Here is a 55,172-nt window from a genome sequence, read left to right as displayed (position 1 = left end):
CGCGCTGGAGCTCGGCGAGGGCGGGATCACCGGCGTCCGGCTCGTCCTGAACCCGGACAAACTCGCCTTCCTCGCAACTCAGCTCCGAGAGCTGTCACAGAACGCCTGACCCGTCGGTTCTTCATCGGTGACGGCGACCGCGGCTTCGGAAGGCTGGGACTGATACCGATGAAGAACGACACGATCATGGTGACCGGGGCGACGGGCACGCTCGGCCGCGAGGTGCTGGAGCGGGTCCGCCGCACCGGCCGCCCGGTCCGCGCGCTCACGCGCCGGACCGCGCTGCCGCAGGACGCCGGGGTGGACTGGTACATCGGCGACCTGACCACCGGCGCCGGACTCGACGAGGCGCTCGCGGGCGTCGGTACGGTCATCCACTGCGCGAGCGACCTCCGGCACTTCAAGAACGACGTCCCGGGCCTGCGGAACCTGCTGGACGCCGTGGAGCGGGCCGGCGTCGAGCACGTCGTCAACATCTCGATCGTCGGCGTCGACCGGATCCCGTACCCGTACTACCGGGTCAAGCTGGAGGGCGAGCAGCTCCTCGCCGCCTCGGGGGCCGGCTGGACCACCCTGCGGGCCACCCAGTTCCCCGCACTGCTCGACCTGGCCCTCGGGGCCCTGTCCAAGCTCCCGGTGGTCCTCGTACCGTCCGGCACCGACTGCCAGCCGGCCGACGCGGGCGAAGTGGCGGACCGGCTGGTCGAGCTCGCCCTCGGCGCCCCGGCGGGCCGGGTGCCCGACTTCGCCGGCCCGGCCGTGTACCCGGCGACCCGGCTCGCCAAGGACTGGCTGCACGCCGCCGGCAAGCGGCGCGCCGTCCTGCCCGTCCGGATCCCCGGCAAGGTCGGAGCCGCCTGGCGCGCCGGCCACCTGACCGCCCCCGGGCAGGCGGTCGGGCGCCGCACCTGGGAGGAGTACCTCGCCGAGCGGGTCGCCACCCGCTGACGTGGCCGACCGGGTCGACGGCGGCCGACGCGCTGGACGCGCTGGCCGTATCTGGACGTGCTGGACGTGCGGGTGGACATACCCGCACATACCGTTTCCCGAGACGGCCGATGAGGCGCGGGAGGTGCACGGGAGGCGGCGCGGATGGACTGGCTCAGGAGGGAGATCTTCCAGCCCTACCCCGAGCTGCTGATCTTCCTGACCATCGCCGTCGGCTTCCTGCTCGGCCGCCTCCGGTACAAGTCCATCGCCCTCGGCGCCGTCACCGGATGCCTGGTCGCCGGCCTGGTCATCGGCTCCCAGGCCAAGGTCGAGATCGACGGTCCGATCAAGTCCGTCTTCTTCCTCATGTTCCTCTTCGCCCTGGGCTACGACGTCGGCCCGCAGTTCTTCCGCGCCCTGCGCAAGGACGGCCTCCCCCAGGTCCTCCTCGCCCTCGTCGTCTGCGTCACCGGCCTCGCCACCGCCTGGGCCTGCGCCACGCTCGCCGGCTACGGCACCGGCCTCTCCGCCGGGCTGCTCGGCGGCGGCCTCACCCAGTCCGCCGTCATCGGCGTCGGCTCCGACGCCATCGCCCACCTGCCCGGGGTCAGCGCGGCCGAGGCCCGGGACCAGTCCCATCTGATCGCCGTCGCCTACGCGGTCACGTACCCCCTCGGCACCGTGCTGCCCGCGCTGCTCCTCGCCGGGATCCTGCCCCGCCTGCTGCGCCGGGACCTCGCGGAGGAGAGCGCCGTGCTCGCGGCCGACCTGGAGGCCGCCGAGGACGACCCCGACGCCGGGGAGGGCTACTACAAGCACGTGCTGCGCGCGTACGCCGTCGACGTGGCGGCCTTCGCGGGGCGCACGATCGGGGACTTCGAGGCGGAGCAGAAGGCCGCGGGGCGGCGGCTCTACATCACCCGGGTGCGGCGGGGCGGGGAGATCCTGGAGCACACGGCGGACACCCGGGTCGAGATCGGGGACGTCCTGGCCGTCAGCGCGGTCCGCGGCGACCTCGTCGCGTACGACGCGCGCACGCACATCGGGATGGAGACCGACGACTTCGAGCTGCTGGCCTACCGCACCGAGTCCCTGCACGTGGTCATCACCGACCGGAACCTCAGCGGCCGCACCATCCGCACCCTGCGCCACGAGGAGTTCATGCCGGGCGTCTTCGTCGACGGGCACTGGCGGGCCGGTGCCGACCTGCGGGTCCGCCTCGACAGCACCGTGGAGCGGGGCGACACCCTGGTCCTCACGGGGCCGCGCAAGCGGGTGGAGGCGGCCGCGGCGGAGCTGGGCAAGCCGGTGCCGACCAGCTTCGCGACGGACATGGTGTGGATCGCGCTCGGGCTCTTCCTCGGCGGCTGCCTCGGCATCCCGGCGCTGCACGCGGCGGGTGCTCCGCTGTCGCTGTCCACCTCCACCGGGGCGCTGCTGATGGGGCTGGTCTTCGGCTGGATCCGGAGCAAGTACCCGACGTACGGGAACCTGCCGTCGGCGGCGCAGTGGCTGATGGGCACGCTCGGGCTGTGCGTGTTCGTCACGGTCGTCGGCCTCAACGCAGGCCCGAGCTTCGTCCCGGGCCTGCGCGAAGCCGGCTGGCCGCTGCTCCTGTGGGGCGCCGCCGTGACGAGCGTGCCGCTGCTGGCCGGATTCGCCTACGGGCACTTCGTGCAGCGCCTCCCCCTCCCGATCCTGCTCGGCGCCCTGGCCGGAGCCCAGACCACCACGGCCGCGCTGGGCGCCCTGACGGAACGCGCGCGCAGCCAGATCCCGGCCCTGGGGACGACGGTCCCGTACGCCCTGGGCAACGTCCTGCTGACGATGTGGGGGTCGGTGATCGTGCTGTTGCGGCGGTAGCGGGCCACTAGGGACGGGTTCCCCGCGAGATACCTTGAAAGATATAATCGGCATCCGAGTTGATATCAGCGGAGGTGCCCCGTGAGTAGAACCGTGATCGACCTCGACGATGAGCTGCTTGCTGACGTCGCCCAGGCACTCGGCACGAGCACCAAGCGGGACACGGTCAACACCGCGCTGCGCGAGGTCCTGGAGACCCGGCGCCGGGCCCTTGCGCTGACACGTCTCCGCGCGGCCGCCGCCGAAGGCGCCTTCGACCTGGACCTTTTTGACGACAAGGGGAACTACCGGCGGTGAGCGCTGCCCAATTCCTCATCGACACCAGCGCGTTGGCCCGACTCATGCGGGGCGACGCCGAACAGTACGGCTGGGACCAGGCGGCGGCGGCCGGGCTCATCGCCACCTGCCCGATCACCGAGCTGGAGTTCTTCTACAGCGCCCGGTCCGCCGAGGACCGGGCGCGGGGCATCGAGGACATGCGCCTGCTGTTCGGCTGGGTGCCCGTCGACGACCGCGCCTACGACCGCGCCTGGCAGGTGCAGGAGGTGCTGACCCGGCGGGGTCAGCACCGAAGTGCCGGCGCCGTGGACCTCGTCGTCGCCGCGACCGCGGAACTGCAGGGGCTGACCCTCCTGCACCGCGACCGCGACTTCGAGTGCATCGCGGCCGTCACCGGCCAGGCCCTGCAGTGGTACGGCCCGGCGGCCGACAAGTAGGAACGGCGGGCCGCCCGGGCTCGCCCCCTAGCCGTGGGGGATCAGGGCCACCGGGCTGTGGGCGTGGTGGGCCACCGCGTGGTCCGTGGGGCCCATGCCGTGGAGCGGGCGGTGGTGGCGGCGGCCCACGACCAGGAGGTCGGCCTCGGCGGACTCCTCCAGCAGGAGCTCCGCCGGGTCGCCCGAGCGGGTCACGCACTGCGTCGGCACCGACGGGTGGGCCGCACCGGCCGCGGCCACCGCCGCTTCGAGGGGCTCCGGTGCGGCCGGGCCCGCCCGCACCACGTGCACCGCGCGGAGCGGGAGGGCGTGCCGCGCGGCCCAGGCGTACGCGAAGCCGAGGACCGCGGCGTGGTCGCCCGCCGGGTCCACCCCGACGACGACCCCGCGTCCGTGCGGCGCGCGCTCGACGGGCTCCCGCACCAGGACGACCGGCACCTCGGCGCGCCCCGCGACGTGCAGCGCGGTGGAGCCGAGCCGCGGCACCACGTGGCGTTCCTCGCCGCTCGCGCCGAGCACGATCAGCCCGGCGTTCGCCCCGGCGGCCGCCCGCGGGATCTCGTTGCCGGCTCCGCCCTCCGCCGTGCTCGCCCCGACGTCCAGGCCCGGGTGGGCGGCGCGGAGTTCCGCGACGGCGGAGGACAGTACGGCCCTCGCCGCGGACTCGTTCGCGCCGAGCACGGGCTGGAACTCCGGGGAGATCGGCTGGACGGTCGGCCAGGCCTGGCCCACGTGGAGCAGCCGCAGCGGCGCCCCGGCCGCCATGGCCTCGCGGGCGGCCCACCGGGCGGCGGCGATGCTCCGGGGCGAACCGTCGAAGCCGACGATGACGGGGCGGGAGGGCAGGGCGGGCGAGGTGGGCGGGACAGACGGGACGGACGGGACGGACATCGGCGGCACCCTTCGTTTTCCGGTCGCACCTACGACGCTACGCCTCTTGACCTATTTGTCCCGTGGGGGAGGTTTGGGGGATGTTTGTCTCTTGTTCTGACCCGCCCTGCCGGGGACCGGCACGGCACTAGGCTGCGGGCGTGCCGTCGTACTCGATAGGGCAGGCTGCCGGTCTGCTGTGCGTGAGCCCCGAAACCGTCCGCCGCTGGGCCGACGGGGGGCGGCTGCCCGTCCGCCGGTCACCCGAGGGGGTGCGCACCGTCGACGGGGTGGCCCTCGCCGCCTTCGCCAAGGAGCGGGGCGCCGCCCCGCATCCGGTACCGGAGAAGGCGGCCGCCACCTCCGTGCGCAACTCCTTCGCCGGGATCGTCACCGCCGTCCGGTGCGACGCGGTCGCCGCCCAGGTCGAGATCCAGTCGGGCCGGCACCGCCTGGTCTCCGTGGTGACCCGGGAGTCGGTCGAGGAACTCGGCATCGCGGTCGGGGTCACCGTGACGGCCCGGGTGAAGTCCACGGACGTCCACATCGACCTGGCCTTCTAGCAGCGGCGCGGACTGGCAGGGCAGCGGCACGGACCAGCGGCGCAGCGGCGCGGACTAGCAGCGCAGCGCCGCGTACAGGTCCAGCTTGTGGTCGAGGCGCGAGAGGTCGCGGCCGGTCAGCGCCTCCACCCGCTCGATCCGGTAGTGGACCGTGTTGACGTGCAGGTGCAGGGCCTCCGCCGTACGCGTCCACGAGCAGTTGTTCGCAAGGAACACCTCCAGGGTCTCCCGGAGCATCCCGTCCCCGAGCGAGCCCAGCGTCCGCGTCCCGAACACCCCGCGCACCTCCGGCGGGACCCCCGACAGCAGTTCGGCCAGGGTGTCCAGCTGCTCGACCCCGCGGACCGCGACCGCCTCGTCCGCCGCCGTCAGCGCGAAGCGGGCCTGGGACAGGGACACGCGCAGCCCCTCCGCCGATTCCGTCCGCGCGCCCACGCCGAGCCGCAGGTCGGCCCCCGGCTCGGCGCAGGCCTGGAGCAGCGGCCACACGGCGCGCAGCCGGTCGGCGAGATCGGCGGTGGGGGCCGCCCCGGCGGCATCCGCGCCGTCCGGGCCCTCGTACAGCACCGCCCCGCCCGGCCCCGCCGCCCACCGGGCGCCCTCCAGGTGCCCCAGCGCCTCCGCCAGCGCGTCCCCGTCGGTCGCCGTCACCACGCGGTACGGGCCCCCCGCGGGCAGTCCGGCCGCCTGGAGCGCGGCGCCGAGGAGGTCCGGTTCCGCCCCGTCCGCCACCAGGGCGAGCAGGTCCCGTCCGGCGGCCCGGCGCGCGGCCACCCGGCGGGCCGTGCCGTCGCGGTACTGCGCGAACACCTCGGCGATCTCGTGGAGCACCCGCGGCGGCGCCGCGTCCGCGTCCGGGACGTGCAGCAGCCAGGCGTCGTACGGGGAGCTCTCGGCCTCGACGCCGAGCGAGACCCCGCCCTTCGCGGCGGAGGCGGCCCGCTGTGCCGGGATCGCGGGCGCGGACGCGGTACGGGCCACCGTGCGGCCGCTCGCGGTCAGCAGGTAGCAGGGCAGCCGGCCCAGGTGCGCACACGCCCGGTCCAGCAGCTCCGCCGGCCCGGCCCCGCCCTCCAGGAGCCGGCTCAGCTCGCTGCGCACGTTCTCGGGAAGCGCGAAGTGCCGGGTCGGGCGCCGGCTGAGGTCGCCCCACTGGCGCAGGTACACCGCTTCGGTGACGGCCCGGAAGCTGGTCCGCGCGGGCACCGCCACCAGCGGCATCCGGTGGGCCCGGCAGGCGGCGACGACCTCCTCGGGCACCCCTCCGTGGGTCTCCTCGCCCGCCAGCAGCGCCCGCGCTCCGGCCTCGGCGAGGGCGGCGACGAAACGGTCGGTCCTGGCCTCGGCCGAGGCCCCCGGACGCCACCACACGAGACCGCTGAGCACCAGCTCTCCGGGGCCCAGGAACCGGCCCGGGTCCTCCAGGTCGGTGGCGGTCACCCCGCTGACCTCCTGGCCGAGAAGGGACTGCTCGCCCCACAGCAGGGTGAGGCCGAGGTTGTCGGACTGGAGCAGGTCGAGGACGTGCATGACGGGGACTCCTTGCGGCGGGTGGCAGCCCACAATCGCGAGGCGAATATGAGGATTCCCATGGTAAATGCAAGGGCAACCCTTCGAACAGCCTCTTGGATGATCCACCAGGTACGCCCCGTCGGCCCTGGTGTTTTTCCGTGCCGGGGACCAGTCGTCCCCGCCCCCGGCCCGTTGTTTCACTGAGCAAGCCGCCGAAAAGCGACGAAAAAGCGACCGCGCAACGACGAAGAACCACGAGACGACGACGGAAAGGATGGCGGGAAATGGACCTCAACACGGTGCTCGACGTACGCGACGCTCGCCGCCGCGAACCCTGGCGGCCGGGTGACGCCTGGCTCGGCGGCGGGACGTACCTCTTCTCCGAGCCCCAGCCCCACATCCGCCGCCTCGTCGACCTCTCCCGGATGGGCTGGCCGCCCCTCTCCTGGCAGCCCGACGGCTCCCTCGACATCGCCGCGACCTGCACCATCACCGAGCTGTCCCGCTTCGGCCGGACCCTGCCCACCACGGCCGCGCCGCTCTTCGAACAGTGCTGCCGGGCCTTCCTCGCCAGCTTCAAGATCTGGAACATGGCGACCGTCGGCGGCAACCTCTGCAACGGCCTCCCCGCCGGCCCGATGATCTCCCTCACCGCCGCCCTCGACGGCACCGTCCTCCTCCAGGGCCAGGACGGCTCCACCCGGCGCCTGCCCGTCCCCGACTTCATCCGCGGAGCCGGCGTCAAGGACCTGCGCGACGGCGAACTGCTGCGCTCGGTGCGACTGCCCGCCCGCGCCCTGGACTCCCGTACGGCCTTCCGGCAGGCCTCCCTCTACGGCCTGGGCCGCTCCGGCGCGCTCGTCATCGGCGCCTACGACCCCCGGGACGGCTCCCTCGCCGTCACGGTCTCGGCGGCCACCACCCGCCCCTTCCGCTTCTGGTTCGCGCTGCCGCCCACGGCGGCCGAGCTGCGCCGGACCATCGACGACACCGTCCGGCCCGACGAGTGGTACGACGACATCCACGGACTGCCCGCCTGGCGGCGCCACATGGGCCTGCGCCTGGCCGAGGAGGTCCGCCGCGAACTGACGGGCGAGCCGACGGGCGACGAGGCCCCGGAGGGACTGCGATGACCACCAGCAGCAGTAGCGGCACCGGCAGCGGCTACGAGATCGACATCAACAAGCAGCGTTTCACCGAGGAGCCCCGCGCCGGCCAGTGCCTGCGGACCTACCTCCGCGACCGCGGCTGGTTCGGCGTGAAGAAGGGCTGCGACCAGGGCGACTGCGGTGCCTGCACGGTCCACGTCGACGGGCAGCCGGTCCACAGCTGCCTCTACCCGGCCGTCCGCGCCGAGGGCCGCTCCGTCACCACCGTCGAGGGACTGTGTTCGCCCGGCGGCGAGCTCCATCCCGCCCAGCAGCAGTTCCTCGACGCCCAGGGCTTCCAGTGCGGCTTCTGCACCGCCGGGTTCCTGATGACCACCTCCGCCCTCCAGGCCGAGCAGGGCACCGCCCACGACGACGGCAAGCTCGACGACCTCCCGCGCGCCTTCAAGGGCAACATCTGCCGCTGCACGGGGTACCGCGCCATCGAGGACGCCGTACGCGGCGTGAAGCACGTCGAAACCCCCTCGGAGGGCCAGGCCGTCGGCAAGTCCCTCGGTGCGCCGGCCGGCCCGCAGGTGGTCACGGGCACGGCCCGCTACACCTTCGACGTCGAGGTCCCCGGGCTGCTGCACATGAAGCTGCTGCGCTCCCCGCACCCGCACGCCCGGATCGTCTCCATCGACACCACCGAGGCCCTCCAGGTCCCCGGCGTGCACGCGGTGTTCACCCACCACGACGCCCCCGACCACCTGTACTCGAGCGCCCGCCACGAGCACCCCACCGAGGACCCGATGGACACCCGCGTCTTGGACGACGTGGTCCGCTTCGTCGGCCAGCGCGTGGCGGCCGTCGTCGCGGACTCCGAGCAGGCCGCCGAGGAGGGCTGCCGCCGCGTGGTGGTCACGTACGAGGAACTCCCGTACGTGACCGACCCGGAGGAGGCCATGCTGCCGGGCGCCCCCGTCCTCCATCCCAAGGGCCCCGAGTCGGGGATCTTCCGGGCCGAGAACAACGTGTGCGGCGAGGTCCACAACACCCTCGGCGACATGGAGCAGGGGTACGCGGAGGCGGACGTCGTCCACGAGGAGACCTTCCAAACGCAGCGCGTGCAGCACGCCAGCCTGGAGACCCACGGCAGCGTCGCGTACTTCGAGCCCAAGGAGGACGGGGACGGCGAACGCATCACCGTCCGCTCCTCCACCCAGGCGCCGTTCCTGACCCGGCGGGCCCTGTGCGCCCTCTACGACCTGAACGAGGACGAGGTCCGCGTGGTCGCGGGCCGCGTGGGCGGCGGGTTCGGCGGCAAGCAGGAGATGCTGACCGAGGACATCGTGGTCCTCGCCGCCCTGAAACTCCGCCGCCCCGTGAAACTCGAATTCACCCGCGCCGAGCAGTTCTACGGAGCCACCACCCGCCACCCCTTCAAGATCACCATCAAGATCGGCGCCAAGAAGGACGGCACCCTCACCGCGCTGCGCATCCGGGTCGTCTCCAACACCGGCGCCTACGGGAACCACGGCCCGGCCGTCATGTTCCACAGCGTCGGCGAGTCCTTCGCGGTGTACAAGGCGCCGAACAAGGAGGTGGAGGCGTACTCCGTCTACACCAACGGCGTGCCCGCGGGCGCCTTCCGCGGCTACGGCCTGGGCCAGGTCCTCTTCGCCGTCGAGTCCGTCATGGACGAGCTCGCCATCCGGCTCGGCATGGACCCCCTCGTCCTGCGCGAGAAGAACGTCATCGGCCCCGGCGACCACATGGTCACCCCGATCGGCCACGAGGAGGACCTCTTCATCGCCTCGTACGGGATGAAGCAGTGCATGGAGGTCGTCCGCAAGGCCGTCGCCGAGGACCGCAGCCACGAGGAGGTCCCCGAGGGCTGGCTCACCGGCACGGGGGCGGCGGTCGCGATGATCGCGACCGGGCCGCCCGGCGGCCACTTCGCCGATGCCACGGTCAGCCTGCTGCGCGACGGGACGTACGACATCGCGGTGGGCACGGCCGAGTTCGGCAACGGCACCACCACCGTCCACAAGCAGATCACCGCGGGCGCCCTGAACACCACGGTGGACCGGATCACGGTCCGCCAGTCCGATACCGACGTGGTCCGCCACGACACCGGCGCCTTCGGCTCCGCCGGCACGGTGGTGGCGGGCAAGGCGGTGATGCTGGCGGCCGACGCGCTCGCGGGACGACTGAAGACCTTCGCGGCCCGCCACACGGGCGTGGCACGGCACTTGTGCAAGCTGGAGGGCGAGGCCTTCGACTGCGCGGGACGGGTCGTCACCCTCAAGGAGCTGTACGAGGCCGCGTACGACAAGAACAAGCTGCACGAGATATCGGCGGAGGGCCACTGGACCGGCTCCCCGCGCTCGGTGGCCTTCAACGCCCAGTGGTTCCGGATCGCCGTCGATCCGGACACCGGCGAGATGAAGATCCTCCGCTCCGTCCACGCGGCCGACGCGGGCAAGGTCATGAACCCGATGCAGTGCCGCGGCCAGGTCGAGGGCGGCGTGGCCCAGGCCCTGGGCGCCACCCTCTTCGAGACCGTACGGGTCGACGAGCGCGGGGAGGTCACCACGGCCGCCTTCCGCCGCTACCGCCTCCCGCAGTACGCGGACGTCCCGCGTACGGAGGTCCACTTCATGGAGACCTCCGACTCCATCGGCCCGCTCGGCGCCAAGTCGATGTCCGAGAGCCCCTTCAACCCGGTGGCCCCCGCCTTCGCCAACGCGCTGCGGGACGCGACGGGGATCCGCTTCACGGAACTGCCGGTGACCCGGGACGTGGTCTGGCAGAAGATCCACGAGGCGGGCGGCCGACCCTGAAACACCGGTGGGGCAGCTCCGTCGGAGCTGCCCCAGGGGACTCGGTGCGCGCTGGGGCTACCCCCGCGTGAAGTAGCCGAGGAGGTCGGTGATCACGTGGTTGGGGCCGCCGTGGCTGTTGAAGATGCTGACCTTTCCGCCGGGGGCGACCGGGGAGATCACGTGGTTCGGGACCGTGACGCCCGGGAGGGTGTTGAGGCTGCTGGCGCCCGGCAGGGTGCCGCCGAAGGCGTACGCCGTGAGGAAGCCGGGGGCGGTGGTGTCGGTGGCGGTGATGTTGAGGACCGCACCGATGGCGTTGGAGGGAAGGCCGGTCACCGTGGTGGTGGCGCCGGGGGCGAGCTTGCCCGTGGTGCGGGTGTCCGCCAGGCGCTTGGGGACGACCGGGTTGAAGAGGGTCTTCCCGTCCTTGCCGTAGTAGCCGACGGCGTCGAGGATCACGTGCGTCGAGCCGGTGTTGGTGAAGAGGGTGATGGTGCCGTTCGGGCCGACGGGGACGATGGCCTGGTTGGACTTGTCCTTGCCGGGCTCGACGTTCAGGTTCGAGGTGGCGGGGCGCTTGGCCGGGTCGGGGTAGGCGATGACGTGGGCCTGCTCCTTGGCGCCGGTAGCGGTGAGGTTGAGGGCGACGGCCTTGGCGTCCGCCGGGATGCCGTTGACGCCCGCGACCTTCACCGTGCGGGTCTTGGCGGCGGACAGTGCGCCGCCGGTGGTACGGGTGTCCAGGACCCGGGTCGGGTCGAGAGGCGAGAAGCGGTCGCCGGCGTTGGGCTGGTAGTAGCCGACGAAGTCCACGATCAGCTCGGCCTTGCCGGAGTTCAGCTGCATCTGGAGCGCGCCCCCGCCCGTGGGGACCGTGACCGTGTTCGACGAGGTGCCGCCCGCGCGGACGTTCACGTTCGAGGTAGCCGGACGCGCCTGACCCGAGGGCCACACGGTGAGGTGGGTGTCCTCCGTGGCTCCGGTGACGGTCACGTTGACGACCGCGGAAGCCATGCTGCCCGACAGGGGGTGGCCCGGTACCCGGTGGTGCATCGGCAGGGTCACGTCCAGCGGCCGGCCGGACACGACGGGCTTGCGGTCCGTGCGCGAGTCCTTGATGCGGAACGGCTCCGTGGCCACGTACCCGGACGGCGCGTAGGCGACCTTGATGGTGCGGACGCCAACGGACCTCACGCCCTTGGAGTCCACGAGGGTCAACTTCATCTCGTAGTTGCCGGGCGTGGTGTAGGTGTGCTCGAACGAACGCAGCCCGTCGGCGTGGGCCGTATTGCCGTCACCGAACTCCATGTCCGCGCTCACCACCGGCCAGGGTGCCGAGGTGTGCTCCGTCGGGTCGACGACGACGGTCAGCGGGTCGACCCCCATGGCGCTCGGGTCCGTGCTGGTGGGCAGGGGCTGGCGCACGACGAAGCGAGGGGTCAGCTTGTAGGCCGAGGTCACCTTGATCTTCTTCGACGCGGTGAGCCTCGTCCCCAGGCCGTTGGACACCGTCACGGTGACCACGGTCGAGCCGGAGGAGCTGTAGACGTGCGTCGCAGCTCCGTTGGCGGCGTCTCCCGGGCGGGTGACGACCGGGTCGGTCCCGTCGCCGAAGTCCGTCGCATACGTCAGCCCGGTGGGCCAGTTGCTGTCCGAGCCGGGCTGCACCGTCACCTTCGTGCCGGCCGGAGCCCATTCCTGGTCCACCGACAGGGAGGCCTCGGTCAGGTGCTCCGCGGTCTCGTAGGCGCCGCGGTCGACGTATCCGCCGTTCCTGCCGGTGTTGGGGACGCGCGGGTCGTCCGCGACCGGGTTCCCGTCCATGTCGCCGGTCAGGAGGGCGCCGGGCGCCGTCGGGTCGCCCGAGTCGATGGTGAGGGAGCCGTCCATCACGCCGACGCGGTCGCGGTTCGGTGTGATGATGTCGTGGCCGCCCTGGCCCGTGGCGGCCTGGAACGCCGCCGCGTCCTTGTAGGCCGTACCGGCCCAGGTGTACGGGACCGTGACGATCTTGGGGCTGCCCGCGAGCAGGTTGTAGTCGGCGCGGGTGCCGGACGTCGCGCTCTGCTCCACCACGAGCGGGTTGCGGGTCTTGTCCGCCGCGCACGGGGAGGAGCCGGGCTCCGCGGTGAGGAACACGTTGTTGAGCACGGAGGAGCCGGTCGAGCCGCCGCTGATCGAGAGGCTCGTTCCGCAGCCGCCGGCGAAGTGGTTGTTGGTGAACGCCGTACCGGGTGCGTCCGCCACGACGGCCGGCTTGTCGGTTCCGCCGGTGATCAGGTTCCGGCTGAGAACGGTGCCCCGGCTGCCGCCTTCGATCCGCGTGCCGTCGATGCGGCTCCGGCTGATGCGGACGTCCGTGCTGCCGTCGCCCACCGTCAAGCCCTTGGTGGAGCCCCAGAGCTGGGACTGTTCCACCACCACGTCGCTGGAACGGTTGATCTTCACGCCTGCGTAGAGGGTCAGCCCCCGGACCACCACGTGGGAGGCGCCGGTGATGCTCAGGCCCTGGTGGGAGCGCAGCTGTGCCCTGGAGTCGTCCGTCGCGTCCACCGCGAAGGTGATCGGCTTGCCCGGCTCGCCGGAGCGGTCGATGGTGACGGGCTCGTCGTAGTTCGTCTCCGGGTCGATCAGTACGGTCTGACCCGGCGCGACGGCCTTCACCGCCGCCTGGATCGTGCAGAACGGGGCGGCCCGCGAACCCGTCCCGGTGTCGGTGCAGTGCGCTTCCGGGCGATTGTCCACGTAGAGGCCGGCCGGGCTCCCCGCCGCGGCGACGGCCGGTATGCCGAGGAAGGTGACGCCACCTGCCGTCAGCAGGACCGTGGCACGCGTGCGAAGCACCGCGCTGATGCTCTTGTTCATCCATCCCCCGTCACATCGTTCGACCGTCACCGCTTGGACGGACCGGCCCGCGCGATGGTTGTACGGGGATCCGCGCTTCAGGGCACGGTCATGGATGCCGGCGATCACTGGATCGCATCAGCTGCCAGGCAGATGCGACGACTTCATGCACAGGTGCGGCTCATATCAAGGCACCAACCTTGCAGATGAGGTTCCGTAAGGCTCGCCGCCGGGAAAGAGTGACCCATGGCCAAACTCATGCTGCACGGAGACCTGGATCACCCGGCGACGCTGAGCGTCGCGGATCTGCGGGACTGGGCACCGCACCGGGCCGCGGTCACCTTCGACTGCGCGACGAACGGTCCGCAGCACCACGTGTTCGAGGGCCCGTTGCTCCGGGAGGTGGTCTCGGACGCCGGCCCGGCCTTCGACGCACGCCGCCGCAAGGACCGTTCGCGGTTCCTGCTCGCCGTGACCGGCGGGGACGGGCACCATTCGATGCTGTCCTGGGCCGAGTTGGACGCCGACTTCGGTGGGAGTCCGGTGCTGCTGGCGACCCGCCTCGACGGTGAGGACCTCGACGAGGCGGGTGCGCAGCTGGTGGTCCCTTCGGACCGGTGCGGGGCGCGCTACGTCAGCGCCGTCACGCACGTGTGGTTCGGCGCGCTGTCGCCGCCGAGCCTGGGCCTGTAGGGCAGGACCCTCAAGCGATCAGGGCCCGCAGACGCTCAGGTCTTCAGACCGTCGCGAGGGAGATCTCGGTCGACTTGATCAGCGCGACGACGGAGGACCCGGCGGCCAGGCCGAGCGCCTCGACGGCGTCCTTGGTGATGGCGGCGGTGAGCCCGCCTCCGTTCACGTCCACCTTGACGGAGGCCATCGCGCCGCCGGCGGCGACGTCGACCACGGTGCCGGTGATCTGGTTGCGGATGGAGATGCCGTCGACGGCTCCGGTGGCCAGGGCGACCTCGGTGGCCTTGACCAGGGCCTTGACGGAGGAACCCGCGGCGAGGCCGAGGTCCTTGGCGGCGTCGGTGGTGATCGCGGCGGTGATGTCCTGGCCACCTTCCAGGCGGACCTTGACCGTCGTCATGGCCTCGCCCGAGGTGACGGAGGTGACGGTGCCGGCGATCTGGTTGCGGATGCTCAGGCTCATGAGTGGTTCGACCTCGTGTGTAGACGGTTCGCGCGTACGGCCCGGGTGACCGCACAAGATCGACGCTAGGCGGTTTCGTCCCGGCTCGGTTTCGACCCGTCGCATCCGCCACCCGGAACCACCCGGGCGGCTGGCCCGTGCGCCGATAAAAAAATCTTCGGGGTTCCTGTCACACCCGTGCGGCGGCGCGGGTCAGTGCGGTGAGGACGGAAAAACACCGTCCCCACCGCCTACCGAGGAGCCCCTCATGCAGATCGCCGCCACCGTCGTCGCCGTCCTCGCCGCCGCCATGTCGGGCTTCTCGGGCTACTCGCTCCTGCGCCGCGCCCCCTGGGTCGTGGAGGCCATGGAGCAGTACGAGGTCCCGCGGGCCTGGTGGACCCCGCTCGGCGCGGCCAAGGCCGCCGGAGCACTGGGCCTGCTGGCCGGCTTCCTCGTCCCGGTCCTCGGCATCGCCGCCGGCATCGGCCTGGTCCTCTACTACACCGGCGCCGTGATCACCGTGTTCCGGGCCCGGGCGTACGCCCACGTCCCCTTCCCGGTGATCTACATGGCCCCGGTCGTCGCCGCCTTCGCCCTCGGCTTCGCCGCGTAGGGGCCGGCCCGCCGGTCAGCCGGTCAGCCGGTCACTCGAACTTCGGCATCTCCCCGACCGTCTTCGCCACGTCGATCACCGCGAAGGCCGCGCCCTGCGGGTCCGTCACCGCCGCGAAGCGGCCGAAGGGGCTGTCCATCGGGCCGAAGTGCAGCTTGCCGCCGTGCGCCTGGGTCTTCGCGACCGCCTCGTCGCAGTCTGGGACGGCGAAGTAGACCTGGACGTACGAGGGGATCTCCGGCGGGAAGTCGGTGCCCATGTTCATCCGGCCCAGCACCGGGTTCTCCGGGCCGCCCAGGCTGAAGACCTTGAAGTCCATCCCGGCCGCCTCGGGGTCGTCGCCGAGGTCCATCTGCTGGGTCCCGTACGGGAAGACCTGCGGGAGGAACGCGTCCGGCTTGGCCACGTCGCGCGAGAAGAACTCGGCCCAGCAGTACGCGCCCGGCTCGCCGGTCTTCTCGAAGCCCTTGTGGTCACCCGGCTGCCAGACCCCGAAGACGGCGCCGCTCGGCTCCTTCGCGATGGCCATCGTGCCGAAGGAGCCGACCTGCATCGGGTCCATCAGGAGCTCGCCGCCGGCCGCCCTGATCTTCGCGGCCGTGGCCTCGGCGTCGGGCGAGGCGAGGTAGAGGCACCATTGCGAATGGCCCTCCGCACCCGGCATGGGCGGCACCACGGCTGCGACGGCCTTGCCGTCGGAATAGGCCTGCGTGTAGTTCCCGTACTCGCTGCTGGACTCCCCGAAGGTCCAGCCCAGCACATCGGCGTAGAAGGTCTTCGCGCCCTCCAGGTCGGAGAACATCGCGTCCACCCAGCAGGGCGCGCCTTCCGTGAAATCAGTCATGATCGATCGACTCCCGTGTCGTGTACGACGTGACCCGTCTCGGTACTCACGCTAGGCGCGGGGTCCGACAACCGCGCGGGGAGCACCGCCGCGCGGGACCCTTGGTGCATGGACGAGAACAACGAAGAGAAGAACAAGGACGAGAAGAGCAAGAGGGTCACCATCCGGCTCGCCCAGCAGCCGGAGGCCGACGAGCTGCTCGGGCGCAGCCCGCTCGCCGCGCTGGTCGGGATGCTGCTCGACCAGCAGGTACCCATGGAATGGGCCTTCTCGGGGCCCTACACGATCGCCCGGCGCCTCGGCTCCGACGACCTGGACGCGCACACGATCGCCGCCTACGACCCGGAGGCCTTCGCCGCGCTGCTCTCCGAGAAGCCGGCCGTGCACCGCTACCCGGGGTCGATGGCGAAGCGGGTGCAGCAGCTGTGCGCGTACCTGGTGGAGCACTACGGAGGGGACGCGGCGGCGGTGTGGGCCGACGCGGGCAGCGGCGCCGAGCTGCTGGCGCGGCTGCGGGCGCTGCCCGGCTTCGGGGAGCAGAAGGCGCAGATCTTCCTGGCGCTGCTCGGCAAGCGGTTCGGGGTGCGGCCGCGCGGCTGGCGCGAGGCCGCCGGCGGGTACGGACCGGCGAACGTCTACCGGTCCGCGGCCGACATCACCGGCCCGGAATCGCTGGCCAGGGTACGGGCGCACAAGCAGGAGGCGAAGGCAGCGGCGAAGGCGGAGAAGGCAGAGAAATCCGCCACCAGCGGTGCCGGTAAACGGAATTGACGGTTCGTGCGGGTTGCGGGGCCGTTGTCAGACCCTGCCCCTAGGCTCGGGATCATGACTGAGAACCTGACCCGCGCCGCCACCGCCGAGATCATCTCCGACGGTCCCGGCAGCCTGATCACGCTGCTCACGGACACCGCCGAGCTCACCTGCAACACGGCCACGTTCGAGGTCGGCGCGGCGGGCGCCCCGGTGCACTTCCACACCAAGGCGACCGAGTTCTTCCACGTCACGGACGGCACGCTCGACGTCCTGCTCGGCGACGAGATACACACCCTGACCAAGGGCGACTTCCTCGCCGTGCCCCCCGGCGTGAAGCACGCCTTCGCCCCGGCCGCGGACAGCACCGCCGAGGTGTTCGTCGGCTTCACGCCGGGCATGGGCCGCTTCGACTACTACCGGCTGCTCGGCCGGGTCCGGGCCGGCGAGGCGACGGTGCAGGACATCATCGACAGCCAGCCCGTCTACGACAACCACTACGCGGAGAGCGACGCCTGGGCCGGCCGCCTGAAGCGCAGCGCCGAGGCGTAGACCTCGTCGGCGTCGAGCCGCCGCAGTTCCTCCGCTATCAGCTCGGCGCTGCTGCGGATCTTCAGCGCCACCTTGCGGTCCGGGCTGCCCGGCAGGAGCAGGGTGGCCAGGACCCCGTCCGGGCGGTCCACGCGGATCTCCCCGGCGGAGGTCGCGAGCCGGACGCGGGTGATGACCGGGCCCCCGGTCTCCACCCGCTCCACGGGCACGCCGAGCCGGTCCTCCAGCCAGCGGGCCAGCAGCTCGGAGCTCGCGTTGCCGGGCTCGCTCTCCACCGCCGCGCCCGTCACCGGGAGCGGCTTCTGGTCCAGGGCGGCGGCCAGCAGCGAGCGCCACGGGGTGAGCCGGGTCCAGGCCAGATCGGTGTCCCCGGGCGCGTAGGCGCCGGCCCGGGCGTCGAGCGCGGCGACCGGGTCGGGGGCCGCCTCGGCATCGGTGATCCGGCGCTGCGCGAGGGCGCCGAGCGGATCCAGGGCGGGCGCGTCCGGGGCGTCGGCCGGCCACCAGGCCACCACGGGCGCGTCCGGCACCAGCAGCGGGAGCACGACGGAGCCCGCGTGCTCGGTGAGCGCCCCGTGCAGCCGGAGCAGCACGATCTCCCCGGATCCGGCGTCCGCGCCCACCCGCAGTTCGGCGTCGAGCCGGCTGCGCCGCAGCCGGTGCGAGCCGCGCGCGGTGCGCTTGATCACCGCGATGATCCGGCAGGGGTGCTCGCGCGAGGCCTCGGAGGCCGCGCGGACGGCGTCGTAGGCGTTCTCCTCGTCCGTGGCGACGAGGAGGTTGAGCACGAGCCCCATCGTGGGGCTCCCGACGGCCCGTCGCGCGTCGAGCAGGGCCCGGTTGACCTTGCTGGAGGTCGTATCGGTGAGTTCGGTCCGCATGCTCCGAGTCTCGCAGGCCGGACGGGGCCGCCGGTACGGGTTCCCGTGCGCGGTGTCAGCGGCGCCGCCTGGCCGTGCCGAAGATCGACCGGGAGATCTCGCGGCCCAGCTGCGTACCGATCGACCTGGCCAGGGAGCGGAAGAGCCCGCTGCCCACCACCTGCTCCGCCAGCGAGGGGTCCGGCTTCGGCGCGGCCTTCGCGGCCGCCTTCGCCTGCTTCTCCGCCTCGGCCGCGGCTGCGGCCGCCTCGGCCTCGGCCTCCGCAGCCGCCTGCTCGGCGGTGATCTTCTCGTACGCCGATTCCCGGTCGACGGGCTCCGCGTACCGCGAGTAGAGCAGCGAGGACTTCACCGCCTGGTCCAGCGCGGCCGCGTCGACCGGCCCCATCAGCGACTGCGGGGCCCGCAGCCGGGTGGCCGCCACCGGGGTCGGCGCGCCCTTCTCGCTGAGCACCGTGATCACCGCCTCGCCCGTCCCCAGCTGGGTCAGCAGCTCCTCCAGGTCGTAGGCGGAGTTCGGGAAGGTCTTCACCGTCGCCTTCAGCGCCTTCGCGTCGTCCGGGGTGAAGGCGCGCAGCGCGTGCTGCACCCGGTTGCCGAGCTGCGCCAGCACGTCGGCGGGCACGTCCTTGGGGGTCTGGGTGACGAAGAAGACGCCGATTCCCTTGGAGCGGATCAGCCGGACCGTCTGGGTGATGGCTTCGAGGAAGGCTTTCGAGGCCCCGTTGAACAAGAGGTGCGCCTCGTCGAAGAAGAAGACCAGTTTGGGCTTGTCCAGATCGCCGACTTCCGGAAGGTCCGTGTACAGATCCGCCAGCAGCCACATGAGGAAGGTGGAGAAGAGCTGCGGTTTGTCCTGGACCGCCGGGAGCTCCAGTACGGAGACCAGTCCGCGCCCGTCCGCCGCCGTTCGGAGGAATTCGCTGGTGTCGAATTCGGGCTCGCCGAAGAATTCCGCGGCCCCCTGCTGTTCGAAGGCGGTGAGTGCCCGCAGAATCACTCCGGCGGTCACCGTGGAGAGTCCGCCGATGCCCTTGAGCTCGGGCTTTCCCTTGTCCGACACGAGGAAGGCGACGACCGCCCGCAGGTCCTTGAGGTCGATCAGCTCCAGGCCCTTGGCATCGGCGTAGTGGAAGATCAGCCCCAGCGACTGCTCCTGCGTCTGGTTGAGCTGGAGCACCTTCGACATCAGGACCGGGCCGAAGCTCGTCACGGTGGACCGGAGCGGGATTCCGGGGCCGATCCCGCCGAGCGAGTAGAACTCGCTCGGGAATCCGGTGCCCTCCCATTCCTGGGCCACCTCCTCGGCCCGTTCCCCGATCTTGTCGTTGGCCGCGCCGGGCGCCGAGATCCCCGAGACATCGCCCTTGATGTCCGCGAGGAAGACCGGAACGCCGTTGGCCGACAACTGCTCGGCGATGAGCTGCAGCGTCTTGGTCTTGCCGGTTCCCGTGGCGCCCGCGACCAGTCCGTGCCGGTTGAGCATCGACAGCGGGATGCGGATCTGGTGCTCCGGCAGACAGGCCCCGTCCCAGAGCAGGGCCCCCAGATCGAGCGCGGGTCCGGTGAAGGCGTACCCCGCGGCGATCTGGTCGGCAGGGGACGCGGCGGGGGACCCTGCGGGGGACCCGGAGTCGGTGCTCTGGCTCATATATCACTCCCGAAATAGCACTATCTGCCACCTTTGCACCGTCATCGCAAGGCTGCGCCCCTGGGCCCTTGCCCGGTAGGCTTTCCGTGTGATCTTCAAGCGCATCGGAAATAGGCGGCCGTACCCCGACCACGGCAGGGAAACCACCCGGCAGTGGGCGGATGTCGCCCCGCGCCCGGTCCGGCTCGACCAGCTTGTGACCACCAAGGGCCAGCTCGACCTGGAAACGCTGCTCGCCGAGGATTCGACCTTCTACGGGGACCTCTTCGCCCACGTCGTGAAGTGGCAGGGCGACCTGTACCTCGAGGACGGTCTGCACCGCGCCGTCCGCGCCGCGCTCCAGCAGCGCCAGGTCCTGCACGCGCGCGTCCTCGAACTGGGCTGACGAACAGGGCCGGCGGGCCGGGCCTGCGGGCAGGCCGACCGGCCGGGCTGACCGGCCGGGCCGATGAACCCCTTCCGGCTGTCTGATAGATCCCGGTTGCGCCTTTCGGGTCAGGCTTGCCCTATGAACAGATGATTCAGTGGGCATCGGCAGCGGTCGGCATTACGCTGCGCACATGAGCATGCTCACTCCCCCTGGCATGGGCGGAAAGTACAAGGTCACGGGAGCGGCTTACCCCCGCATGACCCGCCCTCGACGCCGCCGCCGGATCGTCCTCGTGGTGCTCGGATCGATCATCGGGCTCGCCCTGATCGCTTACGGGGCCGTGCAGCTCATCGATGTGTTCGGCGGTGACGCGGACAAACGCAAAACCGCCGCCGCGGCCAAGGACTGCGCGACCCCCGCCCCCAAGGCCGGCTCCGCGGCCTCCGCCGCGCCGGCGCCGCAGGTCGCCCTCCCGCCGCCCGGCGGGATCACGGTCAACGTCTACAACGCGACCCCGCGGGCCGGCCTCGCCAAGGCCGTGGGAGACGAACTCAAGAACCGCGGCTTCACCATCGGCAAGGTCGGCAACGCCCCCGCCGACTTCGACAAGAAGGTCCCGGGCGCCGGGATACTGGTCGGCTCGCCGCAGACGGACAAGGCCGCGTTCTCCGTCCTCGGTACCAACCTCGCCGGCGCCACCCAGCAGACCGACGCCCGCGAGACCGCGGACATCGACCTGATCCTGGGCGACGCCTTCAAGGAGCTCACGCCCAAGGCCGACGCGGACAAGGCCCTGGCCCTCTTGGCCAACCCGCAGCCCGCGCCCGCCAAGAAGTGCTGACCGGCTGACGCCGACCACACGAGAAAGCCCGGCTCCCCGAAGGGGGCCGGGCTTTGGGATCTCCGCGCCGGTCAGCGCCGGTCAGCGCCGGTCTGCGCAGGTCAGCGCCGCTCGGTGCTACTCCGCCGAGCCGTACATGCGGTCGCCCGCGTCGCCCAGGCCCGGCACGATGTAGCCGTGCTCGTTGAGCCGCTCGTCCACCGCGGCCGTCACCACCGTCACCGGCGTGCCCGCGAGCTCGCGCTCCATGACCTCGACGCCCTCGGGCGCGGCCAGCAGCACCACCGCGGTCACGTCGTCCGCACCGCGCTTGATCAGCTCCTGGATCGCCGCGACCAGCGTGCCGCCGGTGGCGAGCATCGGGTCGACGACGTAGACCTGGCGGCCCGAGAGGTCCTCCGGCATGCGCGTCGCGTACGTGGAGGCCTCCAGGGTCTCCTCGTTGCGGACCATGCCGAGGAAGCCGACCTCGGCGGTCGGGAGCAGCCGCACCATGCCGTCGAGCATGCCGAGACCGGCGCGCAGGATCGGTACGACCAGCGGCCGCGGGTAGGAGAGCTTCACGCCGGTGGTCGGACCGACCGGGGTGACGATGTCGGCCTGCTCGGTGCGCACGTCCCGGGTGGCCTCGTACGCCAGCAGGGTCACCAGCTCGTCGGCGAGGCGCCGGAAGGTGGGGGAGTCGGTGCGCTTGTCGCGCAGGGTGGTGAGTTTGTGCGCCACCAAGGGGTGATCCACGACCTGCAAACGCACAACATCCTCCAAAACTCGGCTGTCGCAGCGAAAGCTGCGCCCTACACCGCCGCCACCTGCGAAAACGGCCGCAACTGCGCGACCCACACCCAAAAGGCTACGCGCTGCTCCCACCCCTTCGCGCCCGGAGCGGGGGCCACGCCCGGAAACCCCTGGAGATGCGACCCGCCCGGACCCCCAGCACGCTGGACGGATGACCCACGAGACCGACGCAATGGTGATCGCCGCCGTAGACGGATCCGAACACAGCCTCAAGGCCCTGGAGTGGGCAAGGGCTGCGGCAGTACGCCACGGCACCGGGCTCCTCGTCGCCCACGTGCTCTCCGACAGCGTCCAGCTGTACGCGGCACGCCGCTCCTCCCTCAACGACCGCACCGAGCCCGAAGAGCCCGAGGACCCCGTCAGCGAGCGGATACGGGCCCACCTGGCCGAGGGCGGCCCGCTCCCCTCCGAAGTCCGCTACGCGTCCCTGGAGGGCTCGGTCCCGGAGGCCCTGCGGGACATCGGGGAGGGCGCCCGGATGCTGGTCATGGGATCCCGGGGCCGCGGCGGCTTCGCCGCGCTGCTGCTCGGTTCGAACAGCCGCGCCGTGGCCACCAGCGCCGCCTGCCCGGTGGTCGTCGTCGCGCACGAGGCGCGGGGGGCGGAGAGGGGCGACGGGGCCGACGAGGCCGCCCGGGCCTCGGCCGGGCGCGTGGTGGTGGGGCTGCACGCCTCCGAGACGCCCGACAACGTACTGGACTTCGCGTTCACGGAGGCGGCCGCGCGGGACACCACCCTCCAGGTGGTCTCGGCGTACAGCATCCCGCCGTCGCCGACGATGGTGATCGACAGCCCGTTCGCGGTGATCCCGCCGGAGGCGCTGGTGGGGGAGGACGAGAACGCCGTGCCGGCCGAGCGGGAGATGCTCCGCTCCCAGACGGAGCGGCTCGCACCGTTCCGGGCGAGGTACCCGGCCGTTCCCGTCGAGCAGGCGGCGGTGCCCGGGGACGCGGCCGGGCGGCTCGTGGACACCTCGAAGTCGGCGGCCCTGGTCGTCGTGGGCCGCCACCATCCGCGCCGGCACATCCGGTCCCTGATGATCGGCTCGGTCGCGAATGCCGTCCTGCAGCACGCGCACGGGCCGGTGGCGATCGTCCCGACGTTGTCGGAGTCGGTGGGGTCACCGGAGTCCGCGGGGGAGTCCGCGTAGCCGGGATTGTCGGAATCCGACTGAATTCATCGTGAGTCGTGGCAGAAGGTGGCATCAAACGGCCGGTCCGGGGGAAGGTGGGGGTTCGGGGGGACGGACCGGACCGGACCAGCCAGGGGCGGTGACCCATGCCCGATGAAGATCACGAGCTACTGGAGACGACGGCGCAGCGCAGAGCACGGCGCGCGCAGTTCCTCCGTGACCTGCACGAGGCCCGGGAACTGCGCGACCGGGTGCAGCCCAGACGCGCCCGCGCCGCCCGCATGCGCCAGCAGATGCGCATGCGCACCTTCCGCTGGTGAGCCCCGCCGGGACCCCGCCCGGCCGCCGTCCCGCCCCCGGCACGAGGCCCCGTACAACACGCGCGGCCAGCGCCACGGCGCGGAAGACCTCTCGCATTGGCTCCGTTTCTGCCACGATGCCGACTGGGCGGGGTACGAAACGGTGAGCACGACGGCCGTTCCACCCCCCACCCACCTCCGGCCGGGGGGAACTCCAACCGGCACGCCTATGACCAGTGGGAGAGTCACGGTGTACTTCGCCGCACTGCTCGCGCGCACCGAAGACGGGTGGGAAGCGAGCGACATGGAACTCGACGATGTCGAGTCCCTGAGTGATCTGATCGATCTCGCCCGCTCCGCCTCTGTCGACGACGACACGGTGGTAGCCCTCATCGAACAGGAGGACGCCTGGTTCGGTGTCGTCCGGGTGGACGGCGAAGAGGACCCGCGCTACTACGTGTCCAACGCCTCCGCCGCCTCTCGCAGCTCCTACGGGTCGATGCTGACCGACGAGCTGCTCGGCAAGGACGAAGAGGACGACGAACTCGACGAGCTGGACCTCGACGGAACCGAGGACGGCGAGGACGAGGTCATCGCCTCCTACCCGGACGGCGGACCCGCCGACAGAGACCAGGAGGACGACGAAGACACGGACGACGCCCACGACGTACGAGCCGGATCCGAACCGGCACCCGCCGGGCCGCTCGGCGACCCCCGCCTGCTCGACGACCTCGGGGTCAGCCACAAACAACTGATGACCCTGGACGGGGACGCACTCTCGGAGATCGCCGAATCGCTCGGCGCCACCGAGGTCCTGGAGGCCGTCCGCTAGTGATCCCCGCGCACCACCACACCCCGCGGCCCACCCCGTACACGCCCGATCCCGTACGGGACCCGTGGCAGGACTCCATGCGCCTGGCGCTCCGGGAGGCCGCCCGGGCGGTGCCGGCCGGCGACGTGCCGGTCGGCGCCGTGGTGCTCGGCCCGGACGGGAAGCTCCTGGCCACCGGGCACAACGAGCGGGAGGCGACCGGAGACCCGACGGCACACGCCGAGGTACTGGCGCTGCGCCGGGCCGCCACCGCCCTCGGGGAATGGCGGCTCCCGGGGTGCACCCTCGTGGTGACCCTGGAGCCGTGCGTGATGTGCGCGGGCGCCCTCGTGCAGTCACGGGTGGCCCGGGTGGTCTACGGGGCGTCCGACGAGAAGGCGGGCGCCGCCGGGTCGCTGTGGGACCTCGTACGGGACCGCCGGCTCAACCACCGGCCCGAGGTGATCGCGGGCGTGCTCGCGGGGGAGTGCGCGCAGCAGCTCACGGAGTTCTTCCGCACGCTCTGAGGCGGTCGCCGGGAGTCCCGCCGGGCGCCGATTTCATTTCATGCCGCCCCTTGGGCTAGGATCCATCTCGGTAGTGTGTCCGAGTGGCCGAAGGAGCTCGCCTCGAAAGCGAGTATGGGGCAACCCATCGGGGGTTCAAATCCCTCCACTACCGCTTCGATCGAGAGCCCCGCCCCGCAAGGGTCGGGGCTCTCGGCGTTTCCGCACACGTCCAGCCTCCGACATCCGGCGTCCGGCGTCCGAGGGACATCCGCGTGACCGCCCGCGCCCTCGGCCGTTGTCACGGCATGACCAAGACCCAGCGCATCCTCGCCGCCATCGCCCTCGCGGGGGCCGCCGCGGGCCTCGCGGCGCCCGCCGCCTCCGCCGCACCGATCTCCCCGCTCACCCTCCCGGACCTGCCGGCGCCGCAGGGCATGCCGGAGGGGGCGAGCCCGTCCTCGGTGCAGGAGATCGGCGGACAGGTCAGCGGCGGCCTGAACCAGCTCAACCAGCTGATGGAGCTGCCGAACCACCTCGCCCCCGTGATCGCCCCGGTCCAGCCGATCGCCGATCTGGCCGGCGGCCTGGAGTAGGCACACCGCACACCGCAGCCGCGGGCCACACCGTTCGGCGGACAACGCGAAGAAGGCCCCGACCTGAGTCGGGACCTTCAACGGTTGGGACGGGGGAAGTGGCATCGGGGGGACAAGCCACTTCCCCCGATGAGGACGGAACCTGCCAGTCCAAGCCGCAGTCAGGGGGGAAGCTTGCGGCTCGGACCCCGCAGTGAGGTCCTGTCCCTCGCTCACCGATTTCCTGCCAGAACCGGTGGGCTCGTGTTCAATCCTGCGCCTTCCCGGGCCGCCGCCACACCGGCAAAGGGCCTGTGCCGCGAGGCCATTGGTCCTTAAAGGCCAGGTGAGTGTTCGAACACGACCGGCTAGACTCTCCCGACCTTGCAGGACCGGTTGGGGAGGCCGACACCGCACGTGGACACCAAGAAGCTGATCTCGGGCGCCCTCACCGTGTTCGTCCTCTTCGTCATCATCACCCAGCCCGTAAAAGCCGCCGATATGGTGCAAATAGGCTTCCAAGGAATCTCGGATGCCGCAACGGCGATCGGCGAGTTCATGACCGAACTGGTGCGCTAAGCCCCGTACGCTGAAGCGGTTTCCGGACTTCCCGGCCCCCCACTCCTACGGGTGGGGGGCTTTTTGCGTTCCCGCACACGGGGCAATATGCCCTGTTATGCCCAACTTGCCCTCAACACGGCGATATACGGTGCTTGCACACAGTGCACATGTCTTGTGATGCTATGACCGCTTTTGACGGATGAGTTGATGACGTGACGTGAAGGGGTGGCGTGACCGTGCCGGCCAGTACTGCGCCCGAGGTGCCGCCCCAGCAGGACCCGCAGCAGGAGCACCCCCGGGACCTCCACCGGGACTCCGCGCAGGCCCCGCAGGGGACTCTGCCCGGACCCCTGTCCGGGTCCCAGCCCGGACCCCCGCCCGGGTCCCAGCCGGAGCCCCAGCCGGCGGAGTCCCACGTACCGCCCCAGCAGGAGGCCCCCGAGGGGCCTCCGGTCGCCCCCAGGCCGCAGAGCCGGGGCGCCGACACCCGGGCCCTCACCCAGGTCCTGTTCGGGCAGCTGAAGGACCTCCAGCCGGGCACCAGCGAGCACTCCCGGGTCCGGGGGGCGCTCATCGAGGCCAACATCCCGCTCGTCCGGTACGCGGCGGCCCGCTTCCGCAGCCGCAACGAGCCGATGGAGGACGTGATCCAGGTCGGCACGATCGGGCTGATCAACGCGATCGACCGGTTCGACCCCGAGCGCGGGGTGCAGTTCCCGACCTTCGCGATGCCGACCGTCGTGGGCGAGATCAAGCGGTACTTCCGCGACAACGTCCGCACCGTCCACGTCCCGCGCCGGCTCCACGAGCTGTGGGTCCAGGTCAACGCCGCCACCGAGGACCTCACCACCCTGCACGGCCGCACCCCGACCACCCCCGAGATCGCCGAGCGGCTGCGCATCAGCGAGGACGAGGTGCTCTCCTGCATCGAGGCCGGCCGCAGCTACCACGCGACCTCCCTGGAGGCCGCCCAGGAGGGCGACGGGCTCCCCGGCCTGCTCGACCGCCTCGGCTACGAGGACCCCGAGCTGGCCGGCGTGGAACACCGCGACCTGGTCCGCCACCTGCTCGTCCAGCTGCCCGAGCGCGAGCAGCGGATCCTGCTCCTGCGGTACTACAACAATCTGACCCAGTCGCAGATCAGCGCCGAGCTCGGCGTCTCCCAGATGCACGTCTCGCGACTCCTCGCCCGGAGCTTCGCCCGACTGAGATCCGCAAACAGGATCGAGGCCTAACCGGATCGAGTGGAGATCATTCTCCGCGTTTCCTGACAGAGAGGCAGATTCCCGCCCTAGAGCAGGCCTATCGTGCTCTGTCGCTGGAGATACTTGTCGACATGGCGCTACAGCGTGTTGCCGACATGTGACATTCTGCTGGAACCGCGTTTGCCGCAGCCCCGCCTCCGGTATTCAGGTGGAGGCTGCGTTCCTCCGACGGGCGCGCAGATGAAGCGCGAACCGTCCGCGACCTCAAGGGGGTGGCATGTCCGTAGACCAGGGCAGCTCACAGGTGCTCACGCTCGTCAAGCAGCGTGAAGTGCCGGCCGTGTCCCACAGCTCGGAAGCCATCGACACCCGGATCGACACCCGCACCCTCTCCCGCTCCCTCTTCAAGCGGCTCGCCGGCCTCGACGCGGACAGTCCCGAGCGGACGTACGTGCGCGACACCCTGATCGAGCTGAACCTCCCCCTCGTGCGCTACGCCGCGGCCCGCTTCCGCAGCCGCAACGAGCCCATGGAGGACATCGTCCAGGTCGGTACGATCGGGCTGATCAAGGCCATCGACCGGTTCGACTGCGAACGCGGAGTGGAGTTCCCGACCTTCGCCATGCCGACGGTCGTCGGCGAGATCAAACGGTTCTTCCGGGACACCTCATGGTCCGTGCGCGTCCCGCGCCGGCTCCAGGAGCTGCGCCTCGCGCTGACGAAGGCCAGCGACGAGCTCGCCCAGAAGCTCGACCGCTCGCCGACCGTTCCGGAGCTGGCGGCCGTGCTCGGGGTCTCGGAGGAGGACGTCGTCGACGGCCTCGCCGTCGGCAACGCGTACACCGCCTCCTCGCTCGACTCGCCCTCCCCCGAGGACGAGGGCGGCGAGGGCTCGCTCGCGGACCGGCTCGGGTACGAGGACACCGCGCTGGAGGGCGTCGAGTACCGCGAGTCGCTCAAGCCCCTGCTGGCCAAGCTCCCGCCCCGGGAGCGGCAGATCATCATGCTGCGGTTCTTCGCGAACATGACCCAGTCGCAGATCGGCGAGGAGGTCGGCATCTCCCAGATGCACGTCTCCCGGCTGCTCACGCGCACGCTCGCGCAGCTCCGCGTCGGCCTGATCGGCGAGTAGCCTCCGGGTCGCCGGTGCCCGGGCCATGCCCTGCCGGGCAATGCTCCGCACCGGCTTCCCAATTGACGGTGCGTCAGTAAAACTGCCGGGATGCGAAAGGTTTCCCGGCAGGCTGCCGTCCTCGTCCTGAGCGCCGCCGCCGCCACCGCCGCCCTGACCGGGTGCGGCGGCCCGGCGCGCGAGGGCTACGTGGCCCTGGGCGCGGCCGCTCCGGGCCCCGAGCGGGGCGCCGGGGAGAACGTCGCGCCCAAGGACCGGGTCGAGTTCCAGGCGCTCCCACAGGCGCCCTCGGGGTCCTCCGCGTCCCCCGGCGGCACGTCGGGCAGCACCTCGGCGGACATCCCGGGCGATGCCGGGGCGCCTGGCAGTGCTCCCGGCGCGGTCCCCGGCGGTACGCCGCCCGGCGCGCCGGGGTCGCCCCAGGCTCCCGGCGGCTCCGACCCGGGCGGAGGCGCGCCCGCCGGCCCCGGCGGCTCGGGCGGCTCCGGGAACCCGCCCGGCACGCCGCTGCCCACCCCTCCGGGCGGCAAGCCCGGGACCCCGTCGAGCCCGCCCCCGAAGCCGGGGCCGTCCGCTCCGGCGCGGCCTCCGGCCACGCCGGCGAAGCTGAGCATCGGCGCGCCGACCCGTACCGCGACGGCGGAGCGCTGGTGCGAGCAGGTCACGGTGGCCTTCACCAACACCGGCTCCACCGCCGCCCGTTCGGGCACGGTCGGCTTCGCGACGCACATCATCGGCGCCCTGGGCGTCGACTGGGCCACCATCCACTCGACCCAGCCGCTGCCCGCGCCGATCGCGGGCGGCACGACGAGGACGCAGACCTACCGGATCTGCGTCGAATCCTGGCGCGTCCCCCTGGGCATGCGCGTGGAGACCCAGAAGGTCACGGCCACCTGGAACTGAGCCGGCGGACGGCTCAGAGCGCCAGCCAGGCCACCACGGCGATCAGGACCAGAGCGGCGAGGCCGGCCCCGATCCACAGGCCCGCGCCCGGTCCCGACTTGCGGGCGGCGCGGTTCTGCATGCGCGAACCAGGGACGGCGGGAGCCGGTACCGGCTCGTCGACGAAGGCCCGGAACATCTGGGTGCTGCCCGCGGGGTCGTAGTCACCCTCGGGAGCCTGTGAGTTGTGGTTCGAGTCGTGATTCGCAGCCATGCGCAGGACCCTAGCCGGTTTTCCGATTCCTTTACCGCCCAGCCCTCCGATTCATTTGCCTGTAACAACCATCTGCTTCTATGGTTGCCCGAAGCAACGACATTCGGAGGGGGGTCCAGGTGACCACAGCACCCGTGGCGGCCACGGCTACGCCCGCAACCCGCTACGCCGAGCTGGCCCGTCAGCTCACCGGCATCGGCGCCGTCAAGCGCGACCTCGCCCGCCTCCTGCCCCCCGACTGCCCGCCCGGTTCGGCGGCCGTGCTCACCGTGCTCGACCGGCACGGCGAGATGCGGCTCGGCCGCCTGTCCGAGTACCTGGCCATCGACATCTCCGTGACCAGCCGGCACGTCGCGCACACCGCCGACCGCGGCTGGATCACCCGCGACACCGACCCCGTCGACGCCCGCTGCCGGATCCTGCGCCTGACGCCGGCCGGCCGCGCCCTCCTCACCGAGCTCGGCTCCCGCCACACCACGGCGCTGGAGAAGGCCCTGGCCGACTGGTCCGACGCGGACGTCGACCACCTCAACACCCTGCTGGCCCGGCTCCGCTCGGGCTTCACGCTCCCAGACAGCTAGACCGAAGGAAACACATGGCTACGACCACACCCACCGGTGTGCGGGGAGGCAGCCGGCCGGAGACCACGTCCGACAGCGCGCCCATGACCCACCCGCAGATCATGAAGGCGCTCTCCGGGCTGATGCTCGGCATGTTCGTGGCGATCCTGTCCTCCACGATCGTCTCCAACGCCCTGCCCCAGATCATCGGCGACCTCGGCGGCACCCAGTCCTCGTACACCTGGGTGGTCACGGCCGCCCTGCTCTCGATGACGGCCGCGACCCCGCTGTGGGGCAAGCTCTCCGACCTCTTCAGCAAGAAGCTCCTGGTCCAGATATCCCTGGTGATCTACGTCCTCGGCTCGATGGTCGCGGGCATGTCCCAGAACACCGGCATGCTCATCGCCTGCCGCGTGGTCCAGGGCATCGGCGTCGGCGGGCTCTCCGCCCTCGCCCAGATCGTGATGGCCGCGATGATCTCCCCGCGCGAGCGCGGCCGCTACAGCGGCTACCTCGGCGCGGTCTTCGCCGTCGCCACCGTCGGCGGCCCGCTGCTCGGCGGGGTCATCACCGACACGAGCTGGCTCGGCTGGCGCTGGTGCTTCTACGTCGGCATCCCCTTCGCCGTCATCGCCCTGATCGTGCTGCAGCGCACCCTGCACCTGCCCGTCGTCCGCCGCGACGTCAAGGTCGACTGGCTCGGCGCCTTCCTGATCAGCGGCGCCGTCTCGCTCCTGCTGATCTGGGTGACCCAGGCCGGCACCTCCTACGACTGGATCTCCTGGCAGACCTGGACGATGACCGGCGGCGCGCTCGTCCTCGGCCTGCTCTTCGTCCTCGTCGAGTCCAGGGCTAGCGACCCGATCATCCCGCTGCGCCTCTTCCGCAACAAGACCATCAGCCTCGCCTCGGCAGCCTCGCTCTTCGTCGGCATCGCGATGTTCTCGGGCACCGTGTTTTTCAGCCAGTTCTTCCAGTTGGCCCGCGGCGAGTCCCCGACGATGTCCGGAATCCTCACGATTCCGATGATCGGCGGACTCTTCGTCTCCTCCACCGTTTCCGGTCAGGTGATCACCAAGACCGGCAAGTGGAAGGGCTGGCTGGTCTCCGGCGGTGTGCTCCTGACGGCCGGACTCGGCCTGCTGGGCACCCTGCGGTACGACACCGCGTACTGGCACATCGCGATCTTCATGGCGCTGACCGGCCTCGGCCTCGGCATGATGATGCAGAACCTGGTCCTCGCCGCCCAGAACCAGGTGGCCCCCGAGGACCTGGGCGCCGCCAGCTCGGTCGTCACCTTCTTCCGCTCGCTCGGCGGCGCCATGGGCGTCTCCGCGCTCGGCGCGGTCATGGCCAACCGGGTCACCCACTACGTCCAGGACGGCCTCGCCGCACTCGGCCCGAAGGCGGCGGCCCTGGGCCACGGCGGAACCGGCGGGGGAGCCATCCCCGACCTCGGCAAGCTGCCCGAGCCCTTCCGCACGGTCGTCGAGTCCGCGTACGGGCACGGCGTCGGCGACGTCTTCCTCTACGCCGCCCCCACCGCGCTGCTCGCGCTGGTGCTGGTGGTGTTCATCAAGGAGGTCGCCCTCAGGTCGAAGCCCGCGGGCCACGAGCCGGCGGCCGCCTCGGCGGAGTAGCCGGACGGCCTACGGGGCTGCGCCCGGGGCGGGCGCGGCGCCCGCCCCGGGCGCGGTGTGGGCCAGGATCCCCGCGATCAGGACGTCGAGCGCGAGGCAGAACTCCCCGTCGGGCGGCCGCCGGACCGTGCCCGCACAGCCGTGCAGGAACTGGGAGACGGCCAGCCGGGCCCCGGCCCGGGTGGCGTCCGGCAGGCCCGTGGCGTCCAGCAGCCGGTGCAGGGCGGCGTCGAAGGCCCGTGCGTGCGGGCCGATGTTCGGATACGCGGCGGTGAGCGGAGCCACCCACGGGTGGTCCACGAGCAGCCTCCGGTAGCCCCGGGCCAGCGAACGGAGCCGGCCGGGCCAGCCCTCCGCGGGCGGCCCGGCCGGCTCCTGCTCTTCCCGGAGCTCGCCCAGGGCGCTGTCCAGGGCGAGTTCGAGCAGATCGTGCTTGGTGTCGACGTACCAGTAGAGGGACATCGCGGTCACCCCGAGCCCGGCGGCCAGCCGCCTCATGGAGAAGCGCGCCAGCCCCTCGGCGTCCAGCAGCCGTACGGCCGCGGCCGTGATCCGCTCCCGGTCGAGTCCGTCGGGGCCTCCGGTGCGCCGCCGGGCGGCTGCGGCCGGCCGTTCGGCCAGCCAGACACTGGTCCGGGCCGTGCCGGGATCGGCCGGGGTGACCATGGAGGCATCCTCCTCACACGCACGGGACGGCCCGGAATGCCCGGTCCGCCCCCTTGATGCTAGGGGGTGGGACCGGGTGCGGTGGGTTTCAGGACCCTTGGGAGGTCGGCGCGGTGAGGTCGTAGAAGGTGGCTCCGCCGATGGTGGAGGCCTTGAAGTTGGCCTTGACCCAGGTCTCGATGGAACTGCTCACGCCTCCGCCGGGGCCGCCCCCGACACGGACCAGCCTGCGGGTCTCCGCGCCGCCGCCGGTTGCGCCGTCGGCCGCGGTCTCGTCGGCTCCCGCGTCGCTCTGGCCGATGAAGTAGTGGATCTTCCCGGCGCTCACGTACTCCTTGAACTGCTCCAGCGTCGGCGAGGGGTCGCTGCCGTTGAAGCCGCCGAGGGGCATCACCGGCTGCTGCGAAGCCAGCTGGTAACTGGCCGCGTTCTGCGAGCCGATGGCGGCCGCAGCCCAGGTGTACCGGTCCGCGTCCGCGCGCAGCGCGGCCGTGGCCTCCGCGCTGGTCCTCGTCCCGCCGAGCAGGCCGCCCATGCCGCCTCCGCCGGGACCGCCGACCATCCGGGTGGGCCGGCCGTCACCGGCGGGCCGGCTGCCGCCGGGGGCCTGGCCGCCCGGAGCCTGGCCGCCGCCTCCTGGGGCCTGGCCGCCCTGAGCGGGGGCGCCCGGGGGCATGCCCTGCGGTGCGGCACCGCCGCCGGGCATCCCGCCCCCGCCCGGCACCTCGAAGCTGCGCATCCCGCCGCCGGGGCCGCCCCGGCCCCCCGCGACCGCGGGGCCCGCCGTGACGATCGAGCCCGTGTGCGCGGTGCTCACCGTGCTCAGGCAGTACGCGAGGGGTCCGGCCAGGGCCGCGCCCAGGCCGACTGCCGCCACGCCGAGTGCGGTCCGGCGGCCCAGCCGCGCGGCGAACGGCAGCAGCAGGGCCGTGCCGAGTCCGACAGCGAGGACCAGCCAGCGCAACCACGGCACGTACTCCGCAGAGCGGCCGAGCAGCACGAAGGCCCAGTAGGACGTGAGTGCGAGGGTCCCCGAGAGCGTGAGGGAGGCGGCCCGGCTGCCCCGCTCCTCCCAGAGGACGGCGATCCCCATGCCGACGAGGGCGGCGATGTAGGGGGCCAGCGCGACGGTGTAGTACTCGTGGAAGATGCCCTGCATGAAGCTGAAGACCACCGCGGTGATCAGCAGCGCCCCGCCCCAGGCCAGGAAGGCCGCGCGTGCCATGCCCTCCAGCGAGTCGGCGGCCCGGCGGGCCCGCCAGGTGACCACGAGGCCCGCGACGAGCAGGATCAGCGCGGCGGGCAGCAGCCAGCCGATCTGACCGCCGATGTTGGAGGAGAACATCCGGTCGATGCCGGTCTCTCCCCAGCTCATCCCGCCTCCGCCCCCACTCCCGCCGGGGCCGCCGGCCATGCCCTCGGCGGCCGTGCGGGCGCCGCCTCCGACGCTGCCGGTCTCCTCGCCGTTGATCCGGCCGAGGCCGTTGTAGCCGAGGGTCAGTTCCAGGAAGGAGTTGGTCTGCGAGCCCCCGATGTACGGGCGGGAGGAGGCGGGCCACAGTTCGACGACCGCCACCCACCAGCCGCCGGCCACCACCATGGCGGCCGTGGAGAGCAGCAGCTGTCCCAGGCGCCTGCGCAGCCCGGTCGGCGCGCAGATCCCGTACAGCAGGGCGAGGGGCGGCAGGATGACGAAGGCCTGCAGGGTCTTGGTCAGGAACGCGAAGCCGACCGCGACCCCGGCCCAGACGAGCCACTTGGTGTGCGCCCCTTCCAGAGCCCGGAGCACGCAGTACACGGTGACGGTCATCAGCAGGGTCAGCAGCGCGTCGGGGTTGTTGAAGCGGAACATCAGCGCGGCCACGGGCGTGAGCGCGAAGACGGCTCCGCTGATGAGGGCCGCGACCGGGCCGAACTGACGGCGTACGGCCGCGTAGAGCACGGCGGTCGTTCCGACGCCCATCAGGGCCTGCGGGACGAGGATCTGCCAGGCGCCGAGCCCGAAGAGCCGGACGGACAGCATCATGGGCCACAGCGCGGCCGGGGGTTTGTCGACGGTGATGGAGTTCCCGGCGTCGGAGGAGCCGAAGAAGAAGGCCTTCCAGCTCTCGCCGCCCGCCTGGACCGCGGCGGAGTAGAAGGAGTTGGCGTACCCCGAGGCCCCGAGGTCCCACAGCAGCAGGACGGCGGTGGCGAGGAGTAGCCCGAGGAAGGCGGGGCGCTCCCAGCCGGGCCGGCCGGCGTGCGCCCGGGTCGCCCGGGAGGACGGGGCGGCCGGGGAGGGCGGATGGAGCGGTAGCGCTGCCGTGGTCATCAGGAGTGGTCCTTCGCGGGAGTGGCGCGCCGTTCGGGGAAGACCCAGGCACGGAAGAGCAGGAACCGCAGCACGGTGGCGGCGAGGTTGGCGGTGACCAGGACGGCCAGCTCGGTGCTGTGCCCCGGAGCGGCGGTGGCGGCCCCGAGAGCGGCGAGCGATCCGCTGGTCAGGGCCAGTCCGATGGCGAACACCACGAGCCCCTGCGCCTGGTGGCGCACGGCGCGGGCCCGGCCCCGGACGCCGAAGGTGAGCCGTCGGTTGGCGGCGGTGTTGGCCACGGCGGAGAGCAGCAGCGCGGCGGCGTTGGCGAGCTGGGGGCCCGCGCCGGTCCGGGCTACGGAGTAGAGGAGCAGGTAGAGGAGGGTGGACAGGGCTCCGACCGCGCAGAAGCCCAGGAGCTGGCGGGCCAGCCCGCGCGGCACCCCGGGCAGGGCGGTGCGGTCGCGCGGGTCGTCACCGAAGGGGCGGGCGAGCCGGTCCAGCGGCAGCGCGCCGACGGCCAGCGCCCTGCCCACGCGCCAGACGCCCTTGAGGTCCTCGGCGGCGGTGCGGGCGATGTGCACGGTGGAATCGGGGTCGTCGACCCAGTCCACGGGGACCTCGTGGATCCGGAGCCCGGCCCGTTCGGCGAGGACGAGCAGCTCGGTGTCGAAGAACCAGCCGGAGTCCTCCACGAGCGGCAGCAGCCGGGTCGCGACCTCGCGGCGGATCGCTTTGAAGCCGCACTGGGCGTCGCTGAAGCGGGCGGAGAGCGAGGAGCGCAGGAGCAGGTTGTAGGCGCGGGAGATGAACTCCCGCTTCGCTCCCCTGACCACCCGCGAGGAACGGGCCAGCCGGGTGCCGATGGCGAGGTCGGAGTGGCCGGAGATCAGCGGGGCGACCAGCGGCAGCAGGGCGTTGAGGTCGGTGGAGAGGTCCACGTCCATGTACGCCAGGACGGGCGCGTCCGACTCCCCCCACACGGTGCGCAGGGCCCGGCCGCGGCCCTTCTGCTCCAGCCGGGTGCTGCGCACCCCCGCCACGGAGGCGGCGAGGGCGGCCGCGACCTCGGGGGTGCGGTCGGTGCTCGCGTTGTCGGCGATGGTGATGCGGAAGGGGTACGGGAAGGTCCGGGTGAGGTGCTCGTGGAGCCTGCGCACGCAGGGGCCGAGGTCCGTCTCCTCGTTGAAGACCGGGATCACCACGTCGAGCACGGGCTCACCCGGTACGGGCGCGAGGGGCGCCCGTACCGGGAGCGCTCCGTGGGAGGTGTCGGTAGGCATGACCCGACCCTCCCCGGCCGGGCTGTCACCGCTGTGTGCTGACCCTGTGGCCCGTCTGTGAGTGCGGCTGTGCGGCCGGGGTCCTGGCGGTGAGGGGGGCGGGGGCCGCCGAGTCGGCGAGGGGCAGCAGGACCTCGAAGGCGGTGTGACCGGGGGCGCTGCGGACGTCGACGTGGCCGCCGTGGGCCGAGACCACGGCGGCCACGATGGCCAGGCCGAGGCCGGTGGAGCCCGCCGAACGGGAGCGGGAGGCGTCGCCGCGGGCGAAGCGTTCGAAGACGTGCGGCAGCAGCTCGGGCGGGATGCCGGGGCCGTCGTCCTCGATCCGGAGGCGGACTGCGGATGTTTCACGTGAAACATGAGCCGTGACCGTGGTGCCGGGCGGGGTGTGCGTCCGGGCGTTGGCCAGCAGGTTCACCAGCACCTGCTGGATCCGCGCCGGGTCGGCGTGGACCGGCGCCGGGTCCTCGGGAAGTTCCAGGCGCCAGTGGTGGTCATGGCCGGCGGCCCGGGCATCGCTGACGGCGTCCACGACCAGCGGGGCCAGATCGGTGTCGCACATGGACAGCGGGCGGCCCGCGTCGAGCCGGGCCAGCAGCAGCAGGTCCTCCACCAGCCCGGTCATCCGGGTGGCTTCGGACTCGATCCTCCCGAGGGCGTGCCGGGTGTCGGGGCCCGGCTCCTCGCGGCCCCGGCGGGTCAGTTCGGCGTAGCCGCGGATCGAGGCCAGCGGGGTGCGCAGTTCGTGGCTGGCGTCGGCGACGAACTGCCGGACCCGGGTCTCGCTCTGCTGGCGCGCGGTCAGCGCCGAGGAGACGTGGCCCAGCATCCGGTTGAGGGCCGCGCCCACCTGTCCGACCTCGGTACGGGGGTCGGCCTCGGCATCGGGCACCCGCTCGTGGAGGGCGGGCTCGCCGCTGTGCAGGGTGAGTTCGGAGACCCGGGTGGCGGTGGCGGCGACCCGGCGCAGCGGTCGCAGGGCGACGCCGACCAGCACCTGTCCGGCGAGGGAGGCGGCGATCAGCCCGGCGAGGGTGACGAAGACTTCGACCGCGATCAGGGTGTGCACGGTGGAGTCGGCCTCGGCGAGCGGGAACCCGAGCACGATGCTGCCGGCGCTGCTGCCGCCGGCGCCGGCGGCGCTGCCGACGTTGGCCACGGGCGCGGCCAGCACCCGGTAGCGGCCGAGGCCGGGCAGCTGCAGCTCGACCGGGTTGCCCGCACTGCGGCCGGCTGCCTTCTGCGCGGCCCCGGCGATGACGGCGGTCTGGTCCGGGGTGAGGGGCGGGTGAGCGCCGGGTCCGGACCCGGACCCCGACCCGCCGACGGCGGCGCTGCGCTGGCTCCGGACGCTCTCGACCACCTTGCCCGCGGCATCGAAGCGGACCCCGACGGCACCCAGCGGGGATCCGGGGCCCAGGACGACGCCGAGGTTGTTGTTCTCCCGGGGGAACTTGCCCGCGCCGGGGCGGCTCGCCATCTCCACGGAGACCCGCAGCTGTTCGTCGACCTTGTCGACCAGGTACGAGCGCAGCGCGACGGTGGTGACGGTGCTGATGGCCGCGCCGACGACGGCGATGAGGGCCACCGCCGAGACGACGAGCCGGGTCCGCAGGGACCAGGGCCGCCGGCTCCACCGGGGGCGGCGGGGGCCGGAGGGGCGCCCGGGGCGGCCCGGCCGGCGGGGACGGCGGGTGCGCCGGGGCTCTCCGGCCGCCACTAGTCGGCCGGCTTGATCAGGTAGCCGGCGCCACGACGGGTGTGGATCATCGGCTGGAGGCCGGTACCGGCCTCCAGCTTGCGCCGCAGGTAGGAGATGTACAGCTCGACGACGTTGGCCTGACCGCCGAAGTCGTACGACCACACGCGGTCCAGGATCTGCGCCTTGCTCAGCACCCGGCGCGGATTGCGCATCAGGTAGCGCAGCAGCTCGAACTCGGTCGCGGTCAGGTGGACGTCCTGACCGCCCCGGGTCACCTCGTGGCTGTCCTCGTCGAGCCGCAGGTCGCCGACCTGCAGCACCGACCCGCCGCGCGCGGCCTGCGCCGCACCGGAGCGCCGGACCAAACCGCGCAGCCGGGCGACGACCTCCTCCAGGCTGAACGGCTTGGTGACGTAGTCGTCGCCGCCGGCCGTCAGACCCGCGATGCGGTCCTCGACCGAGTCCTTCGCGGTCAGGAACAGCACCGGGACCTGCGGGAGCTCCCTGCGCAGGCGGCCCAGGACGGCCAGCCCGTCCATGTCGGGGAGCATGATGTCGAGCAGGACGACATCGGGCCGGAACTCCCGTGCCGCGCGCACCGCGGCCGCACCGTCGCCGGCGCTGCGGACCTCGCAGCCCTCGTAGCGCAGGGCCATGGAGAGCAGCTCGGAGAGGGCGGCCTCGTCGTCGACGACGAGGACCCGGCACGGGGTCCCGTCGGGCCGGACGAGGGCCGTGTGGTTGCCGGTGGACGTGGACGCGTGGGAAGTGGTCGTCGCAGTCATGCGTACACGCTGGCCGACGCCCGTGAGAGCGCTCTTGCCTGAAGCTGTGAATTCCCTGAGAAACCCCTCCCGCCCCTCAGGCCAGGCGGAAGAGCCGGGCTGCGTTGTCGTGGCAGACGGCGCGCAGCCAGGGGTCGCCGAGGCCCAGCCGCTCCAGGGCCTCGAGCTGGTGCTCGTAGGGGTAGGGGATGTTCGGGAAGTCGGTGCCCAGCAGGATCCGGTCGCCGAGGTCGGCGAGCCGGGCGCGGTCCTGCGGCGGGAAGCCGCTGAACTGCTCCGAGAAGTCGGTGAAGGCCATGGTGGTGTCGAGGCGGACCTCGGAGTACCGGTCGGCGAGGTCGAGGAAGTCGGCGTACTCCGGCATCCCCATGTGCGCGACGATCAGCGGAAGCCGCGGGTGGCGGGCCAGCAGCCGGGCGATCGGCTCGGGTCCGGTGTGCTTCCCCGGGACGGGCCCCGACCCGCAGTGCACGACCGTCGGGATCCCGGCCTCGGCGAGGAGCCCCCAGACCGGGTCGAGCCGGTCGTCGGTGGGGTCGTAGCCGCCCACCTGGAGGTGGGCCTTGAAGACCCGGGCCCCCGCCGCGACGGCCTGGCCGACGTACTCCCGCACCCCGTCCTCCGGGAAGAAGGTCGCGGTGTGCAGGCAGTCGGGGGTGCGCGCGGCGAAATCCGCGGACCAGGAGTTGAGCCAGGCGGCCATGGCCGGCTTGTGCGGGTAGAGCATCGCGGTGAAGGCCCTGACCCCGAACTCCCGCAGCAGCGCCACCCGCTGCTCTTCCTCGTGCCGGTAGGTGATGGGCCACTCGACACCGGTCAGCGGTCCCACCGCGTCGAAGTAGTCCCACACCTTGTCCAGGACCCGCTCGGGCATGAAGTGCGTGTGTACGTCGACCAGCCCGGGCACCCCGAGCCGTTCCCGGAACGCCCGGACGGCCTCAGCCGTCTTCGCGGACAAAGCCGTGGCTCCGCTCGACCGTCGCGATGTGCAGGGTGTAGCTCTCGTACCAGTCGGCGCGGCCCTGCTTCATCGCCGCCTGGTGCTCCATGTCCTTGCGCCAGAGGGCGAGGGACTCGTGGTCACGGAAGTAGCCGACGGTGATGCCGAGCCCGCCGGGGGTCCGCGCGGACTCGTAGCCGAGGAACCCGGGATTGCCGCTGACGAGCTCGGTCATCCGCTCGAGCGTCTCGGGGTATCCGGCGTCCTCGGGGGTCCGGACGCTGGTGAACACACTGATGACATAGGGCGGTTCGAAGGCCTGTACGGGCTGAATGTTCATGCCCACCACCTTCTGCGGCCGGTACGTGGCATGTCCACCGGAAATCGGCCCGGACGCCCAAAGGGATCCAAGTTTTGACCTTGCCCCTCCCTCCCCCTCCCTCCCCTTCCCCCCTCGCCTTCACCTCCCGGTCAGAACAGCCCGTCCTGCGCGGCCCCGGCGTCCTGGACGCCGGCCGGGATCCCCGCAACGGGCACATCGGTGACACCGCCCTCCTCGGGGGCCACCAGCTCCCACCCCGCGAGCAGCCGGGCGTCCACCACCAGCCCGTCGGCGAAGTGCAGATCGGGTCCGGCCGCGCCGACGAGCCGGCCGGCGACGGTCCCGCCGGGCACCATCTCGGTGATCACCCGGGCAGGGACGGGCAGTACGTCGAGCCCGAACACCCCGGCATGGTCGGTCACCTCGCACTCCAGCCTCTCCAACGACTCCGGCCACCCCTGGAGCGCGGCCGCCCGTGCGTGCAGGGCCGCCACCTCCGCCGCCCGCTCGGGCCCCGGCGGCAGGTCTCCCCGCACGGACCGCTTACGGGCGTAGGCGATCCGGTCGGGCACCCTGAGAGCCGCCCGCAGCAGTTCCTCGGTCCGCCGTGCGGCCATCAGCGGCCCGCGCCCCAGCCAGGCCCAGGCGACCGCCCCTTGCTCCAGCAGCCGGACGGACCCGCGCTCCTCGGCGGTGATCCCGACCTTGACCAGCCCGGCCCCGAACCAGGCGAGGTACACCCGGTAGGTGCGCGGATCACCGGCGTTGGTGTCGGCGGCCACCGAGAAGGAGCGATCCAGGCCCGCGCACTCGGGGCACTGGGCGTTCCCGCTCCGCCCGGGCACGGTCCGTCCCGTCGGGCACGGCGTCCGCCGGCCGGCCCGCCGGATGCCGAGGCAGTGGCGCTCACCCCGGGCGGCGAAGGCGAGCGGCTGTCCGTACCCGAGGAGGCTGGTGCGCTCGCCCCGTCCCGGCCCCTGCCCGTACCAGCCCATGGCGGGCCGGCCGTCACTCCACCGGAGGCCGGTGCACCACCAGGTCACAGGGGGAGCGGTCGCTCGAAGAAGGTCTCCAGGACGACGGTGGCCTGCGTGCCGCTGACACCGTCGATGGCGTAGAGGCGGCGCAGGACATCCTGCAGCTGCTCGGTGGTGGCCGTGCGGACCTTGACCATGACCGAGGCGCTGCCGGCGATGATGTGCGCCTCCTGGATCTCCGCGATGCCCTCGAAGGCGGCCCGCGAGTCACCCATCCAGGCCGTGGAGTCGACCATCACGTAGGCCAGCACCCCGCTGCCCACGGCCGCCGGATCCACCTCGACCGTGGTCCGCCGGATGACCCCGCGCTCACGCAGTTTGCGCACGCGCTCGTGGGTGGCTCCGGCAGAGAGCCCGACGGAGGCCGCCAGCGCCGCGTACGACTGGCCCGCGTCCTCCTGAAGGCGCTGGATCAGCGCCCGGTCGATGTCGTCCACCGAACTTCCTCCCACGTCCCTGCACGCCCTCGCGGAGACGCTACCTGATCCTGAAATCACCCTCCGGAGCCGAACAGCATTCGGCCCCTCCCCGTCCACCTCCGACGTCCGGACCGGCTAGCGGGCGACGAACTGCGTCAGGATCGCCTGGACCTCATAGATGTCGACGCCCTTGGTGAAGGTCTTCGCGATCGGCGTGGAGCTCCCGGAGAGCCATATCTTCAGCTCCGCGTCCAGGTCGAAGTGGCCGGCGGTCTCCACGGAGAAGTGCGTGATGCTCCGGTACGGGATCGAGTGGTACTCCACCTTCTTGCCCGTGAGCCCCTGCTTGTCGATGAGCACGAGCCGCCGGTCGGTGAACAGGATCGTGTCGCGGATCAGCAGATAGGCGGCATGCACCTGCTCCCCCTGCCCCAGCAGCCGCGCGTACTCGCGGTGCGCCGACGCCGGATCCACGGCGTGCGCGTTCCCGAACAGTCCCATGTGAGCTCCCCCTGCTTTCCCGGTGGACCGATCTCCGGGCGAGTCGATCTCCAAGAAACCGTATCGGCGCCCGTCCTCACCCCGCGTCCCCCGGCAGAGCCATCTCGTCCCCTGACCCCCCGGAGCCAGGGAGTCATCACTGAGGAGGAGAAGAGGGGCCGGCGAGAAAGAACGACCAACGCAAGAGGCCCCCCGGCGAACCGGGGGGCCTCTTGGGCTGTGCACTCGGCAGGATTCGAACCTGCAACCTTCTGATCCGTAGTCAGATGCTCTATCCGTTAAGCTACGAGTGCTTGACTGTCCGGGGTTTTGCGCCCCGTTGGCCTTGCGAGAACAACAATACATGGACCTCGCCGGGACGCGAAATCCATTAGCCCCACCCGCCCTGACCTGCGGAAATAGCCTGGAAGAAGATCATCCGGTTGCAGGCGGGGGCGTTCCTGCCGGGTGTCCCTGCGGGAAGACCCCGCCTCTTCCGAACCGTGAACACCCCGGCCCGGACCCCGGACCCCGAAGGCGTCGGACGCGTCGGACGCGTCGGACGCGTCGGACGCGTCGGACGAACCGAACGCACCCGGAACGCACCGAAGCCCCGGTCCGTAAGGACCGGGGCTTCGTGAGTGCGGAGGCGGAGGGATTTGAACCCTCGATGGGGGGTAAGCCCCAAACCGCATTAGCAGTGCGGCGCCATAGACCGGACTAGGCGACGCCTCCAGCACACCCCCGCGTACGAAGGTGCGTGCAGATGATGACACAGGCCAGGGGCCGGTCACCAATCCGCTCCCACGGTACAAGGAGGGCGGCCCGCAGAGCAAAGCCTTAAGCACCCCCGTCTGCGGAACGTCGGCGCCGTCCCGTCGTTGGTCTGTCGTACGACGTACGGACGACCTGGAGTTCCCCATGCTGCGTCTCGCCGCCTTCGCCGTCACCTCCGCCCTGGCCGCAGCGGCGGCGGGTCCCCTGCCCCCGCTGCCGCCCCTGAGCCGGCTGCTGGCCTCCCCCGACCGGCTCACCATCGTCGTGGCCGACACGGGCAACCCGCGGGCCGACGGCGAGTACCGGCTGGAGTGCGACCCGCCCGGCGGGAACCACCCGCAGGCCCAGGACGCCTGCGCCCGCCTCGAAGCCCTCGCGCGCGAAGGGAAGGACCCCTTCGCTCCCGAGCCCAAGAACCAGCTGTGCACCCTGCAGGACGGCGGCCGCGCCACCGCCCGGATCACCGGTACGTGGCACGGCCAGCGGGTGGACTCCCGGTTCCGCCGGACGAACGGGTGCGAGATCCGCCGGTGGAACGACTTGGAACCTGTCCTTCCACGAGGGCGTTCCTGACCTGGGAGGATGCGCGGCTCGGGCGGAATGCACCGGCCATCCGCCCCCTCGCCGGGAGCCCGTGCCCTTAGACTCCTCCCGTGACATGCCGGTAGTCGTGGTCAGGGAGGAAGCTCGTCGTGAGCAGCAGGCCATCCCGAGGCGCTGCTCGCCTCGCAGCAATACTCGACGCTCTTCCGGACGCGCTGTTGCTCGTCAACGCCAACGGCACGGTCGTCAACGCGAATTCGATCGCCCTCGAGGTCATGGAGAGCCCCGGTACCGGGCTCGTCGGCCGGGGCGTGCTCGACCTCCTGCCCGAATTCGACTCCAAACTGATCCCCGGCTCCATGCGCCGGCCCGGCGAGGACGAGGGCGGCCGCGCCCGCCCGAAACGGATGGTCGCCCGCCGCACCGACGGCAGCGAGTTCCCCGTCGAGGTCACCGCCGCCCATCTCGACGGCCGTGACGCCTATCGCGAGCCGCAGCCCTACACCGGCGACGAGCTGCTGATGCTGGTCGTGCGGGACCTCTCGCAGACGGTGGACACCGAGGCCGAGCTGGCCCGCTCGCAGCGGCAGACCGAGATGATCCTGCGCGCCGCCGCCGAGGGCGTCGTCGGCACGGACACCGACGGCAGGGTCGTGCTGGTCAATCCGGCCGCCGCCCAGATCCTCGGCTACCGCGCCACCGACCTCGGCAACCGCGAACTGCACGGGCTGGTCCAGCACTCGCGCGCCGACGGTTCGCCGTTCCCCTTCGAGGAGTCCCCGCTCGCCGACACCCTGCGCAGCGGACGCAAGCACCGGGTCCGCGGCCAGGTGCTGTGGAACAAGGCCGGGCAGCCCGTCGCCGTGGACCTGACCACCTCTCCCGTACGGGACGGGGAGCAGCTCGTCGGCGCCGTCATGACCTTCACCGACCGGCGGTCCTACGACGCGCTGGCCGCGCGCCACGCCCAGCTCCTGTCCGTCCTCGGCGACTCGCTGCGCGGCCCGCTGGAGGAACTGCGCGGCGAGCTGTCCACGCTGGCCGCCGACGACGCGGGCCAGCTGTGGCCCGAGGCCAACCAGCTCCTGCACCACCTGGCGGCCGGGTACTCCCGGATGACCACGCTGGTCGACAACGTGCTCGCCTTCCAGCGGCTCGACGCGGGCGGCGAGAAGCTCGACAAGAAGAAGGTGCTGATCGACGGGGTCGTCGCGGCCGGCGTCGACGGCGCGGTCGAGCTGATCGGCCCCGGGCGGGCGCAGTTCGCCGTGCACGCCCCGACGATCGAGGCCGAGGTGGACGCGGAGCGGATCTCGACCGCCCTCGCGCACCTGGTCGCGGACGTCGCCGGGGTGGACGCCACCGGCAAGACCCGCCAGGGCAGCGGGTACATGGACTCGACGATCGTGGTGGCCGCCGCGCAGCGCGGCGAGGTCGTACGGATCGAGGTGCGCGGCCCCTACGAGGGCGGCAACCCGGTGCACGAGCCGATCGTGCGGGGCATCGTGGAGGCGCACGGCGGTGTGCTGCAGACGGTGGAGGTGCCGGGCGCACCCGGCGGGGCGTACGTCCTGGAGCTGCCGCTCGGTGCGGGAGCCGGCACGGTCACGCTGCCCGAGCCGGACGAGGCTCCCCCGGCCGAGCCCGGGACCGAGGGCGGCCCGGGGCAGGTCTCCGGCGGCCGGCGGGCCCGGCGCGGCGTGGACGCCTTCCTCGACGACGACTCCGCTGCCGACGCGGGCGCCGACGCCGCCACCGGGAAGGGAGCCGGCGACGGCCCCGGCACGGACGTGGCGAAGGCGGGCCAGGACCCCAGCGGCACCGACGGCGCCGACGGCGGGGGCGCGCTGGCGCTGCCGTCCGGGCGGCGCAGGGGCGGCGAGGCCGCGGCCGTGGCCCGGCCCGGCGACGGCGCTCCCGCGGAGCTCGCCCAGTCCCCCGTGAACCCGGCGGGCCTGGGTGGAAGCGGCACCGGGCGGCGCCGTGGCCAGAACGGCGACGGCAGCGGCGGTGACGCGGCCTCCGGCGGCAGCGAGCGTCCGGGCGGCCCCGGGCGGCCCGTGCCCCCGCAGGGCACCGCCATGCCGGCGCTCCCGCCCGTGCCGGTGCCTCCCGTGCCGGTGCCCCCGTTCCCGGGGCTCCCCGTTCCGCTGACGGAGCACCCCGCCGGGCGGCGGCGTGCCCTGGGTGCGGCGGGACCGGCGCAGCCCGGCGGCCCGGTACCGGCGACCGGGCTCGGGCCGACGCCCGTGCCGGTGCCCCCTGCCTCCCCCGCCCCCGTGCGGCCCATCGCCCCCGAGGGCGGCTTCGCGCTGCCCGCCGGCCCGACGCCGGCTCCGCAGCCGCCGCAGGCCCCCGCCATGGCCGGCTCCGCCCCTGGTGCCGGGGCCGACGCCGAAGCCCCGGGCGGGCGGCGCGGGCGGCGGGTGCTGGGCGCGCCCGGCACCGGCTCCGAGGGCGCCGAAGCCGCCGCCGGGCGGCCGGACGCGGGCGCTGCGGGCCCCGTAGCCCCCGAGACGCATCCCACCGGGCGGCGGCGTGCGCTGCCCGCCACCCCGGCCTGGCCGGTTCCGGCGGCCCGTACCGCCCCCGAGGACTCGGACGGCGCCGGGCAGGTCGCCGTGCCCGGAGCCCGGCAGCCGCAGGACACCCCCGCGGAGGCCGCCGGAGCGCCGATCAGCGTCCGCGCGCTGGGCAGCCTCGGCCAGGGCGGCGGGGCCGGCGACACCAACGGCTCCGGCCGGCGGCGCCGCCTCGCGGAGCCCGCGCCCGAGGGCCGCGCCTTCGCCATAGGAGCCCCCGAGGAGGGCTCCGCCGAGGGCCCCGAGCCGCTGGACGGGCCCGGTGGCGCCGTCGAGGTGGTCAACCGGACCGTGCCGCGTCCCGTGGACGACGAGCTGCCGCCCGAGCCGCTGGACAACCCGCGGCGGCTCCTGGTGTGGCCGGCTCCGGACGCGCAGACGCAGGCCGCACTCAGCGACCGCGGCTACCGCCCGGTGATCGTGCACTCCCGCGAGGAGGTCGACGCGCAGATCGCCGCGTTCCCCGCCGCGCTGTTCGTGGACCCGCTGACCGGGCCGATCACCCGGACCGCCCTGCAGTCGCTGCGCCAGGCCGCGGTGGCCGCCGAGGTGCCCGTACTGGTGACGGCCGGGCTGGGGCACGCCACGCGCGAAGCCGCGTACGGCGCCGATCCGGCCGTGCTGCTCAAGGCGCTCGCGCCGCGCGACAGCGAGCAGCACCCCTCCCGGGTGCTGCTGATCGAGGAGCACGACGAGATCGCGACCGCACTGACCGCCGCCCTGGAGCGGCGCGGCATGCAGGTCGCGCGGGCCGATGCGGATACGGACGCCGTGGAGCTGGCGACCCGGATGCGGCCGAACCTGGTGGTGATGGACCTGATGCAGGTGCGCCGTCGCCGGGCCGGGATCGTGGACTGGCTGCGCGCCAACGGGCAGTTGAACCACACCCCGCTGGTCGTCTACACGGCCACCGGGATCGAGCCGTCCGAACTGCCGCGGCTGGCCTCGGGCGAGAGCGTGCTGTTCCTCGCCGAGCGGTCCACCACCGCGGACGTGCAGGGCCGCATCGTGGACCTGCTGGCCAAGATCGGCACCAACTAGTCATTCTGGCCGCATGGCCATCATCGACACGAGCGAGCACACCGTCCCCGCCGACAACGGGGAGGTCAACCTGCTCATCGCACGCCAGGTTGACCCGGGCCACGAGGAGAACTTCGAGGCCTGGGCCCACGGGATCCTGGAGACGGCCTCGGCCTTCCCGGACCACCTGGGGTACGGCCTGTTCCGCCCGGCCGTGGAGGGCGGGCCGTGGTTCCTGGTGCACCGCTTCCGCAACCAGGCGGCCTTCCAGCGGTGGCAGGACTCCGCCGAGCGCGCCGCCTGGTTCTCCAACTGCCTCGGGCACCACCACACCGAGATAGCCCGGCGCGAACTGCACGGCATGGAGACCTGGTTCGCGAAGCCGGGTACGGCCCGGCCCGCGCCGCCGCGGTGGAAGATGGCGATCAGCTCGGGGCTGGCCATCTTCCCGATCTCGCTCGCGGGCAACGCGCTGCTCGGGCCGTACCTGGTGAACCTGCACTTCGTGCTGCGGACGGCCGCGTTCGCCGTCGTCTTCAGCACCCTGATGACCTACGTGGCCATGCCCGCGATCAGCAAGCTGCTGCGGCCCTGGCTCACGCGCGGGCAATAGCCCCGGCAGGGCCGGGGCCGGGCCGCGGAGCTCAGTCGAGCTTGGTGACGTCGAGGACGCCGTCCGCGTACTGCTTGCGGATCACCTTCTTGTCGAACTTGCCGACGCTCGTCTTCGGTACCGCCTCGACGATCGCCCAGCGCTCGGGAAGCTGCCACTTGGCGATGGTCTCGCCGAGGAAGGAGCGCAGTCCCGCGTAGTCCACGGTGGAGCCCTCGATCAGGACCACGGTGGCCAGCGGACGCTCGTCCCACTTCTCGTCGGGGACGGCCACGACCGCCGCCTCGACCACATCGGGGTGGGCCATCAGCGCGTTCTCCAGCTCCACGCTGGAGATCCACTCGCCGCCGGACTTGATGACGTCCTTGGCCCGGTCGGTGAGGGTGAGGTAGCCGTCGGTGCTGATGACGCCGACGTCGCCGGTCTTGAGCCAGCCGTCCGCGCTGAACTTGTCCTCGGGGCGGGTCGGTTCGCCGGTCGCGCCACCGTAGTAGGAGCTCGCGATCCAGTTGCCGCGGACCTCCAGCTCACCCGCGGACTCGCCGTCCCAGGGCAGGACGTCGCCGCCGGGACCCACCAGGCGGGCCTCCACGCCCGCCGGGAAGCGGCCCTGGGTGACGCGGTACGGCCACTCCTCCTCGGCGGTCAGACCGGCCGGCGGGTGGGCCATGGTGCCCAGCGGGGAGGTCTCGGTCATCCCCCAGGCGTGACAGAGGCGTACGCCGAGCCGGTCGTAGGCCTCCATCAGGGCCGGGGGGCAGGCCGCGCCGCCGATGGTGACCTGCTTCATCGAGGTCAGGTCGCGCGGGTTGGCGGTGACCTCGGCGAGCAGTCCCTGCCAGAGGGTCGGGACGGCCGCGGCGTGGGTCGGCTTCTCCCGCTCGATCATCTCGGCGAGCGGGGCGGGCTGCAGGAAGCGGTCCGGCATCAGCATGTTGATGCCGGTCATGAAGGTGGCGTGCGGCAGGCCCCAGGCGTTGACGTGGAACTGCGGGACGACGACGAGGCTGGTGTCCTTGCTGGTCAGGCCCATCGACTCGGTCATGTTGACCTGCATCGAGTGCAGGTAGATCGAGCGGTGGGAGTAGCTGACGCCCTTGGGGTCGCCGGTGGTGCCGGAGGTGTAGCACATGGCCGCGGCCTGGCGCTCGTCCAGCTCGGGCCAGTCGTAGGTGTCCGGGCGGCCCGCCAGGAGCTCCTCGTACTCGTGCACGCGCACGCCGAGGCCCTCCAGCGCGGAGCGGTCGCCGATGCCCGCGACCACGACGTGCTCGATGGTCGGCAGGTGCGGCAGGAGCGGGACGAGCAGCGGCAGCAGAGTGCCGTTGACCAGGACGACCTTGTCGGCCGCGTGGTTGACGATGAAGACCAGCTGCTCGGGAGGGAGCCGGAGGTTCAGCGTGTGCAGGACGGCACCCATGGAGGGGATCGCGAAGTACGCCTCGACGTGCTCGGCGTTGTTCCACATCAGGGTCGCGACGCGGTCGTCCTGCCGGACGCCCAACTCGTCGCGCAGGGCGTTGGCCAGGCGCGTGGCACGGGTCCCGATCTCGGCGAAGCTGCGACGGTGCGGCTCGGCCTCCCCGGTCCAGGTCGTGACCTGGGACTTCCCGTGGATCGTCATCCCGTGCTGCAGTATGCGGGTGACGAGGAGTGGTACGTCCTGCATGGTGCTCAGCAAAGCGTCCTCCCGGTGAGCGCTGCGGCGCTGCGGCGGCTACGGATGCTGCGATTCTGCGCACGTACCGGTCGGCATGTCACTACCCAAGAGTAGAAATGGGGTCGATGTTTCACGTGAAACATCGACCGGGCGGGGCCGGTCTCAGCGGACGGGCGTCAGCTCCGGGTCCTCACGGAGCTTGACCAGCGCCCGGGAGACGGCGCTCTTGACGGTGCCCACGGAGACTCCGAGCAGCTCGGCCGTCTGGACCTCGCTCAGGTCCTCGTAGTAGCGCAGCACCACCATCGCCCGCTGCCGGTCGGGCAGCCGGGTCACCGCGCGCCACATCGCGTCGCGCAGCGCCTGCGCCTCGGCAGGGTCGGCGGCCGGCGGCTCGTCGGCCTCGGGCAGCTCGTCGCAGACGAACTCGTCGACCTTGCGCTTGCGCCACTGGCTGGTGCGGGTGTTGACCAGGGCCCGGCGGACGTACCCGTCCAGGGCGCGGTGGTCCTCGATGCGGTCCCACGCGGCGTAGGTCTTGGCCAGCGCCGTCTGGAGGAGGTCCTCCGCGTCGCAGGGGTTGGCGGTGAGCGAGCGCGCGGTGCGCATCAGGACCGTGCCGCGGGTCCGGACGTACGCCGAGAACGACGGGTACGGCGTCGGATTCGAGGCGAGCGTGCACACAGGCGGGGTCATGGCTCCACGCTAGGAGCGGCGCGGCCCGATGGGATCGGCCGCAGGTGCCGAAGCGGGATCCGTCTCAGGTTGTAGGGCTGAGCCCCGCCCCACCTCCTGAAGGTGGAGGAGGTGGGGCTTCCAGAAGGGTTGATCAGCCGTCCGCACGGGGTTGACCGGTCGTCCGCGCAGGGGCTGATCAGCCGTCCGCACAGGGGCCGATCAGCCGTCCGCGCCCAGGATCAGGCCGGAGGTCGGGACCCCGGTACCGGCTGTGACCAGGGCGTGGGCCGCCCCGGGGACCTGGTTCACGGAGGTGCCGCGCAGCTGGCGGACCGCCTCGGCGATGCCGTTCATGCCGTGCAGGTACGCCTCCCCGAGCTGCCCTCCGTGGGTGTTGAGCGGCAGCGCGTCCGCGGCCACGAAATCGGCCGCCTCGCCCGGCGCGCAGAAGCCGAACTCCTCCAGCTGCATCAGCACGAACGGCGTGAAGTGGTCGTAGAGGATGCCGACGTCGATGTCCGAGGGCCGCAGCCCGCTGGTCCGCCACAGCTGGCGGGCGACCACGTCCATCTCCGGGAGCCCGGTGAGGCCGTCCCTGTAGAAGGAGGACATGGCCTCCTGGCGGCGGCCCGCGCCCTGCGCCGCCGCGGTGATCACGGCGGGCTTCTGCCGCAGGTCGCGGGCCCGCTCGGCGGTGGTGACGACGATGGCCTGGCCGCCGTCCGTCTCCTGGCAGCAGTCGAGCAGCCGCAGCGGCTCGACGATCCAGCGCGAAGCGGCGTGGTCGGCGAGGGTGATGGGCTTGCCGTAGAAGTAGGCGGCCGGATTGTTCGCCGCGTGCCGGCGGTCGGTGACCGCGACGTGGCCGAAGGCCTCCGGGGTCAGGTTGTAGGCGTGCAGGTAGCGCTGGGCCGTCATGGCCACCCAGGAAGCCGGGGTGAGCAGCCCCCAGGGCAGCGACCAGCCGAGCGCCGCGCCCTCCGCCGAGGGTTCGCGCTGCTGGACGCCGGAGCCGAAGCGGCGGCCGGAGCGTTCGTTGAAGGCGCGATAGCAGACCACCACCTCGGCGACCCCGGTGGCCACGGCGAGGGCGGCCTGCTGGACGGTCGCGCAGGCGGCGCCGCCGCCGTAGTGGATGCGGGAGAAGAAGGAGAGGTCCCCGATGCCGGCCGCCTGGGCGACGGTGATCTCGGGGCTGGTGTCCATCGTGAAGGTGACCATGCCGTCCACGTCGGCGGGGGTGAGCCCGGCGTCGTCGAGGGCCGCGTGCACGGCTTCGACGGCCAGCTTGAGCTCACTGCGGCCGGAGTCCTTGGAGAACTCGGTCGCGCCGATGCCGGCGATGGCGGCGCGGCCGCCGAGCTGGTCGCGGGTGCGGACGCTCATGCCGTGGCCTCCGGGGTGGTGCGGGCGCCGTCAGAAGTGCGGGCGGCGCCCAGGGTGACGGTGACCGTGCCGGTGACGTGGTGGCCGATGCCGTTGGCGCCGACCACGCGGATCTCGGCGGTGTCCCCGTCGAGGGCGGTGACGGTCCCGGTCAGCGTCATGGTGTCGCCGGGGTAGTTCGGGGCGCCGAGGCGGATCGCCACCTTGCGCAGCACGGCGGCCGGGCCCAGGCGGTCGGTGATGTAGCGGCCGACCAGGCCGTTGGTCGTGAGGATGTTCATGAAGACGTCCGGGGAGCCCTTCTCCCGCGCGAGCACCGCGTCGTGGTGCACGTCCTGGTAGTCACGGGAGGCGATCGCGCCCGCGACGATCAGGGTGCGGGTGACCGGTATCTCCAGCGGCGGCAGTGTGTCGCCGATGTTCATGCCTCGTCCCCCTCGGACGTGTCGTCGGACAGGACCGCGCCGAGCTCGGCCAGCAGTTCGCTGCCGCAGCCCAGGTACGCGTCGAGCTGGCGTCCCCACAGGAAGTGCCGGTGGACCGGGTGGTCGAGGTCGGCGCCCATGCCGCCGTGCAGGTGCTGGCCCGCGTGGACGACCCGTTTGCCCGCCTCCGAGGCCCACCAGGCCGCCGTCAGCGCGTGCTCGCCCGCCGGGAGTCCCTCGTCCACGCGCCAGGCTGCCTCGTACGTGGTGACCCGTATCGCCTCGGTGTCCATGTAGGCGTCGGCCGCGCGCAGCATGACCCCCTGGTTGGTGGAGAGCGGCCGGCCGAACTGCTCGCGGGTGGAGGTGTACTCCACGGCGCGGGCCAGCGAGCCCGCGCAGACCCCCGCCTGGAGGCCGGCGAAGGCCGTCCGGGCGACGGCCAGTACGTCCGCGGAGGCGCCCTCTCCCCCGACCCGTTCCGCCTCGGCGCCGGTCAGGGTCAGGCGGCCCGCCGCCCAGGGAGCGGTCGTCTCCACCGGCTCCGTACGCACCCCGGGCGCGTCCGTCCGTACGAGCCACAGGGCTCCCGTCCCGTCCGGGACCAGCACGTGCGTGGCCTCGCGCAGCCAGGGCACGGCGGGGGCGCAGCCGGTGAGCCGGCCGTCCGGCGAAGCGGTGATCCGGCCGCGGTCCGGGAAGGCCCCGGTGGCGACCGCGTCTCCGGAACTCAGCGCGGGGAGCAGCCGTGCACGCTGCTCGTCGGTGCCGTGCCGGGTCAGGGCGAGGATCCCGTACACGCAGGTGGCGGCGTACGGGACCTGCGCGGTCGTGCGGCCCTGTTCCTCGAGCAGGAGCACCAGGCCGAGCAGGCCGACGTCCTCGACGGCGGCGGTCAGCCCGGCGGTGGTGAGGGCCTTCCACAGCTCGGCGTCACTGCCGGTGCCGGCGGCGCCGAGGCGGTCGTGGGTGGCGAGGTCGCCGAAGATCTGGGCGGCGAGTCCGGCCGCGGCGGCCTGTTCCTCGGTGGGGTGGAAGTCCATCAGGCCTCGCTCCCCCGGAAGACGGGCAGTTCCAGTTCCTCGTCCACGCGCAGGAACTCCAGGTGCACGGGCAGCCCGATGCGGACCTTGTCGTACGGGACTCCGGTGATGTTGCTGATCATCCGGACCCCTTCGGCGAGCTCGACGAGCGCCACCGCGTAGGGCGGGTCGAAGGCGGGGAAGGGCGGATGGTGCATGACCACGTAGCTGAACACCGTGCCGGCGCCGGACGCCTCGACCGTGTCCCAGTCCGGGCTGCCGCAGGTGTTGCAGCCGGGGAGCCAGGGGAACCGGAGCGTCGTGCAGGCGGTGCAGCGCTGGATCAGGAGCTTGTGCGCGCGGACGCCGTCCCAGAAGCCCTGGTTGTCGCGGTTGATCACGGGGCGGGGGCGCTGGGCGGCGGGCTTCTTCCTGCCCGTCTCGGTGGGCTTCTTCGCGGCAGGGGCGTACTTGAGGATGCGGAAGCGGTGGGTCCCGGCCGGTTCGCCGTTGGCGTGGACGTCCATGCGGGTGGTCACGAAGTGTCCTGTGCCCAGCTTGGTGGTCTTGCGCGGCGACACCGACTCGATGACGGCGTCGAAGGTGATCGCGTCGCCGGGGCGCAGCGGCCTCAGGTACTCCTGCTCGCAGTCGGTGGCGACGACGGAGGTGCAGCCCGCGCCGTCGAGCAGCGCGAGGAGCTCATCGTAGGCCGAGGAGCGGTCGCCGTGACCGGAGAGGCCGCCCATCGTCCATGCCTGGAGCATGGTGGGCGGGGCGACGGCGTCCGGCCCGGTGTAGGCGGGGTTGGCATCGCCCATCGCCTCGCACCAGTGGCGGATCATCGGCTCGTTGACCGCGTCCTTGCCCTGGCCCGCGGTGGCGGCGGGCTGCCCTTCGAAGGACGCGAGCAGGGTGTGGAAGCGCGCTGCTTCCTCTTCCGTTGTCGCTTCCGCCTCCGCCGGTTCGGTGGCGGAGGTGTCCGTGGCGGGCTTGGCGGTCATCGCTTCCTTCCCTTCATACCGAGCCGCATCATGGCGACGATCTCCCGTTGGACCTCGCTGACGCCGCCCCCGAAGGTGTTGATCTGGGCGGCCCTGTTCATCCGCTCCAGCTCCCCGCCCGCGAAGACCCCGGGGCCGGATCCCCGGACGAGGGCCTCCTCCCCCACCACCTCCTGGCAGATCCGGTACACCTCGACGGTGGACTCGGTGCCCAGGAACTTCACGCCGCTCGCGTCGCCCGGGGCCAGGGTGCCGGCGCCGACGTCCTGGACCAGGCGCCAGTTGAGGAGGCGTACGGCGGCGAGGCGCGCATGGGCCTCGGCGAGCCGCGACTGCACCCAGGGGCGGTCGGCGGGACGCTCACCGGTGTCCGGGTCGGGGGTGCGGGCGTGGTCGAGCGCGCCCCGGTAGAAGTCCTCGGCCTGCATGCCGATGGCGGCGAGGGCGACGCGTTCGTGGTTGAGCTGGTTGGTGATCAGGCCCCAGCCGCCGTGTTCGGTGCCGACGAGGTTGCCGGCGGGCACGCGGACGGAGTCGTAGTACGTGGCGGTCGTGGTCAGGCCGCCGACGGTGTCGATCGGGGTCCAGGAGAAGCCGGGATCGTCGGTGGGCACCAGGATGATGGAGATGCCCTTGTGCTTGGGGGCTTCCGGGTCGGTGCGGCAGGCGAGCCAGATCCAGTCGGCGTTCTGGGCGTTCGAGGTGAAGATCTTCTGGCCGTCGATCAGCCAGCCCTGGTCGTCGCGGACGGCCCTGGTCCGCAGGGAGGCGAGGTCGGTGCCCGCCTCGGGCTCGGAGTAGCCGATGGCGAAGACGATCTCACCCTTGAGGATCCGGGGCAGGAAGTAGTCCTTCTGCTCCTGGGTCCCGTACTTCATCAGGGTCGGGCCGACGGTGTTGAGGGTGACCATGGAGACGGGGGCGCCGGCCCGGTAGGCCTCGTCGAAGAACACGAACTGCTCGTCCGGGCCGCGGCCCTGGCCTCCGTACTCGACGGGCCAGCCGAGGCCGAGGAGTCCGTCGGCGCCTATTCGGCGCAGTAGTGCGCGCTGCTCGGCGGGGTCCTCGGGCACCCCGTCCGGCAGCAGGTTTCCGAAGTACTCCCGCAGCTCGGAGCGGAGCCGCAACTGGCCTTCGGTCGGGGCGAGGTGCACGGCGCTGGCCTCCCGGCATCGCATCGTCAAGTGGAGCTGACTGTCCGTCAGATTCCAGGTGGATGTCAAGGCCGTGGCGCTGTGACGGAGCGCCCAGAACGCCCGGAACGCCCGAGGGCGCCCGCACTACCGGACCCCAGCCGGTCCGGTCGCGCAGGCACCCTGGTCAGTCGGTGCAACTCAGGCCGCGGCTACCACCAGGGGTAGAAGTTCACGGCGACGGTGGAGTTGTGCTGCTCGATCGCGGTGAAGGCCGAGCCGTTGACCTGCGCGGTGTTGTTCTGGTTGGACGCGCCGGATCCGGTGGCCACCTGCTGCGAGGTGGAGGAGTTGCCGTGGTTGTTGCCACCCACGCCGCTGCCGATGATGCTGGCGACGCTCGCATTCGATCCGTCGTTCGCGAAGGAGCCGTTGTCGGCCGATGCCACGCCGCCGAAGAGGGCGACGGCGAGGGGGAGAGCGGCGACGGCGGCGATGACGCGGGCGGTACGGATGCTTGCCATGTCTGTATCCTCCAGAAAACCGAAGTGGGGTGTACTCCAAGGCAGTTGGCCGACCGCCTCGGTCGTTCCGTGTGGTGACGACGTCGCGAGACCAGAGTTGCCCACCGAATCCCCGGCGAACCACCCCGGAGTCCTCGATTCCCCCGCAAGCATGACCAACACCGGATAAACCCCATTCGCGCCCCCGGCGCCCCAGGTCAGCGCCTTGAGACCCGCTGAAACCCCCTCCGGGCAAGGGACGAACCGTTCCGCCAAAGCAACCGGCCCCGGACATGCCGAAAAGGGCCGCGCCGTCCGGGAACCCCACCGTCTCCCGGGCCTGCGGCCCTGCACTGCCAAGCTTCACGCCCCCTGCACGCCCCCGGCGCCCGCCGGGGCCCTTCCTCTGTGCCCCGCTCCGGGGCACCGTCACGGCACGATCCGCGGTCGCGGCCTGCTCACACCGACCGACCGGGCTCAAGCGCCTGTGCTGCGTCGCTCTCGCGTCCTGCTGGCTTGCTCCTGCGTATTCCTGCGCACTCCTGCGTACTGGGTGGCGGGCACTCCTGGTCCCCGGTCTGGGTCCTGGGCCCTGCCGTGTCCTGCCGTTCCTGCAGTGTCCTGCCGTTCCTGCGGGGTCCTGCCGTTCCTGCGGGGTCCTGCCGTGCCT

General features: G+C 72.3%; 54 protein-coding genes, 3 tRNA genes and 1 pseudogene (1 of these 58 cut by a window edge). 29 read left to right on the top strand and 29 right to left on the bottom strand.

Annotation, left to right across the window (positions count from 1 at the left end):
- From ACZ60J_RS30145 to ACZ60J_RS30125, 5 genes are all read left to right on the top strand, one after another.
- Positions 1-109 carry the final stretch of an RNA polymerase sigma-70 factor gene (locus ACZ60J_RS30145; RefSeq protein ID WP_469686663.1) on the top strand. 785 nt of this gene lie to the left of the window's left edge, so the window shows 109 of its 894 coding nt (coding positions 786-894); the start codon falls outside the window, past its left edge; it ends in the stop codon at positions 107-109.
- Positions 110-168: 59 nt separating this feature from the next.
- Positions 169-948, top strand: a complete 780-nt coding sequence (locus tag ACZ60J_RS30140; RefSeq protein WP_469686662.1) for an SDR family oxidoreductase — start codon at positions 169-171, stop codon at positions 946-948.
- Positions 949-1,092: 144 nt separating this feature from the next.
- Positions 1,093-2,793, top strand: coding sequence for an aspartate-alanine antiporter (gene aspT / locus ACZ60J_RS30135; RefSeq protein ID WP_469686661.1), 1,701 nt, complete (start codon positions 1,093-1,095; stop codon positions 2,791-2,793).
- Between the two features lie 81 nt (positions 2,794-2,874).
- Positions 2,875-3,090: a type II toxin-antitoxin system VapB family antitoxin gene (locus tag ACZ60J_RS30130; RefSeq protein WP_469686659.1), complete on the top strand. Its 216-nt coding sequence runs from the start codon at positions 2,875-2,877 to the stop codon at positions 3,088-3,090.
- Complete coding sequence (locus ACZ60J_RS30125; RefSeq protein WP_469686657.1) at positions 3,087-3,509, top strand: PIN domain-containing protein; 423 nt, start codon at positions 3,087-3,089, stop codon at positions 3,507-3,509. Before ACZ60J_RS30130 ends, ACZ60J_RS30125 begins: the two co-directional genes overlap by 4 nt.
- 27 nt (positions 3,510-3,536) lie before the next feature.
- Here the strand turns inward: ACZ60J_RS30125 and ACZ60J_RS30120 are convergent, their stop codons facing one another.
- Positions 3,537-4,400 carry a universal stress protein gene (locus ACZ60J_RS30120; RefSeq protein WP_469686656.1) on the bottom strand — a complete coding sequence of 288 codons (864 nt, stop codon included), beginning with the start codon at positions 4,398-4,400 and terminating at the stop codon, positions 3,537-3,539.
- A 140-nt stretch (positions 4,401-4,540) separates the two neighbouring features.
- On the opposite strand from ACZ60J_RS30120, the gene ACZ60J_RS30115 reads away from it, so the two are divergent.
- Entirely contained in the window at positions 4,541-4,942 is a 402-nt protein-coding gene (locus ACZ60J_RS30115; RefSeq protein WP_469686654.1) for a TOBE domain-containing protein, read from the top strand.
- Positions 4,943-4,996: 54 nt separating this feature from the next.
- Here the strand turns inward: ACZ60J_RS30115 and ACZ60J_RS30110 are convergent, their stop codons facing one another.
- Positions 4,997-6,472: a helix-turn-helix domain-containing protein gene (locus ACZ60J_RS30110; RefSeq protein WP_469686652.1), complete on the bottom strand. Its 1,476-nt coding sequence runs from the start codon at positions 6,470-6,472 to the stop codon at positions 4,997-4,999.
- A 266-nt stretch (positions 6,473-6,738) separates the two neighbouring features.
- Between ACZ60J_RS30110 and ACZ60J_RS30105 the strand changes: the two genes are divergently transcribed.
- Entirely contained in the window at positions 6,739-7,587 is an 849-nt protein-coding gene (locus ACZ60J_RS30105) for an FAD binding domain-containing protein (RefSeq protein ID WP_469686651.1), read from the top strand.
- A complete protein-coding gene (locus tag ACZ60J_RS30100; protein ID WP_469686650.1) occupies positions 7,584-10,388 on the top strand; it encodes a molybdopterin-dependent oxidoreductase in 2,805 nt (934 codons plus the stop codon). Before ACZ60J_RS30105 ends, ACZ60J_RS30100 begins: the two co-directional genes overlap by 4 nt.
- 57 nt (positions 10,389-10,445) lie before the next feature.
- Here the strand turns inward: ACZ60J_RS30100 and ACZ60J_RS30095 are convergent, their stop codons facing one another.
- Positions 10,446-13,235, bottom strand: coding sequence for a PKD domain-containing protein (locus tag ACZ60J_RS30095; RefSeq protein WP_469686649.1), 2,790 nt, complete (start codon positions 13,233-13,235; stop codon positions 10,446-10,448).
- A gap of 225 nt (positions 13,236-13,460) precedes the next feature.
- Between ACZ60J_RS30095 and ACZ60J_RS30090 the strand changes: the two genes are divergently transcribed.
- Positions 13,461-13,907, top strand: coding sequence for a molybdopterin-dependent oxidoreductase (locus ACZ60J_RS30090; RefSeq protein ID WP_469686647.1), 447 nt, complete (start codon positions 13,461-13,463; stop codon positions 13,905-13,907).
- Positions 13,908-13,950: 43 nt separating this feature from the next.
- Here the strand turns inward: ACZ60J_RS30090 and ACZ60J_RS30085 are convergent, their stop codons facing one another.
- Positions 13,951-14,370, bottom strand: a complete 420-nt coding sequence (locus ACZ60J_RS30085; protein WP_469686645.1) for a TOBE domain-containing protein — start codon at positions 14,368-14,370, stop codon at positions 13,951-13,953.
- Between the two features lie 247 nt (positions 14,371-14,617).
- On the opposite strand from ACZ60J_RS30085, the gene ACZ60J_RS30080 reads away from it, so the two are divergent.
- A complete protein-coding gene (locus ACZ60J_RS30080; RefSeq protein ID WP_469686643.1) occupies positions 14,618-14,965 on the top strand; it encodes a DoxX family protein in 348 nt (115 codons plus the stop codon).
- Positions 14,966-14,996: 31 nt separating this feature from the next.
- Here the strand turns inward: ACZ60J_RS30080 and ACZ60J_RS30075 are convergent, their stop codons facing one another.
- Positions 14,997-15,809: a VOC family protein gene (locus tag ACZ60J_RS30075; RefSeq protein WP_469686641.1), complete on the bottom strand. Its 813-nt coding sequence runs from the start codon at positions 15,807-15,809 to the stop codon at positions 14,997-14,999.
- 108 nt (positions 15,810-15,917) lie between these two features.
- Here ACZ60J_RS30075 and ACZ60J_RS30070 point away from each other — a divergent pair, with 108 nt between their 5' ends.
- Positions 15,918-16,580, top strand: a complete 663-nt coding sequence (locus ACZ60J_RS30070) for an HhH-GPD-type base excision DNA repair protein (protein WP_469686639.1) — start codon at positions 15,918-15,920, stop codon at positions 16,578-16,580.
- A gap of 54 nt (positions 16,581-16,634) precedes the next feature.
- On the top strand, positions 16,635-17,111 hold the full coding sequence (locus ACZ60J_RS30065) for a cupin domain-containing protein (RefSeq protein WP_327305856.1): 477 nt from the start codon (positions 16,635-16,637) through the stop codon (positions 17,109-17,111).
- Here the strand turns inward: ACZ60J_RS30065 and opcA are convergent.
- Both opcA and ACZ60J_RS30055 read right to left on the bottom strand, forming a co-directional pair.
- Positions 17,057-17,992, bottom strand: coding sequence for a glucose-6-phosphate dehydrogenase assembly protein OpcA (opcA, locus tag ACZ60J_RS30060; RefSeq protein WP_469686637.1), 936 nt, complete (start codon positions 17,990-17,992; stop codon positions 17,057-17,059). The two genes, ACZ60J_RS30065 and opcA, sit on opposite strands and share 55 nt — an antisense overlap.
- A 55-nt stretch (positions 17,993-18,047) precedes the next feature.
- Positions 18,048-19,643: a helicase HerA-like domain-containing protein gene (locus ACZ60J_RS30055; protein WP_469686635.1), complete on the bottom strand. Its 1,596-nt coding sequence runs from the start codon at positions 19,641-19,643 to the stop codon at positions 18,048-18,050.
- A gap of 88 nt (positions 19,644-19,731) precedes the next feature.
- Between ACZ60J_RS30055 and ACZ60J_RS30050 the strand changes: the two genes are divergently transcribed.
- Together ACZ60J_RS30050 and ACZ60J_RS30045 are read left to right on the top strand one after the other, a co-directional pair.
- Positions 19,732-20,028 (top strand): type II toxin-antitoxin system VapB family antitoxin, encoded by a 297-nt coding sequence (locus tag ACZ60J_RS30050; RefSeq protein ID WP_112446725.1) that lies wholly within the window; start codon positions 19,732-19,734, stop codon positions 20,026-20,028.
- Positions 20,029-20,203: 175 nt separating this feature from the next.
- The gene (locus ACZ60J_RS30045; RefSeq protein WP_469686633.1) at positions 20,204-20,854 is read left to right on the top strand and encodes a LytR C-terminal domain-containing protein; all 651 of its coding nucleotides are present in this window, start codon (positions 20,204-20,206) and stop codon (positions 20,852-20,854) included.
- A 117-nt stretch (positions 20,855-20,971) separates the two neighbouring features.
- On the opposite strand, the gene upp is transcribed toward ACZ60J_RS30045, so the two are convergent.
- A complete protein-coding gene (gene upp / locus ACZ60J_RS30040) occupies positions 20,972-21,607 on the bottom strand; it encodes a uracil phosphoribosyltransferase (protein WP_365924422.1) in 636 nt (211 codons plus the stop codon).
- 193 nt (positions 21,608-21,800) lie between these two features.
- Between upp and ACZ60J_RS30035 the strand changes: the two genes are divergently transcribed.
- The 10 genes from ACZ60J_RS30035 (at position 21,801) to ACZ60J_RS29990 (ending at position 28,773) form a co-directional block, all read left to right on the top strand.
- Positions 21,801-22,799: a universal stress protein gene (locus tag ACZ60J_RS30035; protein WP_469686631.1), complete on the top strand. Its 999-nt coding sequence runs from the start codon at positions 21,801-21,803 to the stop codon at positions 22,797-22,799.
- Between the two features lie 128 nt (positions 22,800-22,927).
- Positions 22,928-23,101 (top strand): hypothetical protein, encoded by a 174-nt coding sequence (locus ACZ60J_RS30030; protein ID WP_382977387.1) that lies wholly within the window; start codon positions 22,928-22,930, stop codon positions 23,099-23,101.
- 229 nt (positions 23,102-23,330) lie between these two features.
- On the top strand, positions 23,331-23,912 hold the full coding sequence (locus tag ACZ60J_RS30025) for a tRNA adenosine deaminase-associated protein (RefSeq protein WP_469686778.1): 582 nt from the start codon (positions 23,331-23,333) through the stop codon (positions 23,910-23,912).
- 77 nt (positions 23,913-23,989) lie between these two features.
- Complete coding sequence (tadA, locus tag ACZ60J_RS30020; RefSeq protein WP_469686776.1) at positions 23,990-24,418, top strand: tRNA adenosine(34) deaminase TadA; 429 nt, start codon at positions 23,990-23,992, stop codon at positions 24,416-24,418.
- A 69-nt stretch (positions 24,419-24,487) separates the two neighbouring features.
- A tRNA-Ser gene (locus ACZ60J_RS30015) sits at positions 24,488-24,572 on the top strand.
- Positions 24,573-24,672: 100 nt separating this feature from the next.
- Positions 24,673-24,993: a hypothetical protein gene (locus ACZ60J_RS30010; protein ID WP_382977392.1), complete on the top strand. Its 321-nt coding sequence runs from the start codon at positions 24,673-24,675 to the stop codon at positions 24,991-24,993.
- Between the two features lie 396 nt (positions 24,994-25,389).
- Positions 25,390-25,551, top strand: coding sequence for a hypothetical protein (locus ACZ60J_RS30005; RefSeq protein ID WP_469686629.1), 162 nt, complete (start codon positions 25,390-25,392; stop codon positions 25,549-25,551).
- Between the two features lie 212 nt (positions 25,552-25,763).
- Positions 25,764-26,768 carry an RNA polymerase sigma factor SigF gene (locus tag ACZ60J_RS30000; protein WP_469686627.1) on the top strand — a complete coding sequence of 335 codons (1,005 nt, stop codon included), beginning with the start codon at positions 25,764-25,766 and terminating at the stop codon, positions 26,766-26,768.
- Positions 26,769-27,015: 247 nt separating this feature from the next.
- The gene (locus tag ACZ60J_RS29995) at positions 27,016-27,870 is read left to right on the top strand and encodes an RNA polymerase sigma factor SigF (protein ID WP_469686626.1); all 855 of its coding nucleotides are present in this window, start codon (positions 27,016-27,018) and stop codon (positions 27,868-27,870) included.
- Positions 27,871-27,960: 90 nt separating this feature from the next.
- Positions 27,961-28,773 carry a hypothetical protein gene (locus tag ACZ60J_RS29990; protein ID WP_469686624.1) on the top strand — a complete coding sequence of 271 codons (813 nt, stop codon included), beginning with the start codon at positions 27,961-27,963 and terminating at the stop codon, positions 28,771-28,773.
- Between the two features lie 13 nt (positions 28,774-28,786).
- Here ACZ60J_RS29990 and ACZ60J_RS29985 read toward each other — a convergent pair whose 3' ends face one another.
- A complete protein-coding gene (locus tag ACZ60J_RS29985; RefSeq protein WP_469686622.1) occupies positions 28,787-29,026 on the bottom strand; it encodes a hypothetical protein in 240 nt (79 codons plus the stop codon).
- 80 nt (positions 29,027-29,106) lie between these two features.
- Between ACZ60J_RS29985 and ACZ60J_RS29980 the strand changes: the two genes are divergently transcribed.
- Both ACZ60J_RS29980 and ACZ60J_RS29975 read left to right on the top strand, forming a co-directional pair.
- Entirely contained in the window at positions 29,107-29,607 is a 501-nt protein-coding gene (locus tag ACZ60J_RS29980) for a MarR family winged helix-turn-helix transcriptional regulator (protein WP_469686621.1), read from the top strand.
- An 83-nt stretch (positions 29,608-29,690) separates the two neighbouring features.
- Positions 29,691-31,220, top strand: a pseudogene (locus ACZ60J_RS29975) (MDR family MFS transporter); the annotation flags it as partial.
- A gap of 15 nt (positions 31,221-31,235) precedes the next feature.
- Here the strand turns inward: ACZ60J_RS29975 and ACZ60J_RS29970 are convergent.
- From ACZ60J_RS29970 to ACZ60J_RS29915, 12 genes are all read right to left on the bottom strand, one after another.
- Entirely contained in the window at positions 31,236-31,892 is a 657-nt protein-coding gene (locus ACZ60J_RS29970) for a TetR/AcrR family transcriptional regulator (RefSeq protein WP_469686619.1), read from the bottom strand.
- 88 nt (positions 31,893-31,980) lie between these two features.
- A complete protein-coding gene (locus tag ACZ60J_RS29965) occupies positions 31,981-34,206 on the bottom strand; it encodes an ArnT family glycosyltransferase (protein WP_469686617.1) in 2,226 nt (741 codons plus the stop codon).
- A complete protein-coding gene (locus ACZ60J_RS29960; RefSeq protein WP_469686615.1) occupies positions 34,206-35,471 on the bottom strand; it encodes a bifunctional glycosyltransferase family 2/GtrA family protein in 1,266 nt (421 codons plus the stop codon). The genes ACZ60J_RS29965 and ACZ60J_RS29960 overlap by 1 nt, the downstream gene beginning before the upstream one ends.
- Before the next feature lie 25 nt (positions 35,472-35,496).
- The gene (locus ACZ60J_RS29955; RefSeq protein ID WP_469686613.1) at positions 35,497-37,059 is read right to left on the bottom strand and encodes a sensor histidine kinase; all 1,563 of its coding nucleotides are present in this window, start codon (positions 37,057-37,059) and stop codon (positions 35,497-35,499) included.
- A 131-nt stretch (positions 37,060-37,190) separates the two neighbouring features.
- Positions 37,191-37,958, bottom strand: coding sequence for a response regulator transcription factor (locus ACZ60J_RS29950; protein ID WP_469686611.1), 768 nt, complete (start codon positions 37,956-37,958; stop codon positions 37,191-37,193).
- A 76-nt stretch (positions 37,959-38,034) separates the two neighbouring features.
- On the bottom strand, positions 38,035-38,916 hold the full coding sequence (locus tag ACZ60J_RS29945; RefSeq protein WP_469686609.1) for an amidohydrolase family protein: 882 nt from the start codon (positions 38,914-38,916) through the stop codon (positions 38,035-38,037).
- A complete protein-coding gene (locus ACZ60J_RS29940; protein ID WP_469686607.1) occupies positions 38,897-39,238 on the bottom strand; it encodes an antibiotic biosynthesis monooxygenase family protein in 342 nt (113 codons plus the stop codon). Before ACZ60J_RS29940 ends, ACZ60J_RS29945 begins: the two co-directional genes overlap by 20 nt.
- Before the next feature lie 131 nt (positions 39,239-39,369).
- Positions 39,370-40,215: a DUF2797 domain-containing protein gene (locus ACZ60J_RS29935; RefSeq protein ID WP_469686605.1), complete on the bottom strand. Its 846-nt coding sequence runs from the start codon at positions 40,213-40,215 to the stop codon at positions 39,370-39,372.
- A 44-nt stretch (positions 40,216-40,259) separates the two neighbouring features.
- Positions 40,260-40,694 carry an Lrp/AsnC family transcriptional regulator gene (locus ACZ60J_RS29930; protein WP_382977428.1) on the bottom strand — a complete coding sequence of 145 codons (435 nt, stop codon included), beginning with the start codon at positions 40,692-40,694 and terminating at the stop codon, positions 40,260-40,262.
- A gap of 117 nt (positions 40,695-40,811) precedes the next feature.
- Entirely contained in the window at positions 40,812-41,177 is a 366-nt protein-coding gene (locus ACZ60J_RS29925; protein WP_250738536.1) for a PH domain-containing protein, read from the bottom strand.
- Positions 41,178-41,397: 220 nt separating this feature from the next.
- Positions 41,398-41,470: transfer RNA gene (locus tag ACZ60J_RS29920), tRNA-Arg, on the bottom strand.
- Between the two features lie 330 nt (positions 41,471-41,800).
- A tRNA-Ser gene (locus ACZ60J_RS29915) sits at positions 41,801-41,891 on the bottom strand.
- A 186-nt stretch (positions 41,892-42,077) separates the two neighbouring features.
- Here ACZ60J_RS29915 and ACZ60J_RS29910 point away from each other — a divergent pair.
- From ACZ60J_RS29910 to ACZ60J_RS29900, 3 genes are all read left to right on the top strand, one after another.
- On the top strand, positions 42,078-42,506 hold the full coding sequence (locus ACZ60J_RS29910) for an SSI family serine proteinase inhibitor (RefSeq protein ID WP_250738537.1): 429 nt from the start codon (positions 42,078-42,080) through the stop codon (positions 42,504-42,506).
- Between the two features lie 119 nt (positions 42,507-42,625).
- The gene (locus tag ACZ60J_RS29905; protein ID WP_469686602.1) at positions 42,626-46,099 is read left to right on the top strand and encodes a response regulator; all 3,474 of its coding nucleotides are present in this window, start codon (positions 42,626-42,628) and stop codon (positions 46,097-46,099) included.
- Between the two features lie 13 nt (positions 46,100-46,112).
- Positions 46,113-46,691 carry an antibiotic biosynthesis monooxygenase gene (locus ACZ60J_RS29900; protein ID WP_469686600.1) on the top strand — a complete coding sequence of 193 codons (579 nt, stop codon included), beginning with the start codon at positions 46,113-46,115 and terminating at the stop codon, positions 46,689-46,691.
- A gap of 31 nt (positions 46,692-46,722) precedes the next feature.
- Here ACZ60J_RS29900 and ACZ60J_RS29895 read toward each other — a convergent pair whose 3' ends face one another.
- The 8 genes from ACZ60J_RS29895 to ACZ60J_RS29860 all read right to left on the bottom strand — a co-directional run bounded on the left by ACZ60J_RS29895 (position 46,723) and on the right by ACZ60J_RS29860 (position 54,523).
- A complete protein-coding gene (locus ACZ60J_RS29895; RefSeq protein WP_469686599.1) occupies positions 46,723-48,372 on the bottom strand; it encodes a long-chain fatty acid--CoA ligase in 1,650 nt (549 codons plus the stop codon).
- Between the two features lie 141 nt (positions 48,373-48,513).
- Positions 48,514-49,047: a SigE family RNA polymerase sigma factor gene (locus ACZ60J_RS29890; RefSeq protein WP_469686597.1), complete on the bottom strand. Its 534-nt coding sequence runs from the start codon at positions 49,045-49,047 to the stop codon at positions 48,514-48,516.
- Between the two features lie 201 nt (positions 49,048-49,248).
- A complete protein-coding gene (locus ACZ60J_RS29885) occupies positions 49,249-50,415 on the bottom strand; it encodes a lipid-transfer protein (protein ID WP_469686595.1) in 1,167 nt (388 codons plus the stop codon).
- Positions 50,412-50,840, bottom strand: a complete 429-nt coding sequence (locus tag ACZ60J_RS29880; RefSeq protein WP_469686593.1) for a MaoC family dehydratase — start codon at positions 50,838-50,840, stop codon at positions 50,412-50,414. Before ACZ60J_RS29880 ends, ACZ60J_RS29885 begins: the two co-directional genes overlap by 4 nt.
- Positions 50,837-51,883, bottom strand: coding sequence for an acyl-CoA dehydrogenase family protein (locus tag ACZ60J_RS29875; RefSeq protein ID WP_469686591.1), 1,047 nt, complete (start codon positions 51,881-51,883; stop codon positions 50,837-50,839). The genes ACZ60J_RS29880 and ACZ60J_RS29875 overlap by 4 nt, the downstream gene beginning before the upstream one ends.
- Positions 51,883-52,866, bottom strand: coding sequence for a bifunctional MaoC family dehydratase N-terminal/OB-fold nucleic acid binding domain-containing protein (locus ACZ60J_RS29870; protein ID WP_469686589.1), 984 nt, complete (start codon positions 52,864-52,866; stop codon positions 51,883-51,885). The genes ACZ60J_RS29875 and ACZ60J_RS29870 overlap by 1 nt, the downstream gene beginning before the upstream one ends.
- Complete coding sequence (locus ACZ60J_RS29865; RefSeq protein WP_469686587.1) at positions 52,863-54,020, bottom strand: acyl-CoA dehydrogenase family protein; 1,158 nt, start codon at positions 54,018-54,020, stop codon at positions 52,863-52,865. Before ACZ60J_RS29865 ends, ACZ60J_RS29870 begins: the two co-directional genes overlap by 4 nt.
- Before the next feature lie 191 nt (positions 54,021-54,211).
- The gene (locus ACZ60J_RS29860) at positions 54,212-54,523 is read right to left on the bottom strand and encodes a hypothetical protein (protein WP_250738547.1); all 312 of its coding nucleotides are present in this window, start codon (positions 54,521-54,523) and stop codon (positions 54,212-54,214) included.
- Positions 54,524-55,172: the final 649 nt, after the last annotated feature.

It is taken from the genome of Streptomyces sp. NPDC104226 (assembly GCF_055584085.1).
The sequence above is the reverse complement of the archived record's forward strand: the minus strand, read 5'-3'. Positions and strand labels throughout refer to the sequence as shown.

Bases quoted from the DNA above. Each gene is read 5' to 3' on its own strand.
- ACZ60J_RS30085 (WP_469686645.1), bottom strand. From the start codon at position 14,370: ATGAGCCTGAGCATCCGCAACCAGATCGCCGGCACCGTCACCTCCGTC.
- ACZ60J_RS30100 (WP_469686650.1), top strand. From the start codon at position 7,584: ATGACCACCAGCAGCAGTAGCGGCACCGGCAGCGGCTACGAGATCGAC.
- ACZ60J_RS29960 (WP_469686615.1), bottom strand. From the start codon at position 35,471: ATGCCTACCGACACCTCCCACGGAGCGCTCCCGGTACGGGCGCCCCTC.
- ACZ60J_RS29925 (WP_250738536.1), bottom strand. From the start codon at position 41,177: ATGGGACTGTTCGGGAACGCGCACGCCGTGGATCCGGCGTCGGCGCAC.
- ACZ60J_RS29880 (WP_469686593.1), bottom strand. From the start codon at position 50,840: ATGAACATCGGCGACACACTGCCGCCGCTGGAGATACCGGTCACCCGC.
- ACZ60J_RS29965 (WP_469686617.1), bottom strand. From the start codon at position 34,206: ATGACCACGGCAGCGCTACCGCTCCATCCGCCCTCCCCGGCCGCCCCG.
- opcA (WP_469686637.1), bottom strand. From the start codon at position 17,992: ATGCGGACCGAACTCACCGATACGACCTCCAGCAAGGTCAACCGGGCC.
- ACZ60J_RS30075 (WP_469686641.1), bottom strand. From the start codon at position 15,809: ATGACTGATTTCACGGAAGGCGCGCCCTGCTGGGTGGACGCGATGTTC.
- ACZ60J_RS30035 (WP_469686631.1), top strand. From the start codon at position 21,801: ATGACCCACGAGACCGACGCAATGGTGATCGCCGCCGTAGACGGATCC.
- ACZ60J_RS29940 (WP_469686607.1), bottom strand. From the start codon at position 39,238: ATGAACATTCAGCCCGTACAGGCCTTCGAACCGCCCTATGTCATCAGT.
- ACZ60J_RS30090 (WP_469686647.1), top strand. From the start codon at position 13,461: ATGGCCAAACTCATGCTGCACGGAGACCTGGATCACCCGGCGACGCTG.
- ACZ60J_RS30030 (WP_382977387.1), top strand. From the start codon at position 22,928: ATGCCCGATGAAGATCACGAGCTACTGGAGACGACGGCGCAGCGCAGA.
- ACZ60J_RS29860 (WP_250738547.1), bottom strand. From the start codon at position 54,523: ATGGCAAGCATCCGTACCGCCCGCGTCATCGCCGCCGTCGCCGCTCTC.
- aspT (WP_469686661.1), top strand. From the start codon at position 1,093: ATGGACTGGCTCAGGAGGGAGATCTTCCAGCCCTACCCCGAGCTGCTG.
- ACZ60J_RS29890 (WP_469686597.1), bottom strand. From the start codon at position 49,047: ATGACCCCGCCTGTGTGCACGCTCGCCTCGAATCCGACGCCGTACCCG.
- ACZ60J_RS30120 (WP_469686656.1), bottom strand. From the start codon at position 4,400: ATGTCCGTCCCGTCCGTCCCGTCTGTCCCGCCCACCTCGCCCGCCCTG.
- ACZ60J_RS30110 (WP_469686652.1), bottom strand. From the start codon at position 6,472: ATGCACGTCCTCGACCTGCTCCAGTCCGACAACCTCGGCCTCACCCTG.
- ACZ60J_RS29980 (WP_469686621.1), top strand. From the start codon at position 29,107: ATGGTTGCCCGAAGCAACGACATTCGGAGGGGGGTCCAGGTGACCACA.
- ACZ60J_RS29990 (WP_469686624.1), top strand. From the start codon at position 27,961: ATGCGAAAGGTTTCCCGGCAGGCTGCCGTCCTCGTCCTGAGCGCCGCC.
- ACZ60J_RS30045 (WP_469686633.1), top strand. From the start codon at position 20,204: ATGAGCATGCTCACTCCCCCTGGCATGGGCGGAAAGTACAAGGTCACG.
- tadA (WP_469686776.1), top strand. From the start codon at position 23,990: ATGCGCCTGGCGCTCCGGGAGGCCGCCCGGGCGGTGCCGGCCGGCGAC.
- ACZ60J_RS30105 (WP_469686651.1), top strand. From the start codon at position 6,739: ATGGACCTCAACACGGTGCTCGACGTACGCGACGCTCGCCGCCGCGAA.
- ACZ60J_RS30065 (WP_327305856.1), top strand. From the start codon at position 16,635: ATGACTGAGAACCTGACCCGCGCCGCCACCGCCGAGATCATCTCCGAC.
- ACZ60J_RS30080 (WP_469686643.1), top strand. From the start codon at position 14,618: ATGCAGATCGCCGCCACCGTCGTCGCCGTCCTCGCCGCCGCCATGTCG.
- ACZ60J_RS29950 (WP_469686611.1), bottom strand. From the start codon at position 37,958: ATGACTGCGACGACCACTTCCCACGCGTCCACGTCCACCGGCAACCAC.
- ACZ60J_RS29935 (WP_469686605.1), bottom strand. From the start codon at position 40,215: ATGGGCTGGTACGGGCAGGGGCCGGGACGGGGCGAGCGCACCAGCCTC.
- ACZ60J_RS29870 (WP_469686589.1), bottom strand. From the start codon at position 52,866: ATGACCGCCAAGCCCGCCACGGACACCTCCGCCACCGAACCGGCGGAG.
- ACZ60J_RS29985 (WP_469686622.1), bottom strand. From the start codon at position 29,026: ATGGCTGCGAATCACGACTCGAACCACAACTCACAGGCTCCCGAGGGT.
- ACZ60J_RS30055 (WP_469686635.1), bottom strand. From the start codon at position 19,643: ATGAGCCAGAGCACCGACTCCGGGTCCCCCGCAGGGTCCCCCGCCGCG.
- ACZ60J_RS29900 (WP_469686600.1), top strand. From the start codon at position 46,113: ATGGCCATCATCGACACGAGCGAGCACACCGTCCCCGCCGACAACGGG.
- ACZ60J_RS29885 (WP_469686595.1), bottom strand. From the start codon at position 50,415: ATGAGCGTCCGCACCCGCGACCAGCTCGGCGGCCGCGCCGCCATCGCC.
- ACZ60J_RS29995 (WP_469686626.1), top strand. From the start codon at position 27,016: ATGTCCGTAGACCAGGGCAGCTCACAGGTGCTCACGCTCGTCAAGCAG.
- ACZ60J_RS30140 (WP_469686662.1), top strand. From the start codon at position 169: ATGAAGAACGACACGATCATGGTGACCGGGGCGACGGGCACGCTCGGC.
- ACZ60J_RS30095 (WP_469686649.1), bottom strand. From the start codon at position 13,235: ATGAACAAGAGCATCAGCGCGGTGCTTCGCACGCGTGCCACGGTCCTG.
- ACZ60J_RS30070 (WP_469686639.1), top strand. From the start codon at position 15,918: ATGGACGAGAACAACGAAGAGAAGAACAAGGACGAGAAGAGCAAGAGG.
- ACZ60J_RS29970 (WP_469686619.1), bottom strand. From the start codon at position 31,892: ATGGTCACCCCGGCCGATCCCGGCACGGCCCGGACCAGTGTCTGGCTG.
- ACZ60J_RS29875 (WP_469686591.1), bottom strand. From the start codon at position 51,883: ATGGACTTCCACCCCACCGAGGAACAGGCCGCCGCGGCCGGACTCGCC.
- ACZ60J_RS29910 (WP_250738537.1), top strand. From the start codon at position 42,078: ATGCTGCGTCTCGCCGCCTTCGCCGTCACCTCCGCCCTGGCCGCAGCG.